Below are 56266 nucleotides of genomic sequence, written 5' to 3' on the forward strand. Positions count from 1 at the left end.
ATCGGAACCCATGCCAAAGGTGGAACGGTTCTTAAGATGTTGAAAATTGGATCGAGACCTTTTGAAAGACGTTTGTTCAATCCAACCAAGATGCCTAAGCTAATGCCTACCACTGCGGCAAACGTATAGCCAACTGCAACCCGTTGCAAGCTGGAGAACACTTGCCAGAATAGCCCTTTGTCTGTGCCACCCTTGTCATAGAACGGGTATAGAATCAAAATCCGAGTTTCTTCAATGACTTTGAAAGGCCCTGGCAAATCGGTCGGCACAATCATGGTCAGAATTTGCCAAAGGGCGAGCAATCCGAACAATGCTCCAATCGGCATCAGAATGTTGTCGAGTGTCTCTTTGGTCTTGTCGTCCCAAGTGAAGGCGGGGAATGTTGTAGATCGCTTCCGGGCGATAGTCATGACGGTTTGCTCCTTATTAACTGCGGTAAGTGTTTAACAAATCAGACAAGTCATTCAAAGTGCGAGATGCACCGATTTAGCAACTACGCTGCTAGCTTCTTAATCTTTAAGCTGTCGAGATAAGCTTTGGGATTCTCTGGGTCAAACTTGACGCCATCGAAGAACTCTTCCACGCCTCGGGATGTACTGGTGGGAATGTCAGCAGAAGCAACTCCTAATTCTTGAGCAGCTTGTTTCCAGAGGTCTTCGCGATTGACTTTATCAATCATTTCTTTCGCTTTGTCTAGCGTGTTTTGTGGCAGGAAGCCCCAACGGACACTTTCGGTTAAGAACCACAGATCATGGCTCTTGTAAGGGTAAGACACGCTGCCTTTGCTATCTTTCCAGTACATCACAGCTAGTGATTTGTCATCGACGGTGCGCTCACCCAAGTTGTATTTGCCCATGAGCGGCTCGATGAGGACGTTCTCTGGAACGTTGAAGTATTCACGGGTAGCGAGGATTTTCGCCATTTCAGTCCGGTTGTTGAAATCATCACACCATTGCTGAGCTTCCATCACGGCTTTGAGCAGTGCTTTGGTTGCTTTAGGATGCTTATCGACCCAGTCTTTGCGAACTGCAAGGTACTCTTCTGGGTGTGCTTTCCAGATTTCTCCGGTCAAGGCAGCAATAAATCCAGTCTTATCAGCAACAATACGAGCGGGCCAGGGGTCGCCTGTACTGAATGCATCCATTGCACCACGTTTCATATCGGCAACGGTTTGTGCAGTCGGTACGGTGAGCAACTCAACATCTTCTACTGGATCAACGCCACCTGCTGCAAGCCAGTAGCGAATCCAAAATTCTTGGTTTGCTTTGGGGAAGGTGTAAGCGGCTTTGAAACGTCCGCCTTGAGACTTCAGACCGCCAAAGAATGCAGTTTGATCGGCGAGTTTCAAGCCGATGTTTTTACCAAGGTGCTTGCTTGCGATCGCAATTCCATTTCCTTGAGTGTTTAATTGCGCCAATACATACATTGGAACTTGAGCGCCATCGGTAATAATGCCTTCAGAAATCAAGTAGGGCATCGGCATTTGCCATTGTCCCCCATCAATTCCGCCGCCACCTGCGCCAATTTTGACGTTATCGCGGGCTGCACCCCAGTTTGCTTGCTTATCGAGCGAAACTTCAGTTAAGCCATGCTTGGCAAAGAAACCTTTTGCCTGAGCGATGATCAGCGGGGCTGCTTCAACGATCGGTAAATAGCCCAATTTGACCGTTTTAACTTCAGGTTCTTCGCCTGCTTTGACGGCAGAACCTACATTAGCAACGGGAGAAGCTTGTAGTCCACCGGTCGTCTGCTCTGGGGGATTTCCTAGACATCCTTTTAATAAGAGCGTAGAAGCAGTAGTTGCTCCTGCTGTTAATAAAAAGTTGCGCCGTGACATCGACGAAAAACGCTTCATATCCAACTCCCAAACATAGATAAATCAACAAATTAAGCGCTCAATTGAGCAAGCGAATCTGATCCAGAGATTCTTGTAATCACTGGAGTTTAGCTATTCAGACTGCGAAAATCTAATGTGCAAATTCAACGACAAAAATTAAGTTGAATTGCTGCATCACACCAAGCAAAAGCAGCCCTTTGAGCTGCAAAAATTAGACCAGCTTTGGCAGTTATTAATCGGTTTAACTCACTTGTTTAAGTCAATCAAACTTGATTAATCTGTTGAATATTAAGATACTCTGAAATTCTGTAAAAAGTCTAGATGTTGAATTGCAAATAAGACCATAAATCTCAAATCTAATAGATGGATTTCAGTCTATAGATTCTCATTCCTGGATAGTAATTACTCCGATAAGTAAAGGATATATTAGTGATGAGTTACAGCTGAAAAAATACTGTTTATTCTGCTGAAATTCCTACTGTGAGAAGACTACGCATGTTTTAAATAATTTGTATATGGCCTAAATTAATAGACTTATTTCTATTTTTTAGAAAGTATCTCTCCTCATCTCATAGGCTCAACTCATTGGAGTTATCAAAATCAAACATACATTGATGAGATTCAATAATGGCATCGATTCTTTGAGATGAATAGATGAAATTAAGGTAATTAATTGGGTTGCTCTATCCATTGAGCGAATCCACAATGAATCATTACTGAAAGCCCTAAAACTGTAAACTTCTGTAAACCTTTATTTGCATCTCAGGTAACGAACTATTGCGGTTAATAACGAAACCGAAAAGTTTTACGCGCTGTCTTTTGACGTAGGGATTTTCCTGAAGACAGCATGACACTGGTGAGAACTGCTTACCGAATGTTGATGTTTAAGAGAAGAACAAAATGATTCGCAGAATGAGAACACTGTTGGCTACAATCGTCCTGTCTGTGGTGTTTCTAACCACATTGATCAGCCAACCTGCATTTGCGGCCGACGCAGCAGCAGGCGGAAAAGTCTTTAATGCAAACTGTGCAGCTTGTCATGCAGGCGGCGGTAACGCAATTAACGGCGCAAAAACTTTAAAGAAAGATGCGCTGACCGCAAATGGCAAAGATACAGTTGAAGCGATCGTTGCTCAAGTGACGAATGGCAAAGGTGCAATGCCCGCATTCAAAGGTCGTCTCAGCGATGACCAAATCCAATCCGTTGCACTCTACGTCTTAGATAAAGCAGAGAAAGGTTGGTAAGCGGATTTTGGAATTCAGGCTTGAATAGAGGGTAAGGTGGAGATCTGTTCCGAATATTCAATCCTGAATTCCGCACTTTATTAATATGTGGCGTAAATCGATTTTAGAGTGGCTAAAACAGCGTCCCTGGTTATTGGTTCCGTGTCTGGCGTTAATTCCGCTGGCTGGCGTTTATTTGAATCAGCAAAGTCATAGTGAACCTGCACCGCTGCCTTCTCCGATCGCATCTCCGTTGCCAAGCCCGATCGCGTTACCCTCACCTCCGCCGAAATTAGCGCAACCCGTTAAGTCTCCCGCTCCAAAAAAGACGTTAACGCCCGTTGATCCGAAGCAATTTACTCCAGAAGAAGCTGCCCTGAATGCGAAAACCAAAGCGGCATTGATGGCTTCGATTGGAACGGTTGATTCATTAATTGAAATGCAAGTTGCGATCGCAATGGGACAACCGAGTTTGGCGATCGCGGCTTCTCAAGGTGCAACGATTCTGGATGGAGAAGGAAAGCCCATCGGTCAACTTTCGTCTGGAAATTCTTATCCGATTCAGGGAATTGGCGATCGCATGAATTTCGGCAACGGACAATTACCAGGAATGGTGATGATTCAGCCCCCGCCGAACGGAATTCTCTATCTTGGAGACAAACCGTACCGAGGTCGATTTTTACTCGCGGCTCAAGGCGGAAGAATTTGGGTCGTGAACTATATTAATTTGCGACACTATTTGCATAGTGTCGTTGCCAGTGAAGTTTCACCTAGCTGGAGTGCAGAAGCGCTAAAAGCTCAAGCCGTTGCGGCGCGATCGTATGCCTTAACTTACTATTTCCGGCGTGCCCAACCGCTTTATCACATGGGGTCTGACGAATATTTTCAAGTCTATAGCGGTATCTCTAGAGAAGCAGATGCCACCAATCGGGCGGTTGATCAGACCGCAGGGGAGTTTGTCAGCTACCGCGGCGGAATTGTCGAGTCGCTGTATGCCGCATCGGATGATATTGTCGCAGAAGCCTTTCGAGGCAAGGGAATGAGCCAACTAGGAGCATTGAGCCTTGCCGAACAAGGATATAACTATCGTCAGATTTTGGCACGCTACTATCCGAAAACGGGAATTGCTCGGATTGAGCAGGATCACGAATGATGCAAAGATGCGATCGCGTTTAACAGCGTTTGCGATCGCAATGGGCATTCCATAATGTAAGTATTGACTGGAATCAGACTGCCTACAGCAGTGAGCGAATTCTCGATCGGGCTACATCCTCCGAGTGCGATGACAAATTTTGGATCGGGCATTTGTTCGTAAAGCCGGATCAAGGTCGGGGCAAAATTGGGCGTGACTAGGCTAGCTGTGATGAGTAAATCAGCGGGATGAGCAGGTGCTTTGTGGGTACTCAGCAATGATGCAACCTTGATGAAGCAGCAAGTCGGCTCACATTCAGGCGAAGACAGTTCAGAGCGATGGATCTGTTGATATAAATTGTTGACGGTTGTTAGGATTGCATTTTCAAACAGAGGCTGTTTGTTCGGGTGCAATTTGTCTGCAATTAAGATTGTGTTTGGCATGGGACTGAGTATCCTGAGTGTGATCGATTGAATGCAGAATCAGTTCATTTTTCGCGGTTGTTGTAGCGTTGTTGCGAAGAGACAGTTTCAGTTTGACATAATCTTCTGAGATGACATCCGGAGTTTTGCAGAGATTCATATTTGACTGCTAGCACACACAAAAAATGGGAGGCACGATCGTGCCTCCCACCTCTTCAGAGTTCAATCTGTTTAGAATTCAATCTGCAAACTATGCGTTGGTCGGTTCAGGTGTCCCTGCGATCGCGCCTGTGGCATCTGCCAAATTCAACTTCACAGTCTTGACTTGATCAACTTTCGGCAAGATCAAGCTCAAAATTCCATCTTTGAACTCAGCTTTGACTTGATCATTCTTCACTTCAACTGGAAGAGGAATGACTCGTTGAAACTTACCATAGCGGAATTCGCTTCTAAAGAATCCACCTTCTTCGGTCTTTGATTCTTGGCGATGCTCACCTGCTAACGAAACCGCATCTTTGGTCACCTGAACATCAAGATCCTTTGCGTCAATGCCAGGGAGTTGGGCGCGGAGAACAAACTCATGACCTGTATCTTTTAATTCGACTGCAGGAGTCCAGTCAGTCGGCTCATGGGTCATCGGAGCCATCGAATCAAGCAATTGGTCAAATTGGCGACGGAATGTATCGATTTCTCGCCAGGGTTGCCAGTAACGAACTAACATCTTGTCACCTCTTGAAAAACGATTAAGAACTTGAATCTTCATGTCCTTATCGTGCCGCATCTTGAGGCAATCGACAGTCGCGTAAACTGTACTCTCTGAGTAGAGCTAACCGACTATGCTCAGACAAGCTAAGCTAAGACAAATTCGACGAGTGAATTGACACCTAGCGCATATTCAATGTCATCAATCTGATCGTGGTCGCGCCATTCATCCAAGACACCGAGTAAACAGCGTACGGCTAAATCCCGCTGAATCAATTCTGTAACGGCTTGCCATGCATCTGGCGCGTTCAGGAAAAATCCAAGCTGGATCATGCCTCCTTCATGCCACCAGACCCCAATCCAACCGGAATCTTGCTCTGTGATTTCGATGTGCTGTCCGAGGTAGGTCATCACTGTTTTACCTTAGTTACAAATCTTGAATGCATCTCAGCATACGATTTGCGATCGCAGTTTGACCTCTACTAAAAAGAAGGGATCGTACAATTCGTCTCCCTATTCAGAGGAAGAGAAGTAGTACAACCCCTAATGTTGAACTTAAAAGAGTTTTACAATCTTAAGAAGCGCTGCGAGTGACTAATCCCCACAAGAAGATTGCAATCATTGCACCCAGAATTGCCACAATTAAGCTCGGTAGGCTAAATACCGAGATGGCGATCTTACCGCCGCCCGTGATCAGCGAGAATAAGCTACCTCCTAGCATTGCGCCTGCAATTCCCAAAATCATGGTGCTGAGAATGCCGCCGCCTTGGCGACCGGGATAAAGCAGCTTCGCGATCGCGCCAGCGACAATTCCAAGTAATGCCCAAGCAATAATGTTCACAGAAGTTTCTCCTAGAGCTTCAATGTCTTAGCTGATAAGAATGTGCGATCGCAGGTATAGAATAGCGACCGACTTTTTCTATCTGTGGAGATACTATATCTTCCTCTTTGCTTTTAACAAAGCAATAAAATTTTTATTTAATAATCTACGACCGTAAGTGTACTAAAGCTATTGTTCAATTTTTTACTTCGAGTTTACAAAACGATTTAATTCATCATTCAGAATTTTCTGATACTCGTACTTTGGCAGGGATAAGATTCTATCTCAGGTCATATGACGTTCACGTAAAGTGAGTTAAAATAGTATCACAGGGCACAAAAAAGATTCGGACATGCGTCGATTTGCATGGTGACAGGTTTGGAAGTGCCTCCTGCAATTACTTCATTGAGGAGGACTCTTATGAAATTCTTTCAACGTCAGAACTCGGAAAAAGACCAACCCCAAGTAGAACACAGTCCGCAACGCGAGCCAGAAGGTCATGTTCATCCGAACTATCGTCATTGGGTTTACTTGCGGAGATCGAGCAAATAGCTTGCGGGAGTACTAAAATTTGCGACTGAAGGGGCTGATTGGATGCAGCCCTTTTTTTTGCATTGACATTTTTGCATAGACAAAGGGAGAGTGAGGCTTCCTAGCAGATCAAGGTCTTGTATGCTTATGCACCGAGGCGATCGCGTAATTCTAAGTGAGTGATTGCAACTTCGGAGGCAGAAGCATCGCTTTCGGCAGACGTGACGAATTCTGCATCCAGATCAAACCAAAACATAGTCCCAACTTGCAGAGTACTGTGAACTTGGAGCTTGGAGCCAAGTAGCTGGAGTAATTGTTGGCTAATGGATAAGCCTAAGCCAGAACCTTGTCCAGATCTGCGCCCTGACTCGGTTTGCATAAATGGTTTAAACAACGACTGCATCTCGTGCGGCGCAATTCCAATCCCAGTATCTTCGACTTCAAAGCGCAATCGCGATGCTTCTATCCATAAGACGCGCAGAGAAATAGCACCTTGTTGAGTAAACTTCAGTGCATTGGTCAGAAGATTCATTAAGACTTGCCGTAACTTGCATTCGTCAGTTTGTACCCACTCTGGAACCTCTTGATCGCAGTGCAGCGTTAGGGTTAAATCGCGCGCGATCGCTTGAGGTTGATAGAGTTCTTCTAAACTGTGCAACATCTGGGGAATCGACACGGCTTGCAACTCGACAGTTTCTGCATTCGCTTCGAGTTTTGCCAACTCTAAAACACCGTTGATCAAATCTAAAAGGTGCTGCACACTTTGAGTAATCATCGTCAATCGCTCTTTCTGTTTCGGTGCAAGCGATTTATCGTAACCCATCAATTCGCTGCTGCTGAGAATAATGGACAGTGGCGTGCGCAACTCATGATTTACATTGGCAAGGAACGTTGTTTTAGCTCGATCAGCAGCTTCGGCTTCTTGTTTTGCCTGCATCAATTCAAGATTCTGTTGCTTTAAAGCTTGGGTGCGCTCTTCGACTTTCTGTTCTAAAGTTTTTGCATAATGTTGCAGCATGTCATGAGATTCAGAGAGCGATCGCCAAACTAAATGCATCCGCATGGTTAACGCGACCAATTTCATTCCCAAAATTGGAGCGACGATCGGCATCCACCAGCCTGCCAAAAATAAAAGATACGTTCCAGCAATGCCGCTTAACGTAACGCCAACGGCTAATATCAGTGCCAATCGCAACGATTTTACTCGCCACCCTAAGACCGCACCGCCCCCAAGCCAAATTAACAACCAAGCGCCCCCGACTCCAGCCGGAACCCCTCGTAAAAGTGGTCTGCCCTCGATCGCAGCGCTAATCAACTGGCTGGAGAAATCTGCATGCACTTCAACGCCTGCTGAAGTCATTTGAGCCGTTTGCGAATAGGGGGTAAAAAAGCGATCGTTAAGACTTTCTGCGATCGACCCAATCACCACGATGCGATCTTGCATCAATCCGGCGGGAACCCGATCTTGTAGCACATCGTTAAAACTAACCGAGGTAAAGCGCTGCCTCAGATTGCGAAAATTCGCCATCAGCTGAAATCCACCCGTGTCCGCGCGAACATACCCCCCAGTTGTCGGCGACAAAGCTTCCAAGCGGGCGCGCCCGAGTTGGATCTGAGATGTTCCGGAGATCGGTTTTGGCGTAATGCCTTCTGCTTTGAGATACTCTAGCGCCAAGCGAGTTCCCAAGGTTTCCAGCGTCCGCGAATCTTTTCCCCATAGCTTATTGACTCTCAGCGAAAGCAGGTTGCGCCGCACTTTGCCATCGTGATCGAGAACAATATCGCTCGCTGCAATTTGATTGCGCTGACGCAGGATAGGCGGGGGATCAACGGAAGGAAAGTTGTTGCCGCTGATCGTCTTCTCAATGCCAATCAGATTGGACATTTGACTGTAAACCTTTTGCAAGGCGGCATGTCCAGGTTCAACAGGCAGATTTCGATACAGATCCATTCCCACGACTCGTGGCTTTTGGCGCTGAATCTTGGTGAGCAACTCAGCCAGGAGTTCATCTGAAATTGGGTATTGTCTGAGTGAATTAAAGTCAGATTCGTCGATCGTGACGATGACCAACCGGGAGTCGACAGGTTCTAAGAGACGTGCCCGAAACCATTGATCGAGCACCATTAACTCCAATTGCTGGAATGCGCCAGCAAGCTGCATTCCGAGAACTGCTGTTGCTGTTGCGATCGTGCTGAGACTAACTCTTACCCACTGCCGCACTGATTTTCACCACTCCTAGCCCCTAAGCTGCTGTTATTGTCAAGTCTTTACAAACTTTAGGGCAGTGTGATGAAGTTGTCTACCGCAACTGAAAATAATTAAGATCGCGATCCGCCACCTGTGGTGGTTCCGGGTGAACCTGAATTTGGAGGCGGTGTGATTTGGGCGTAGGCAGAATAGCTTGAAGCGGAAATAATCTGAATCCCAACCGACAAACCGATAGCGAAAACTGTGTAAGCAAGGCGAGAAGTAGTCATATTTTTGCCCAATGGAATAATCTGATGACACTGTTCTGAGTCTTCGATCGACAGTTCTGTCGTAACGAGGTTGAGCCATGATGTGAACCAGTAGGTCAGTAAATGAGCGGGTGAGTTGCCTCAGTCGCATCAAATGACTTAAGAGAGAAGAGATGGTTCACGCAAATAAAGAATAGAGCGATCGGTGAAACTGTCGATGGATACGGGGTTCGGACGCAATTAAGTTACTATACAAACCCAGGAAGATATCTCAGTATTTTTACGGCGGTTTCCTGCTTCTTCAAACAAGTTTTCCTGAAGAGATGATAGAGGTTTGATGAAGACCGAAGTTGATGTTCCACTTTCAGGCTGAAATGACCGAGTTGCAATTGATACACGCTTTATAAGATTTATGAATCGCCTGAGTAGTTTTGAGGAGATTGCGGCTTTCGGGGCGCATCCGGCAGAATGGAACGATGAACCAAGTTGATTATCTACGAATTAGTTTAGTTGATCGCTGTAATTTCCGGTGCCAATATTGTATGCCGGAAGGAAGTGACTTAGCGTATGTATTGCAGCAAGATCTGTTGACTCAGGCGGAGTTGCTGACATTGCTGCGAGAGGTGTTTATTCCAGTTGGGTTTACACGATTTCGGCTGACGGGGGGAGAGCCTTTGATTCGTCCGGGAGTCGTCGAGATTGTCAGCGCGATCGCACAATTTCCTGAAACCAAAGACTTGTCGATGACGACCAATGCCTTCTTACTAGAGTCGATGGCGCAGGATCTCTATGATGCAGGATTGAGAAGAATCAACATTAGTTTAGATTCACTCGTTCCAGAAATCTTTGATCAAATTATTGGTCATCGAGGTAAGTCTCGTTGGCAGCAGGTTTGGGATGGAATTCAAGCCGCGCATCGGATTGGATTTAGTCCTTTGAAGCTGAATGTTGTGGTGATTCCAGGTGTGAATGATCATGAAGTGCTAGAGTTAGCAGCTCTGAGTCTTGATCGAGAATGGCATGTGCGATTTATTGAGTTCATGCCGATTGGGAATGATCAATTGTTTCAGCAACAGGGTTGGATCGATTCAGAAACCATTCGTCAACAGATTCGAGAACGCTGGGGATTAACAGAAGCGAGTGTGAAAGGAAATGGTCCAGCGGATGTGTTTCGGATTCCAGGGGCGAAGGGGACGTTGGGATTTATTAGTCAAATGTCGGAATGTTTTTGCGATCGCTGTAATCGAATGCGATTATCTGCCGATGGTTGGCTCCGCCCTTGTTTGCTCAATGAGATCGGACAGATTGATTTGCGATCGCAACTGCGATCGGGCGTTTCGACTCAAGCACTGCGCGAGCAGGTCAGTGAACTTTTAGGGCTGAAGCCTGAGATTAACTACAAACAGCGTGATTCGGGCACCACTGGGAAGTATCACCGCACGATGTCGCAGATTGGAGGTTGAGAAGCTGAGAGTGACATGACAAATTTGCAGGAAACCAGAGAGAATTCCCAAGTATTGAATGACAGCGGGAAAATCAAATTTGTCTACGATCACGATCGATGCCGAGATTTTTGAGCGATCGTCTCAGTTGCAAACTGTAGAAATCTTTGCCGAGACTCAAGCGAACGGTAAGATATGACTGACCTTCTTCCAGTCTTGCCCATTATGGATCTCAAACCCTTCATCCGCGAAATTCCAGATTTTCCCAAACCCGGTATTCTGTTCAGAGACATTACAACTTTATTACAAAATCCAGCCGGACTAAGAGCCACGATCGAGCTATTTGAGGAAAAATGTTCTCACCTCAATCCTGACTACATCGTGGGCATGGAATCGCGAGGGTTTATTTTCGGCGCACCCTTGGCTTACCGAATGAATATCGGATTTGTGCCTGTCCGTAAGCCTGGAAAACTGCCCGCTGCGGTGCATTCCGTTGAATACGAATTGGAATATGGGACAGACACCTTAGAGATGCATCAAGACGCGGTACAGCCTGGAAGCCGCATCTTAATTGTGGACGATCTGATTGCCACGGGCGGAACCGCAGGTGCAACGGCAAAACTGGTTCAACAAATTGGGTGTGAATTAGTCGGCTGTGCGTTTTTGATTGAATTAAAAGAATTGCAAGGACGCGATCGCTTGCCGCAAGTTCCGATCGTTACGCTCGTCGAATACTAGCGCTATAATCACGAAACCGATCGCTCTGGTTTTCCACATGACTACTTCAACCCCTAGAAGATTCCAATCTGGTTTCGATCGAATTCTTGAAGCGCTGACCAGTGAAACTTCGATTTATGTGATGAAGCGATTATTGCAAGCATTATTTACACTCTTGCTTGCCGCCGCATTAAGCTTTTTCATCATTCAGCTTGCGCCAGGTGACTACCTCGATACGCTGCGCGAAAACCCGAAAATTTCGCCAGAACGGATTGATCAACTTCGCAAGCAATATGGGTTGGATCGATCTTGGATCGAACAGTTCTTCTTGTGGGTCTGGAACATCATTACAAAAGGTGACTTCGGAACGAGTTTTGTTTACAATCGCTCGGTTGTATCATTGCTCTGGGAACGAGTTCCCCCCACGCTTTTACTAGCAATCACTTCGCTGGTTGTAACGTGGGGCGTGGCGATTCCGTTGGGAATCTTAGCAGCGATTAAACAGCAAAAATGGGTGGATCGAGTTTTACAAGTACTCAGCTATGCAGGACAAGGATTTCCAAGCTTTGTGACTGCTTTGCTGCTGCTCATTTTTGCACAGAATACTTCGCCCCTGTTTCCAGTGGGAGATCTGACCAGCATTGATTTTGCAGATTTGAATTGGTTCGGTAAGATTCTCGATGTTGCCTGGCATTTGATTTTGCCGACTTTGGCTTTAGCGATCGCAGGATTTGCCGGATTGCAGCGAATTATGCGAGGTCAGTTGCTCGATGTGTTGCGCCAAGATTATGTGCAAACGGCGCGCGCAAAGGGACTGTCCGAAAATCGCGTGATTTATGTTCATGCGTTGCGAAATGCAATCAACCCGCTGATTACGCTTTTGGGCTTTGAATTTGCCAGCCTGTTAGGTGGGGCCTTTATCACGGAGAATTTCTTTAATCTCCCAGGCTTGGGGAGATTGATTTTGCAAGCTGTTCAGGCTCAAGATCTGTACTTGATTATGTCGAGCTTGATGATGGGAGCAGTGATGCTCATTGTCGGGAATTTACTAGCTGATTTACTGCTGAAAGCAGTTGATCCACGAATTAGCATTGATGACTTGAATTAGCATGGATTCTAGGCAGATGAGCATCAATCATGATTCGTCTGAACTAAACCTGACTTTAAAGTTCAGGACATCAAGATGAGAGCTAAAAATGTTTTCACAGACTTACTATTTAATTCGATCGAGAATTGACGGCAGCTATCTTGCTGCTTATCCGAAGTTAAAAGAAGACGAAGCGCGATCGCCTGCAAATGGGTATGTCCTACTCTTTCAAGAACAATTCGATGCATTGGGATACCTGAACAAGTATGCAGGTGAAATGAGCGATCGCTTTGTCACCGAATCGATCATTGGCTCGCAAATGACGAGTTTGCTTGATCGCTGGGGCTATAAGGGATTTGGCATCGTCAAAGACCCTTTGATTCCTACCATCGAATTTCTGTCAAAATCTTAGCCTCATCCACCTTGAGATAGGAATCACTGGAAGAAAAACTCACCCTGATGCAGATGGTGATCGATGGGAAAGTTTGAGTAGATAGTTGCAGATTTAACGCGAACTGCCTTTGGCAAGTTTCTAAAAAAACTCTGTACCTATGGAGGGTATCTGTATGAAATCTTTGTTATCTGGACTCCGGTTTTTCTTCACGGTTTGCCTCTGTGCAACGATGATGTTTGTCTCAGTGGTATCGAGCGCTTCGGCTCAAGCTGTTGTCAAAGACAAACCGATGACGAACGAAGCATCCGAAGTCGCAAAAGAATATGAACGGACTGCGAAAGACACGATCGATAAAGGTGGTTTGCAATCACTCGAAGAAGTTCGCGATCGCTCGAAAGGTGGCGCGATCAACGAAGTGCAAGGCACCGCAGGCTTCTATAACATGAAGCGCCCATCGAATACCGACGCTAAATCGATCGAGCAACAGATCGAAGAAGGGTTAGATAACGCTGGAGAAGCACCTGCAAAGCTCAGCAGTGAAGCCAAGAAAGCTGCAAAAGATGCTGAGAAGACCGCTAAGAAAACCGCTAAGCAAGCAGAAAGAGCAGCGAAGAAAGCGATGAACTCAATGAATGACTAAATCCTACAGCTGGCTTAAACGTGGATAAATGCAGACTAAGGAGGTAATTAGGATATTGCCTCTTTTTTTTTGCAATGATTTTTGCAATGATCAAGCTCCATCTTGATAAATGGAGAGTTCATCGACTCGAATCTCAAACTGATCGAGCATCTCTGGAGTAGGGTAGATGCGGATTCGAGCATCTGTAGAAAATTCTGCTAGCTCATTGCCCAGATTGACAACCTGACTGAGTATTGCCCAATTCGTTACACGATTAGGACAAACAATCACTAACGTGACAACATTCGTGGTAGTTGTGATTGCCCAAGCACAGGCATTGAGTAAGGTTTGGAGTTCTGAAGTGCACTGTTGTCGAAAGCGTTGGGTAAGAGATAAGTCAAGCTGACGGCGCAGGTCGCGATCGTCGATTCCAAGCTGTTCTGGGGGAAGATCATCCCAGGGAAGAAAGGGTGTCATTAGCGGGTTATCTCCTCTGATGCAATGAGCGATCGCTCGTAGACGACCTGTTTCAGTCGCCCCGATATTCCAAGGCTCGCGATAACGCCGATCGCTCAGAAATCATCTAAACCTTTGAATTGAAAGTCAGCCCTCCTGCTCAGAAGCTTTGCGCCGTCTCAATCTCTGCGGCTGAAACAGCAGAAGCTTTTTCCAGTTTAGAACATTGGATTTGCAGACTCGCGACAGCTATTAACCCTGTACTCAATCTCTAAACATAGCTCAGCACAACCTTTCTAAAGTCTGCCTGGGAAAGGGGATGAGAATTAGTCACTTCAGCAGCAGGCGATGTTTTAAACTAGACAGACACTCGATCGATAGACTCCTCATGTCAGACTCCCCTACCCCCCAATCCCCTACTCCCCAATCCCCTACCCCACTCCGCTGCCTCCTCGGCGCGATCGTTGCCGCTGTCCTCGCTTATGCGCTCTACAACATGACAAGCTCGATCGCGATTTCTTTCGCTACCAAACCGATCGATACCGACACGACACTTATCGTTCAGCGCATTTCCTCCGCCGTCCGCACCCTCGTTTTGGGCATGAGCGCAATGGGAACCGGAATTTTCGGACTTGCAGCTCTGGGACTATTTGCCCTCGCCATCCAACTGCTGTTCCGCAAACCGGATTCTTCCGCAAACTAAAGCAAAAAAACCGTGACTTCCTGAGCCAACTCCTGCTAAAATCAAAAGCCCGAATCGGCAAGCAGGCATGTCCAAATTCTTTTTTTCTTGAGACTTTCTCGATCGACATCCCGCCAGTCGGCATCGCTTAGGGTTGCATCTGTTTCCCCAGCAAACCTCAACATATCATCCCTCGCAGAACTGCCCGAATTTCGGCACACAGTTTAACCCCAACGGAGACTGAAAATTCAAGTTTTCCACAGATCTTTACGCTACTTTTCCACAGGGTAGCGTAGTTTTCCACAGGAAAAAAGGTGATCCTGTGGAAAAACCGTGTTTACACTGAAAAAACCATCAGAAAATGTATAATAACAGGCTGTAGTGATCAGAATTCAGAAAGTGAAATCGCTGAAACCCCCATTCCATCGTCGTATTCTGCTGAAATGATCCTTTACGATACATTTTCTAGCATTGACAGAAATAAGCATTTGGAAGCACAATAAGACCGTTTCAGAAACCGCTTCAAAAACGGCTGAAACCAGTACATATGCAACGTCCTAGCCGATCTTAATGATGCAAACTCGCATCGTAAGCTCTGGCTGAACTTTTTTGTGTCGATTGAAGTTTTCCACAGCCTGTTGAAAAACCAGGCTCGTTTGTTTACATCTCCAAATCGAGAGCTTTTATGTACCCGATCATCAGCATCTTAACCGACCTTCCCGAAGCCCTTCATACCTCCTTGACCCAATATTTAGAGCAGCATCCAGATTGGGATCAAGATCAAGTTCTAACCGCCGCATTGAGCCTCTTTTTATTGCAGAATGGAGAATGCGATCGACAAATAACCTCGGTTTACCTCGATACGCTTTTCAAACACTCCACTTAATTATTTTCTATGGCATATCAGTGGTTTAAGGCGTTTCACATCGTAGGAATTGTCTGCTGGTTTGCGGGAATGTTTTATCTGCCTCGGCTCTTTGTCTACCATGCTGAAGCAAATGAACAACCCGAACCTGCCCGCAGCATTCTTAAGGCGCAGTATCAGATCATGGAGAAGCGCTTATACAGCATCATTATGACCCCAGCGATGTTACTCACAATCGCCATGGCGATTGGGCTAATTTCAACTGAACCCGATGTGTTGAAAGAGCCTTGGCTGCATGTCAAATTAGCCTGTGTTGCTTTGCTTGTGGGATATCACCATCTCTGTAAGCGCATCATGAAACAATTTGCATCAGACACTTGCAAAATGACAGGTCAGCAGTTTCGCTGGTTTAATGAGTTTCCAACGGTGTTTTTTGTGATTGTTGTGATGCTGGCGGTGTTTAAGAATAACATTCCAACCAGTGCAACGGCTTGGGGCATTTTTGCAATGACGATCGCGATGGCAGCATTCATTCAGTTGTATGCAAGAAAACGTCGCCTCGCTAAGGAACAGGAGGCGCAAGCGATCGCAGAATCTGTTTCGTGATCTCAAGTTGAATTCAAGTTGAATTCCATAAAAAATCGCGATCGTAACTTGTGCGATCGCGATTTTTTAATTCATGCTTTCACTAATTCCGTGCTAACCACTTTTGACCATTCAAGCGCTGCACTGCACCAAAAACCAAAAGGTCGAGCGAAACTTTCCGTTCATCAATCAGAAAAGACTCCATCGTACTCAGGAGATCACCCTCGGCGCACGCAAAGCCTTTCAGACCATTAATGCTTTCATCAAAGAAGTAAATGTTGAACTCGCGCAACTGCTTGTAACTCGGCTGCCACTTGCCAATCACTTGCCAACATTCTGGAGCCTGATCATATCCTTTGATCGGAATTTTGCGCTTCTCGAAATGTAGCTCTAGCGATCGAGTGCCTAATTTCTCTAGCCCTTGCTTGAGCGCCGGCAAATAATCTTGCTGAATGAACTCTCCAAATGGTTTGTCTTCAACACTAGGAGCCTTTTCTTTCTTCGCCTTTGCAGGTTTTAGCGCCTCATCAGATTTCGCAGCTTTCGGTTTTGCTGAGTTAACATTATTCTCAACGGCAGTGGGATCAGGCGCATTCGCAGAAGGAATTTCAGTCGTCGCAGATGTAGATTCGCTATGCAAGTTTTCTTTGACAACCTCCGGGACATTGCCACCGACGGTTGGTGGGAGTTCCTTGTCTTCACCTTGAGGGTTCGTTTCTTCCGTTGCCATAACACCAATTCCGTTTGGGAGTACTCGTCTTTAATAATATCGAACAGCGGCAAGTGAGCGAAAGGATTTAGGTGTCTCGATGAATCGATTTTCTTTGAAGGTTTGGATTGATGGAAGCGGGTATCCGATCCTCTGTTTGCATGGGCATCCCGGCTCAGGTCGCAGTATGAGCGTGTTTACTGAGCATTTCGCGCAACGGTTTTATACAATTTCGCCTGACCTACGTGGCTACGGACAATCCAAGACACGCGAAAACTTCGTCATGCTGGATCATCTGGATGATTTGCAGGGCGTGTTGGATCAGTATGGAATCGATCGCTGTTTAATTCTGGGTTGGTCACTGGGCGGGATCATCGCACTTGAACTTGCTGCACGATTTCCAGATCGAGTCAGCGGACTCATCTTGATTGCAACTTCCGCGCGCCCCTGGGGAGATCATCCCAAAATTAGCTTTCAGGACAATCTATTCACTGCAATTGCTGGAATTCTCAATGCAGTCCGCCCCGGTTGGCAGTGGAACATTGATACGTTTGCAAAGCGATCGCTGTTTCGTTACTTAGTCCGACACCATACACCCGCAACCTATCGCTACATTGCGAGTGATGCAATGTATGCCTTTCTCAAGACTTCGCTGGCTGCAAATCGAGCTTTGAATGCAGCGTTGAGTCCAGGTTACTATCGAGTTCAAAATTTTGAAGACATTAGCTGTCCAGTGCTCATGCTAGCAGGAGAACACGATCGACATATCACCGCGATTTCTAGTGTTGAAACTGCGAAAAATCTACCAAACTGCGAATATAAAGTTTATCCAAACACCGCGCACTTATTGCCTTGGGAGATCCCCGAAACAATCCTCGACGATATCGATCAATGGCTCGATCAACACCCTGAAAGTTGGAGGTGATCGTAGAACTTCATTCATCCACACCCCTAGTAGTTTTCTAGGCGAGGGCGATTCGGCGGTCTTCTCAAACTCTCAGATGCAGGGATCATGCCTGATAAAACGGTGTAGAGACGGCTCACCGAACCGCCTCTACAGGAATGGTTTAATACTGGCTACTAAACACGCCGGAGACTTTAAACCCCACATCCACCTTCTCGTCGTAAATCGTCAGATTCGACGGCTTACAACGCTTTACATCAATGCGGATATTCGTTGCGCCCTCTTTCTCCAAATCTTCTACATAGCCGCCTTGATGGGTTGCTGCTGTCTTCTGGTTTGGAAAAGGACCAAAATAATACACACAGCGGGGATTATCGGTTGTCACCTCAACCCACCAGGCAAAACCGACCGCACTAAGAAAACTTGTCCAAAGTTCATTCATAAGCCTGTTTATTTACCCAAAGAACTACCTGCAAACAGGAGCAATCATCCGTTCAAACTGCAAACTTTGAGAAGCATCATGCCTAGATTGTGCATCCGATCGACGGTTCAGTGCTGTGCTTGATGTTTCAAAACTGGAGTTCAAACTTCTTTATACTCCGTTACACTTAACTTTTCAATCCAAAAGTTGGCTTAAGTCCATCAATGTGGATGGTGCTTTCCCAGCGTTGGCGGAACACTTCATAAAGTGCCATTCCTGCTGCTACAGAAGCATTTAAGCTGGGCGTTGTGCCTTGTAGTGGAACTGAGACCAGTACATCACACCCGCGCTGCACCACTAATCCTAAACCTTCCCCTTCTGCACCGATTACCACCACAGCAGCTTTCGCAAATTTTACCGTATGAATCGGCTGACTGGATTCAGAAGCTGTGCCATAAATCCAAAATCCTGCGGATTTTAAATCTTCCAAAGCACGCGCAAGATTGACGACACGGGCAACTGGGAGTTTTTCGATCGCACCTGCTGCAACCTTCATCACAGTTGAGGTTACGCCAACAGCACGCCGTTGCGGGATCACGATCCCCTGTGCTCCTAAAGCTTCGGCTGTCCGAATGATTGCACCTAAGTTATGGGGATCAGTAATCCCATCAGCAACGACAATCACAGGCTGATCGGTTGCTGCTTTAGCTCGCACAATTAAATTGTCTAGCTCGGTGTACTCATAAGCTGCAACTTGGGCTGCGATCCCCTGATGATTGGCACCATGCGTAATTTGATCCAATCGTTTCGGGGTTACTTCATCAATGACAGTTCCGTTGGCTTTTGCTTGGTTTAGTAAAGACAAATAGCGGGGATCGTAATGCAGCTTTTCAGTTACCCAAATTCGGTTTAAAGTGCGCTCTCCCTGTAGAGCAGTTAAGACAGGATGGCGACCATAGAGCAGATCGGGTTCTTCATTGCTTTCAAAAGGTTCATCATGTGAAACGAAATGCGAAGGAATATCATCGCGCGCTTGTTCAGCTAAGAAGCGATCGCGCTTCTCAAATCGTGAGTCTGATCCAGGTGCAGACCGATCAAATTTCCGCCCCCCGAACTCACCTCTTGGGCGATCAAAGCTCCGTTCTTGTCGCTCACCCGTGGGACGGTCAAAGTTGCGCTCTTTCCGTTGTTCGCCCTTAAATCCGTCTCTTGGACGGTCAAAGTTGCGCTCACGGCTTTCGTAGCCGCCACGTCGTTCTCTTCTTTCGCCGTTGAACTCACGATTCGGACGATCGAAGTTGCGCTCTCTTCTCTCACCATTAAATTCACGGTTGGGACGATCGAAGCTGCGTTTTTCGCCGTTGAACTCGCCTTTGGGACGATCGAAGTTGCGCTCTCTTCTCTCGCCATTGAATTCACGGTTGGGGCGATCGAAGCTGCGTTTTTCGCCATTGAACTCGCCTTTGGGACGGTCAAAGTTGCGCTCTCTTCTCTCGCCATTAAATTCTGAACGATCCCGCCCACGTGCGCCGGAGCCATCGCGTTTTTCAAAGCGTCGTTCACCTGAATCATTGCGATTCGGACGATCGAAGCTGCGCTCTTTGCGCTCATATCGGCGCTCACCGGAACCCTCATTGCGATCCCGTGCAGAGTTATCGCGTTTTTCAAAGCGTTGCTCACCCGAATCGTAAGAGCGGCGCTCAGGGCGAGAATCGCGATCGAAACTGCCCTCACTGTCGCGACGTTTAGGAGCACCAACCCGCTTGCCCTTAAACTTCGGTTTGCCTCCACCAGCATCGCGATTTGCTCGACCCTTGGAATTGGAGTTGCGTCTATCGGAAGTAGCCATAATGATTTAATCCTGTTGAAGAGAAGGCGAAGAGATACGAATTTGAGACGAGCAGTAACCTTCGCCTCAAGCTTAGTATTGATTCTGTTTACTGAAGGTCGAGAAATCCTAGTAACTCAGACAAACGATCGGGGTTAGTGAGATAGAGATAGCCAATCAGTGCTTCCAAACTGGTGGCAAGCTGATAAATTTCCGGCTCAAGTCGTTTCGGGCGGTTTAAAGCGGCATTGCGACCTCGTTTGACAAACTCATGTTCAGCTTCGCTTAAGTGGGGCATGAGCGATCGTAAATGCGCGGCTTGGGACTCCGCCTTTACATGCGACACAACTTGCCGATGATAATCTTCAGAACGCTTCGGTGGCAAGAGAAACTGCCTCCGAATATACAGTTCGTAAACTGCATCTCCCAAATAGGCAAATGCAGCCGGAGAAAGACGCTGGATCTCAGACGAGGAAGGAGCAGACAACCCTGGAGACAATTCCAAAAAACCTAACTCATTTGAGATCACATCTGTTCTAGCTCCACGTGAGAAATCAAGCTTACTGATCCTAGCAGACCATGAAAAAACCGACTATTCGAGCGCAGACGAATAGCGGTCTAACTTCGAGAGGCTCAGCAAATAGAATTCGCTAGACTCCTGAAAATGTATCGACTTAAGAGGCAGATTGAATATTTTCAATCGCCGTTTCCACAGACGGTTGTAAAGCAAGAAATTGCTCTAGGCGAACTAGCTTCACGGTCTGTGTAACCCGTGCATTCGTGACAATCTGCAAGGTTCCAGAGGCTTGTTGCGCTTTTTTAGCGACCTGCACCAAAGCGCCCAAACCCGAACTATCCACAAAGTCGATTTTGGATAAATCTAAAACAACGTGCTTAGGACCATCCTCAATACACTTCGTCAGCACCTTCCGGAAGGTCGGTTCAGAAAAGGCATCAAGTTGCCCTACGAGGCGAAAGAGTTGATATGTATTGTCCCTAACTTCGCGTGTGCCTCGAAGACTGACTGTTAGGGTTAGTTGCTCAGGAATAGCCCCCTCCTACCATAATTGAAAAATCAAATATATAATTCGACGCTCCAGTATACCCTCTTACTGCAGACTTGACTACTGTTTGTTTTCGCGCATCGATTGCACGAAGTTCTCGAACAGATAATCGGCATCATGTGGACCTGGACTTGCCTCTGGATGGTACTGCACCGAAAACATTGGTAACGTCTTGTGGCGCAGTCCTGCAACTGTTTTGTCGTTCAAATTCAAATGTGTAATTTCGACAGTCGCGTCAGAGAGAGAATTCGCATCAATGGCGAATCCATGATTTTGACTGGTAATTTCAATTTGCTGACTCAAGCCACAGGGTTGATTTAATCCCCGATGTCCGAATTTGAGCTTGAAGGTTTCCGCTCCCAGAGACAATCCTAAAATTTGGTGTCCCATGCAAATCCCAAATAGAGGTTTTTGAGCTTCCAGTAATGCTTTGGTTGTCGCAATTCCTTCAGTGACGGCGGCGGGATCGCCAGGTCCATTGGAAAGGAAAATGCCGTCAGGATTGTATTTGAGGATTTCTTCGGGTGGGGTGTCAACGGGCACAACGATGACTCGGCAGCCGTAGCTTGCTAAGCGCCGCAGAATATTGCGCTTGACTCCGAAATCGATCGCGACGACGGTCAGGGGTTCTTCTTGGGTTTGAGCCGTGCTGCTAAATTCCCAAATCGTCTCTGTTTTTTCTGACCACTCGTAAACTTTGTCGGTGGAAACTTCTTTGACGAGATTTAATCCAGCCATACTGGGAGCGTTCTGAACTTGTTCTAACAGTTCGCCGGGATCGAGAATTTCAGTTGAGATTGCGCCATTCATCGCCCCTGCTGATCGCAGTTTGCGGGTTAGGGCACGCGTGTCAATCCCATAAATTCCCAGGAGTCGATGCTGTTTGAGATAATCGCTGAGCGTCGCGGTCGATCGCCAATTGCTCGGACGCTCACAAATATTTCTCGCAATCACACCCCGCACATGTGGGACATCTGACTCTTCGTCTTCTGGGTTGACTCCAGTATTTCCCAGTTCTGGATAAGTAAACGTGACGATTTGACCGCGATAGCTGGGATCGGTCATGACTTCCTGATAACCCGTCATTCCAGTATTAAAAACGACTTCTCCGATCGTGGTTCCGGTTGCGCCGAACGAGAATCCGCGATACGTCGTTCCATCGGCAAGCACAAGTAAAGCAGGCTGAACAGCAGAAGACATAAACAGGAGCAACTTCTAAAAAATCCTATCCATTATTTCATGTCTGTTTCAGGTTGCAAGGATTACCTAAGCTTTTACATAGATTTTGAGGGAACGCTAAGACAGACAGACTTCGGACGTCGGAACTATGCTCAGATTTGGAACTTGCGTGATTTTGCCGCTGTTAATGGCGACCTCGGCTGCAATCGGGGTGGGCTGTAGTCGGATGCAATTGACACAGACGCGATCGCTTCAAGTTGCGACACCTCCTGCTCCCCCCAAGCCAACTCCGACTCCGGAGACGATCGAAGATTTTTATCAATCGGCTCTCGACAGTGCTGCTAGTGCGCGATCAATTAGCCAATCGGCGCTGTCTCCAGAAGATTGGCAGTTAGTCGCAAGTCGGTGGAAAAGTGCGATCGCCGCACTCAAACAAGTTCCTAAATCTGATCCCAATCGCAAATTCGTCAACCAGAAACTTGGGGAATTTAATCAAGCTTTGGCAAATGCTGAGGATCGGGCTGCTCGAACTGGCAAAGAAAAAGTAGCAGTGCTTGACCCAGGGATTAAAGTTGATCCAGCCTTGTCGTCTAAAGAGATCGCGACGATTGCAGCCCAACGATCGCGCACGTTACAAGTCCCAATTAAATACCGAAAGAATAATATTCCGGTCGTGGATGTGTTGTTTAACAATCGTCAGCGATTTGAAATGATGGTGGATACTGGGGCTTCGGCAACAATGATCACCCAAGAAATGGCACGACAGTTGGGTGCTCGATCAATTGGTGAAACTCAAGCGATGACGGCAGCAGGTGTGACCACCGTGCAAATTGCAATGGTGCAATCGATGTCGGTGTCAGGTAAGACGATTCGAGATGTCCCAGTCTCGATCGGTCCTATGGATATCGGGCTTTTAGGTCACGATTTCTTTGGAGATTGCGATATTACGATCAAGCGTAATGTCGTCGAGTTTGGTAAGTGTGGTTAGGTCTTTCTAAGTGTTTTGATACTCAGTGCCGCGTGTGCCGAATTCTTTCTCGATCTCGGTATATGTGCTTTAGTCGTCAACCGCATTTAGTTTTGGGAGTGGGGAGTGGGGAGTAGCAGCTATAGAGTTTAGATCTAGAGTTCAGTTCTTGACCCTATCTCCCTATCCCCGAACCGCAGCTTGAGCGCAAAGAGCCTGAAAGTATGTAAGCCTCCAGGTTTTGCAAGATTATTCAGAGCAGTCCTTGAAATTCAGATCGCTCTTGAATGGTTTTCAGCACGGCTTTAATCTCTTGCGTCCGGTCTTTTTTCACAATGAGTGTGACTTTCCCATCCCGGACGACGACAGTATCGTCTAGTCCGATTGTCACAATTAATTCATCCTCATCTGAGGTGTAAACAATTGCGCCGCTCGTATCGAGACAAACATGCTGTCCGAATTCGACATTCGGATGATCCGCTGATTTCATCAATCGCTCGATCGCGCCCCAGTCTCCCAAATCGTCCCAACTAAATTGCACCGGAAGCACACAGGCACGATCGGTCTTTTCCATCACTGCGTAGTCAATGCTGAGCTTGGGGAGAGTCGAATATGCGTCAATTCCTTTCTCTTCTAGGAGTTGAATGATTTCAGGAGCGTGTTGGTGCAATTCAGCGAGCATCACGCTGGCTAGAAACACGAACATCCCGCCATTCCAGCTAAAACGTCCACTGCTGACAAATGTTTCTGCAGTATCTTTATCCGGCTTTTCTGTAAAGCGATCGACCTTAAATGCCGGATAGGCTTGACCAAATAACCCAATCTTTTCACCCTGCTCGATATAGCCGTAGCCTGTCGCGGCATGAGTTGGCGCAATGCCTAATGTGACGATCGCTGAATGCTCAACTGCCGCCTCTACTGCCGCCATCAACGTGGCTTCAAAAATATCCTGCTCGGCAATCCAGTGATCCGCAGGGAAAAATCCGGTCACGACATCTTTGCCGTAGCGTTTTGCCACTTCGACCGTACTCCAAGCCACAGCCGGAGCGGTATCACGCCCTTCTGGCTCCACCAAAATATTTGCTTCTGGTAGCTCCGGTAACTGTTCGCGCACACCATCTGCCAAATGCGAAGCGGTCACGACCCAGAGATTGTCCCAACCGCCTGCTGTTTTTAATAAGCGATCGGCCGTTGTTTGTAACAAACTCCGTCCACTGCCATCGAGACAAAGAAACTGTTTTGGACGCTGTTTGCGGCTGAGGGGCCAAAACCGCTCACCTTTTCCACCCGCTAAAATAATCGGAACCAGAGATTGAGTCATAAGCGCACTCAGTAATTCGGGGCTAAACGATTTGGATTGTAATCAATGTCAGCACATTCTGAAGGTGCTGACTGCGATCTTTGCTGACTCTTCTAATTTTCCCAAGCTTGGTCTTATTTTCTGGTGAGTTCTACGGTTCTCTCCGGACTACAACTCCAGTATTGTGATTCCGATCGTAGGGAGACTAGCCGAAAGTCGAAGTTCGAGTGTAAAATTCCCAGGAAATGCTTAAGTTCGGACAAATCGCGTTTTTGTAGCCCAGACTACAAGCGGTTTTCACTCAGATTAACGAGAAAATCTATTTCCAAAAGCTGAAGGAAATTGAAAATTTTCTGGTTAAGATAACGAACAATATAGTTCTGGCGATCGTTTTGACCGAGATGTTTTTGAGGTGTGAGCGGAGTGAAAGAGTCTAGAAGCCAACCGACGCTAGATCCCACTAGTGTGCCTGGGCAGTCTATCCCGGCAAAATCTCGACTGCCTGTTCCAGTGGAACCGCCTCGCCCAAAGCCTTCTCTGACTAAGACGTTGACTTGGATTGCTGCCTTTTTAGGGGCAACGACGATTTCTGCAATGCTTGGAACCACGCTTGCCCTGCTTGCTCCGATTCCAGGTGCGGCTCCAGAGCAAGGTCGGAAGCTGCTTGGCGACTTGTGGAGCAGCGGATTTCAGTACAAGATTTCTCGTCCGGTGAACGTTCTGGTGATGGGAATTGATCGGGTTGTGGACGCTAAGCCTGGTTCGGACGAAGTCTTTTCAGGCCGCAGCGATACGATGCTGTTGCTCCGACTTGATCCAACAGATAATTCGGTGAATGTGCTGTCGATTCCTCGCGACACTCAAGTCGAAGTTCCAGGAATTGGTGTGACAAAGATCAACCAAGCCAATGCCAGTGGTGGCCCTCTTCTTGCTCGCGAGACGATTAGTAAAACGCTCAATGGCGTAGAAGTCGATCGCTATGTTCGCGTCAGCACCGATGCGTTTCGTGAATTAGTTGATTTAGTTGGCGGTATCGATGTGTATGTTCCGCAGCGGATGGAATATACAGATAACACTCAAAAACTCAAGATCGATCTTCAGCCAGGTTGGCAAACTTTGGATGGTGCGAAAGCAGAACAGTTCGCTCGATTCCGCCACGATTCGTTCGGTGACATCGGGCGGGTACAGCGTCAGCAAGCTCTGATCAAGGCACTGCGGGCTAAATTGACGAATCCGTTGATTCTGCCGCGTATTCCAAACCTGGTTAGCATGATGCAGAAGTACATTGATACGAATCTCAGCATGGAAGAAATGCTGGCGTTGGTCAACTTTGGGCAAAAGCTGGATAAAGATGACTTTAAAATGGTGCTGTTGCCTGGACGGTTTAGTGCTCCGAATGAGTTCCGTGCCAGCTATTGGATTATGGATGAGCAGGGACGCGATCGCGTCATGCAAGAGTATTTCAAAGCTTCTACTGCAACTGCTGACGAACTCCCGCTGGCAAATCTGAAAATTGCCATTCAGAATGCTTCTAATGATCCCCAAGCTGGTGCGCAATTTGCGCAGTACTTGAGCACGCTGGGGTATACCAACGTTTACCAAGCTGAGAACTGGCAAGATCTCCAGCAAAAAACTCAAATTATCGTGCAAAAAGGCGACTTGCAAGGTGCGAAAGTGCTGCAGGGGGAATTGGGATTTGGCAAGGTTGAAGCCACTTCGACCGGAGAGCTGGATTCAGATTTGACGATTCGGATTGGCAGCGACTGGAGCGCTATGCGGTCTAAACTGCCTCAGTAGTCGTTAAGCTTGAGATAGCCCAATACTTCGGTTTGTCCTCATGTTTTTAGCGATTCCGCGATCGATCAGGCGTTTCATTTATGCGCTGCTAATTTTGGCATTAGCCTGGTTCTGGATTCTTATGGGCGCAAGCCCTGCTTATGCTGAAACCAAATTTCTCAATTACTCGAATGCCAATTTGACAGGTCAAGATCTCTCGAATCAAGATTTTGAAGGTGGAGTGTTTGTTTCGGCAGAGATGCGAGAGACAAATTTCAAAGGCGCAAATCTGAAAAATTCGATGCTCACCAAAGGAAATTTGTTGGGTGCCGATTTGAGTGGAGCAAATTTGCAAGGATCGTTGATCGATCGAGTGACGCTCTACAAAGCAAATCTCAGCAATGCGATTTTAGTTGGAGCGACCTTGACAAACACGATTTTAGATGAAGCAGAAATTACCGGGGTCGATTTTACGGATGCGATCCTCGATCGCTATACAACGGCACAACTGTGTAAACGGGCGGCTGGAACGAATCCGATGACGGGTGTGGATACTCGTGAAAGTTTAGGCTGTCGTTAGGTGTAATTTTTTGGGTCGATCGGTGAACTCTAGACAGTGAATCTTCGGATAGAGATTGGAGTTCATTTCGTCAATGCAGAAAACCATGTTTGACTTGAAACATTTCGTACGATTTTGCTTCTTGCTGGTGATCGGATTGCTGATTTGTCTGATTCCAATTACGATCGCGACTCCGTTACGTGCTCATGCTGCGTTTGAGGCAGGGATGACGATGACGAAGCTTGACGCGATGCAGCGATACAAGATGGGACATTATGCCGCTGCGATCGAGATGTGGACTCGTGTATTAGAGAACACGACAGATCCTACAGAGCGATCAGAACTGAAGACAAATATTCAGAAGGCACAACAGGATTTAGCGCAGCAGCAATTGGAACGCAAAAAACAACTAGAGCAGCAAAAACCAGCGAGTTAATTCAGCATTACTCAATCTAGAACTCCGAGCTTTTAAAACTCGGAGTTTTTTGTACAGTAGGTTTGCAACCCGCAGCATCAAGATTTTTCTGACAGTTGTAAATCGACTTGATCCTTCGCAAAATACGATCGTAGAACCTGCCGGACTGATCGCCCTCCCCTTTCCTGCACCCAAATTAACGGCGCGAGCGCCACAAATCGGACGATCGTAGAAATCAAAAATAATCCGGGCAACCCGCCATAATTGGCAAGCTCTGCGAGAAATCCGCCTGCTGTCGTTCCCAACGCACCGCTGACACCCGCGATCGCAGCCGCCAGTGCAAAATATGTCGATTGATTTTGCAGGGGTGCGATTTCAAGCTGAATATTGTTATTGCAAAGGTCGATCGCAGCCCAAGTTCCGCCCGCTAAGATGTGCAGCAACGGCAACCATAGCCAGAGGGATAACAGATCCGTTCCTGTCCCCAGCCAGAAAATCGGAGTCGCTGCAACGAGCACGCCAACGCTGAGGAGCAAAAATCGATTGCCTACGCGATCGGCAATTCTTCCCCAAAAAACGAGCATCAGCAAATTTGCCGCAGAAGTCAGACTGCTATAAATCGTCACCCAACTCACATCCAAGCCCAAATTATCGAGCAAATAGAGATTAAAAAAGGGCGCACTCAAATTGACTGCAAACATCCAAACGCTGAAGTAAATCAGAAATCGGACAAAATTGGCATCTTTGAGAACGGTGATTAAAGGAATTGCATCGGTCGCGATCTCATCGGAAGCCGTCACGGCTTTCTGCTGCTCTTGCGGATTCACATCGTTCATAAACCACTGAAATCCAAGACTGAGAATTCCCGCCACAATGCCGAACACTAAGATGACTCCGTACCCCAAAATCGATCCGGTTGCAAATTTCGAGACTAAAAATCCACCCAGTGGCACGCTAATTAAACAAGTGAGATTTGCCGCACTGTTACGAATGCTGAAATATCGACCGCGTAAGCGTCTGGGAACCAGTGCCGCCAGCCAAGACAGCCAGGAAGCCCCGCCCAAAGCGCCTAAAAAATGCGTGCAAAAGACGATCGCTAACGTGAAAAGAACGAGCGTATGATCCGCAATTTTTCCAGCAGTAAATAAGCCAATACAAATTGGCAATAAAAGCCAGATTAATCGAGAAGGCGTATAAATTGCCAGACAGTAATTATGGCGGCTAGTCGTACGATCGCCGAGCCAAGCTCCGAGCGGTTGCAGCAAATTCGCCATCATGGGAATCGAAGCAGATAACCCAATTTCAACCGGACTGGCATGAAGTTCAACTAAGAAATTACTGAGGAGGACTCCTCCAGCAATATTGGAGAAGACTGCGGCAAAGATCCCATCTAAAGTAGAGGCGCGCAGGCTCGATCGAATTTCACTCTTAGAAAATCTCGATTCGGGCATTGCAGCCAACGGAAAAACGGCTTCACTGCCTGTAATTGGCTCTGGGGACTCTGTAATATGTGCGGGAGTGGGGGTAATCGGTAATGGCTCCACAGAATAACCTCGACGATCCGTGCCTGCGCTTCCAAAAAGTTTAAATTTAAATGTCACTTGGGATCGATCTCTCTTAGAAATCTCATGCCACAATTCCAATCAAATTAGAACCCAGTATTCGTTACATTGCTTCTTAAATTACTCTGCCTCAAGGTCGTATTTTATGGATTCTGTTGATTTAGCTTTTAGCTCAGCTCTTGATCAAGCAAAACTCGTTCGGAATAAAGAAATTTCTCCGCTTGAACTCACCCAGCTTTACCTGGATCGAATCGAGAAATTTAATCCGCGATTAGGCAGTTTTTATACTGTGATGCGAGAGCAAGCGATCGCAGAAGCCCAGACGAAAACGAATCAGCTATCAGACGTGGAAATACCGCCGTTTCATGGAGTGCCGATCGCGATTAAAGATCTCAATGCAGTTGACGGCGTTCCCTGTTCTTATGGCTTGAAAGTTGCAAAGCAGCGACTTGCGACGCAGGACGACCTCGTGGTCAAAAAACTGAAACAAGCTGGATTTATTATTTTGGGGAAAACCGCAACGGCTCAGCTTGGTTCTTTTCCTTATACCGAACCGCCTGGATTTCCACCTGCCCGCAATCCTTGGAATTTAGACTATACACCTGGGGGATCGAGTGGGGGATCATCTTCGGCAGTTGCAGCAGGACTATGTGGAATTGCTCAAGGCAGTGATGGCGGGGGATCAGTTCGAGGTCCAGCGGCGTGTTGTGGGTTAGTCGGACTCAAACCCTCACGCGGTCGAATTTCGATGGCTCCCATCGGTGAAGCTTTCTCAGGATTTGCCGTGAATGGAGTCTTATCGCGAACTGTGGCGGATGCCGCCGCCTTTTTAGATATGACAGAAGGCTATGTCACGGGTGATCCTTATTGGCTTCCTTCCCCTGAGACTTCTTTTCTCGAGTCAACTCGACAGGAGTTAGAACCGTTAAAAATTGGATTAGTGACCGCGATCGAGCCTGCTGGAAAAGCCGATCGCGACTGCTTAGCAGCGGTGATGAAAACGGCACGGCTGCTTGAAGAAATGGGACATTCGATCGAAGAAATTACTCCAGATTTAAGCGACATGATCGAACCGTTTATGATTGCTTGGCGCAATCAAACCGATGTAGGAGTACCGCCCTTTTTGCTTGAAAAAGTGAATCAATGGTTATGGTGGCGGGCAAAATTTACGCCTGCGAGCCGATTGGTACGGTCGCAGCAGCAACTGCAAATTTTCGCTCGTAAAATCGTCAAGATGTTTGATCAATTTGATGTCTTGTTAACCCCAACCTACATGCATCCAACGATTCGAGTTGGGGAATGGAAAAATCTCAGCCCGATGAGAACGATCGACGAAATTATCAAATGGATTGCCCCTTGTCCTGCATTTAATGTCAGTGGGCAGCCTGGAATCAGTTTACCAGCGGGATTTGATCAAAATGGGTTACCGATCGGCATTCAGCTTGTCGGTCGTCCAGCAGACGAAGCAACGATTCTGGCATTGGCGGCGCAATTGGAAACGATACAACCTTGGGCACATCTTCGCCCCGAAGCATTCTCATCATCTTCATAAAAATCAATCGTCAATCTTCCAACTCCCTTACCCCTGAATCCCTTAGAATAAATATCTGATTTAACGCAAATTTCGATCGGACTTTCGCTTCGCTTGCACTTTGTCCGTCCATAGAAAGCGGATCGAGTTGGCAACGTGGCGACTGATCGAGCTTGCATTCACCCTGAATCAGCATCATGCCCGTGATTCTCAGACTCAACGCTCAGCACATCATGAGCATTCGTGCTCATGCCGAACGCACCTATCCCGAAGAGTGCTGCGGGTTGCTGTTAGGCAAGAGTGACCCCACTGGGAAAACCGTCATGGAAGTGAAAGCCACGAAGAATGGATGGAATGACGACCAGAATGATCTGACGAAAATGCGTCGATACGAAATTGCTCCCGCAGAAATGTTGGCGGTCATGCAAGAAGCTCGATCGCACAATCTTGAGATTATCGGGATCTATCATTCTCATCCGAATCATCCGGCAATCCCTTCAGAATGCGATCGTGCCGCTGCCTGGTCACAGTACAGTTATGCGATCGTTTCAGTTTTGAATGGAACTTCGGCTGATCTTCAAAGCTGGAGCCTCGACGATCGGCAAGTTTTCCAACCTGAAAGCCTGCTGATAACTCCCTAGAAAACGATTGTCAACTTGTTCAGCAACGCATCATGTTAAATCCAAATCTGGACGAGATCCAGTTAACTCAAGATGATATTGCCCGATACTCCAGGCATTTAATTTTGCCGGAAGTTGGGGTCGATGGACAGAAACGCCTAAAAGCAGCCAGCGTTCTTTGTATTGGAACGGGTGGCTTGGGGTCGCCTTTATTGCTGTATCTTGCTGCTGCCGGGATTGGACGGATCGGGATTGTCGATTTTGATGTCGTCGATCACTCGAATTTGCAACGGCAAGTCATTCACGGCACATCGTGGGTCGGCAAACCGAAGATCGAATCAGCTAAGAATCGGATTCACGAAATTAATCCATTCTGCCAAGTTGATTTGTATGAAACGCGCCTCAGTTCGGAAAATGCGCTCGATATCGTCGCGCCTTACGACATCGTGGTGGATGGAACGGATAATTTCCCGACTCGGTATTTGGTCAATGATGCCTGCGTGCTGTTGAACAAACCGAATGTATATGGTTCGATTTTCCGCTTTGAAGGACAGGCAACGGTCTTTAACTACGAGGGCGGACCGAACTATCGAGATTTGTATCCAGAACCCCCGCCACCTGGATTGGTTCCGTCTTGTGCCGAAGGTGGAGTCTTGGGAATTTTGCCGGGTATTATCGGTGTGATTCAAGCGACTGAGACGGTCAAGATCATTTTGGGTACAGGCGAAACATTAAGCGGGCGACTAATGCTTTACAATGCGCTCGATATGAAGTTCCGCGAGTTGAAACTTCGCCCAAATCCAGTGCGTCCTGTGATTGAGAAATTAATCGATTACGAGATGTTCTGTGGCATTCCTCAAGCTAAAGCTGCCGAAGAACAGGAAAAAGCCAATATGCAAGAAGTGACTGTTCAGGAATTGAAGCAACTGATCGACAGTGGTGCGATCGGAAGCGAATACGTTCTTCTCGATGTCCGCAATCCAAACGAGTACGATATCGCTAAGATCCCTGGCTCTGTCTTGATTCCGCTGCCTGACATCGAAAATGGTGATGGCGTTGCGAAAGTCAAAGAATTGCTGAATGGGCACAAGCTTATTGCTCATTGCAAGATGGGAGGTCGATCGGCAAAAGCGCTCGGCATTCTCAAGTCTTCAGGAATTGATGGCATCAATGTGAAAGGTGGGATTACTGCCTGGAGCAAAGAAATCGATTCCTCTGTGCCGGAATACTAAATTAACCTGATTGGATCTTGAAGGACTCGGAGTTTTGAACGCTCCGAGTCCTTTCTAATTTCAAGATGCTCAAGCTAAGCAGATGGGCATTATTTTGCTTTGCTGAATAATCCGCCGATTTTTTCGCCCACCGAGGCGATCGCACCTTGCAGCACTCCGGGAACTCCAGGTGTCGGGCGGACGGCTAATTGAATTTCTTCGTCTTTAAATTCTTTCAAGCGATAGCCATATTCCAGCGATTCGCGCTCTTTGCGTAAGCCAGGGAAGAGACGGAATGCGCCTTTTAAGAGTTCTTCTTCGTTGGCGTAAATGGCTGCACTGATTTGAGAGGAGCGTTTTACCGCGATCGCGCCAATGGGAAACCATTGCAGTTTCTTTTTGCCCTGGACTCGGAGGTAGATCTCATATTCGGGTAGCCCTTTCGATTTGAAGTCGTCAAACTGCTTCGAGGCTTGGGCACGTTTTGCCGTCCCAGTCGTTTGCTTCTTCTCTTTATGAACCTTTTTTCCGAATCCAGGAGAGCTTGTCATAATCTCAAGTTAGAAGTGTCCTTATTAACAAAAGTTTACGACATTTTAAGGAAGTTTGGGATCAGACTGCACCGAGCAAACTTGCCATGAGCGCTTTTTGAGCGTGCATACGATTTTCGGCTTGATCCCAAACTTTCGATTGAGAGCCTTCGATCACATCCTCGGTGATTTCTTCGCCCCGATGTGCCGGAAGACAGTGCAGCACGATCGCGTCTTTGTCCGCATAGCTCATCAACTCGGAATTCACTTGGTAAGGCTGAAAAATCGGAATTCGGCTTTCGGCGAGATCCTCTTGTCCCATACTTGCCCAGACATCGGTATAGAGCACATGGGAATCTTTTGCGGCCGCGATCGGATCATCGGTTAACAGCACTTCGGATTTACCGTTGGCAATTTTTTCCGTCAGTTGCACAATTTCGGGCAGAGGTCGGTAGTCTATAGGAGTTGCAATTCGGACATTCATACCCACTAAGGCACAGCCCAACATGAGCGAATGCGCGACATTATTGCCATCTCCGACATACGTCAGCGTCAAACCGGAAAGGGTCGAAAAGGTTTCTTGAATCGTTTGTAAGTCGGCTAAAACCTGGCAAGGATGCTCTAAATCCGTCAGGGCATTGATGACTGGAATCTGCATTTCTTGAGCGAATGTGTCGAGATCTGACTGCTCAAAGGTACGAATTGCCAAGATGTCGAGGTAGCGATCGAGGACTCTTGCGGTATCTTCGATCGGTTCTCCACGGCTCACCTGAGTGGCATTCAAGGGCAAATCAAGAACTTGTCCTCCAAGGTGATACATGGCAGTTGAGAAGCTCACACGGGTTCGAGTCGAGGCTTTATAGAACAGCAATCCCAACACGGGCGGATGACCGTTGACCGTGATCCGTGGGTTTAATTTTCCAGATTTAAGCTGTGCTGCAATCTCTAGCAACTCCATCACTTCGTCTGGGCTGAGATCTGACAATTTCAATAAATCCCGTCCTTTAAGTGAACCCATATGATGCTCCTCACAAATCAAGAAATAAAAATCGCTCCTCACTTAGACAGTAAAGGAGCGTTGTTCTTTTAAGAGTAGCAAATCTACCAGGATTAGCCCCAAGTCATCGAATCTAAGACTCGTTGGATGGTGTTGCCAAATTTTTCTTGTTGCACTGCCGCTAATCCCCCAAAGAAAATCGAGGAGACTGTGAGAACGAGATAGTGAGCCAAGTGATATCCGCTTTGGTTAAAGTAAACTGCGATCGACAACGGAACCCAGGCGATGAACAGTCCAACTGCCAACCCAATTAGAAACATCAAAAATCGATTCTGAGCCATGTTTAAATTCCTCCGAATGCTAGTGAGAAACTACTAGCCCACGTCTTGCAGTTCCGCAGGCTTAACTAACAATTGCTGCATTTGCTTGCCCCGCTGAACCTGAACTTTCAAGGTTTGACCGGGTTTCACATTTTCCACCAGGGCTTGAAGCTGTTCTGCTTTAGAAATTGCTTGTCCATCAATTTCAGTGACGACATCACCTCGGCGGAAGCCAGCCGCAGCAGCCGGAGAATTTGGCACAACGCGCACGACAATCACGCCATTGACTTCAGGGACTTCAAACGGCGAATTTGGATCGGTATTGTTTTGACGCGCAATTTCAGGAGTTAAGGTCGTCATTTGCACGCCAATGTAAGGATGTGGAATCTTTTCACCCTTGGCAAGCGCATCTTTCACTGATTTCGCTTTATTGATGGGAATCGCAAACCCAATTCCCATCGCATCCGGGCGGATGGCAGTGTTAATTCCGATCACTTCGCCACGATCGTTGAGCAAGGGGCCACCCGAATTTCCGGGATTGATTGCGGCATCGGTTTGTAAGAAATCTAAGCGTTTATCGGATAAACCAATCTGAGCGCTCGATCGATGTAACGTACTGACAATTCCCAAGGTCACAGTGTTATCTAAGCCGAGAGGATTGCCAACAGCGATCGCCCAATCTCCAACTTGCACTTGGTCAGAATCGGCTAAAGGTGCAGTGGGCAGATCTTTGCCCTCAACTTTGACCACAGCTAAATCTGTCACTTCATCAAAGCCTCGGACTTTTCCTTCAAACACTCGCCCATCTTTCAAGGTCACAGTCACTTTGTCCGCGCCGTTGACGACGTGTGAGTTGGTCAGAATAATGCCGCTTTTCTCAATCACAAATCCCGATCCTTGACCGCGTAATGTCTCCGATCGTGGAGCAAAATCTTCCCCAAAGAATCGGCGAAACATGGGATCATCGAGCATCGGATCAGCGCGTCTTGTGACGGTCTTCTCGGTGTCGATTCTGACGACCGCTTTCCCCACTTTTTGCACGGCTTCCGCGACAAAGCTGCCGCGTGTAATGGCGCGTGGAGCGGGTTGTGCCGCTTCAATTGTCTCGGCTTTCACCGATTGGGGAAGCGATAGGGTAAAGCCGAACATCAGCGCGAGTGTGACGATCGCAATTTGAATTCGCCGAAGCTGATTTGAGAGTTGAGCGCGTTGCATAATTCTTAAACCTAATGAAAATGCCGCTGTCTAGCCATTATTCCTATCCTACGACTGAAAACAAAATCGAGTCTGGTAGAGATTTCACCCCATTCTCCACACCTCGCACTAAGATCAGACAGGATCTCTAATGAGTTTGAAGACGATGACGACCTCAGATTTGCCTCACGGTACGGAGTCGCACTCTCATCATCACGATCATGAGCCGCATGATCATGTCCATAGCGAAGAATCGATTCGGAAGGTGGTCAATCGTCTTTCTCGAATTGAAGGACATGTGCGGGGTATTAAAGCGATGGTAGAAAGCGATCGACCTTGCCCAGATGTTTTAGTCCAAGTTGCCGCAGTCCGCGGGGCACTCGATCGAGTAGCTCGTTTGATTTTAGACGAGCACTTATCTCAATGTGTGGCGCGTGCGGCTCAAGAAGGCAATATTGAAGCGGAAATTGAAGAACTGAAAACCGCCCTCGATCGTTTTCTAACTTGACGGTGTCCATATCGGAACAACTAGAAATTTCAATCACTCAGCGATCGCTCTTGGGTAGTCCGCTGTACAAGGGTTTTTAGATGTCGCAATTTCTCAGCGACCTTGATAATCTCTATCTCTTTAGAAGATTTCTTGATTACCCTTTCTGATACATATTAATCTCTCCAATATCGACAGTATTTGAAAGTGTGAGAATCCATTCAATTGTAGAAATGACATCTGCCAGTGAAATTGGAACTTGTGTTGTAAATCTACCCTCTTCAATATCTGCTATGACTTCTTCAGTTGCGATATTGCCTGGGTTAATGACCGTAATCCCAATCTTGTAATCACAGAGAGCAAGTTTCAATGCCTGGGCTGCTCCCCTTAACCCAAATTTAGATGCTGTATTTGCGACCTCGATCGTTGGAGAGTGATCCAATCCTGAGAGTGCGCCAATAAATATGGCTCTTGGGTTGTCAGACTGGGCAAGATTTTTAGCAAGCTGCTTGGTCAGTTCAATCGGCGCAATTGTATTGACAGCTATCACAAAGCGAGTTTCTTGATCAGAGCTTGTCATAAAGTCATATTGATCGGTAAATGCGCCGTTTTCCCAAACTCCTCCCATAAACAAGAGGGCATCGATTGTTGAGTCACCAATGCGACTGACAATGGATTGGATTCCTTCTGGAGTGGAAATATCTGCTTGAATCCACTTTCCTGCTATCGGCTGACTTCTGGAAATCGAGAACACAGAATCACCTTTTTGGGCAAAGTGCTGTGCGACAGCCGCTCCAATCCCCCGACTCGCTCCGACTACAACAATTTCTCTTTTCTCAGATTCCATATCCAACTCTTGAAACATGCGCTTTCTGAAATCTAACAAATGATTGCGGAGTATCGTGGAACCTTGGAATCTTTCACTCCGTTTCGCAAAAGAACGGAGCGAAAGATCAAACATAGAGGCTTAAGCAACTGAAGCAAAGAGCGCTTCAAACGATTGCTCAGGGGCTTCTGGTTTTGCCACGATTTCTACAATTTTGTTGCGAGCACTGGGCTGAAAGGCAGACTCGATGCAAACTTGTGCAACTTTGGTGCGGGGAATGCTGCCTTCGCTGAGGGTATCTGCCGAGGACATGATAATGCGATCTTGATTGTCTTCGTTCTTTAAGCCCCCCGGACGCACGATCGTGTAAGTGAGTCCGCTCTTTTGTAGATATTCTTCTGCCTGTTTCTTCCAGACCAGAATTAACCAGAACAAGTTTAATGGGTGAAAAAACTGTGAGGTACACAGTGAGGAAACGAATACAAAATGCTCAATTCCTTTCGCTTTCGCAGCATCGACGAGATTCTTTGTGCCTTCTAAATCGACTTTATAGGGTTGGGTGGGATCGAAGCTCGGTTTCGCTCCCGTTGCGCAGAACAACACGGTGGAGTCTGCGATCGCGCCGACTAAGTCTGCTTTATTCAAGACATCCCCTTTCACGAGTTCAACCCCGGTGGGTAAAATCGATCGTGCTTTTTCGGGATCGCGCACGAGCGCGCGCACAGGAATTCCGCGATCGACGAGTTGTTGAACAATCCTACGTCCCGTTTCACCCGTCGCCCCTGCTACAAATGCTTTCATAGAATTTACCAAATCACTGTCTATCAATATTTTGCTGACCCTTTCTAATCTACATCGTGCAGAAGTGTGATCAATGCCAGCTCGATCCGCGATTTTTTTGGCTTACCCTTCCCAAACCCTCGTACACGGAGTAGGATATGTAAGGCACATCCTTAACTTTTGTAAAGATAGAAATAGATGGCTGTACTCATCTGAAATCCGCATGGATTTTACTGATTTTCAGGAGAAGCCCCGACTGAAAGTGGAGCCTATCAGTATCCTTTGGGGAACCTTGACGTAGAACCACGGCAAACGGAAGAGAGAGTGAATGCAATCGCAACCGACCGATCCCTCAGACTTCGCGAATCCCAATTTCGCCCGCCCCACCGATGCTGCGGGTGGAAATGTGACTCCTGCTCACACGGATGCTCTGATTAATGAGCCAACGGTGTTTTCGAGCCAGTTTGTGGACTGCATGGAGATGAATGCTGATGCGCGAACGGTAGCAGCCTATCTGGATGTGCATCAAGAATGGTTTCGACGCTGCGCGCATCCGATGCAGGTTGAATCGATCGGGCAAAATAGCTATGCGCTGATTATTGGTCATTTTGGGGCGTTTGGGTACGATGTGGAGCCGCGAGTTGGCTTGGATCTGTTGCCACAGCAAGAAGGGATTTATCGGATTGAAACAGTTCCAGTTCCAGACGATACTTATCTGGGCTATGAAGTAGATTTTCAAGCGGCATTGAATCTGGTGGAGCATTCAAGCCCTAGTGATCCCAACTTGAAAATGACTCAGGTGCAGTGGCAGCTTGATTTAAGTGTTGCGATTCAGTTTCCGCGCTTTATTCATGCGTTGCCGGATGCGTTGATTAAAAGTACGGGAGAGCGGATTCTCAAACAGGTTGTTCGTCAGGTTTCGCGTCGTCTAACGCATAAAGTTCAAGAAGATTTTCATTCGTCTCGAAATTTGACGGTTCCAAAGCGTGTACGTAAGCGGTTTTTGTAAGCGATCGCAGTTCAACTGATTTTGACAGACTCAAGTGCAAAATCCCTCGCGTTTGATGTGCGAGGGATTTTTTTAATTGGTTGGCTAAAGTACAAGGCAGCGTCCAATCATTCGCTAGAAATTACTAGGAAGTTGGGATTGCTTCTCTCGCGACCATCTGGGGCTGCACAGGATCTGAATTGCCATTTAGAGTTACAACCGGGGTCATGACCTGAACTGCATTTCGAGCCTCAATGAGCTTGATCGCTCTCGTGACACTTTCCGGCAAGATCACCACTAAACTGCCAGGAGTTGCACTTTCTAGCGCCGCCTCGATCGCTTGAGTTTCATCGAGAATGACTTCATATCGAGCATCCGGTTTCGTCGCTTTTACGCCTTGCACAATGAATTCAGCGGTATTGCCACGCTCGCGTCCGCGATTGTCGTCATCTTCTTTAATGATCATGCGATCGAATAAGTCTGCGGAGAGTGTGCCTAACTCGACAAAATCTTCATCGCGTCGATCTCCCGGTGCGCCGATTACTCCAATGCGATCGCCATCCGTCCAATTCTGAACAAAGCCACCTAATGCCTTGTAGCTATGCGGATTGTGGGCATAGTCGATCAACACATGGAAATGACCCAAGTTGAAGAGATTCATCCGCCCTGGTGTTTGCTTGGTTGAAGCTTGGAATGTCATCAAGGCTGCTCGAATTTCTTCAATCCGAACGCCTTGAGCAAATGCTGCCAAACTTGCAGCCAAAGCATTCGCAATCATGAATGGCGCGCGTCCACCGAGAGTCAAAGGAACATTGATCGCTTGTTCAATTCTCAGCGTCCAATCGCCTTTCAAGATCGAGAGATAGCCATTTTCATATACGGCTGCGAGTCCACCTCGTTGGGTATGCGATCGAATTAATTCATTCTCTGCATTCATCGAGAAGTAAGCAATCTGAGCCGAAACGCGACTTGCCATTGCTGAAACTAACGGATCATCCGCATTCAAGACGACATAGCCTTTGGGCAGTGCAGCTTCCGCGACGACGCTTTTGACTCGTGCCATTTCGTCGATCGTATTAATATCCCCAAGTCCCAGGTGATCGGCGGCGACATTCAAAACCACACCGACATCACAAGCATTGAAGGCTAAACCCGATCGCAAAATTCCACCTCTGGCACTTTCAAGTACGGCGACTTCCACGGTGGGATCTTGCAGGATTAACTGTGCGCTTTGAGGCCCGGTATTATCGCCAGGTTCAACGAGGTAGTCCCCAATATAAGTGCCATCGGTTGTGGTGTAACCTACGACTTGCTTCGTCTGTTTAAACAGATGAGCAATTAAGCGCGTTGTGGTTGTTTTTCCGTTTGTTCCAGTAATCGCAATGATTGGGATGCGACCATTGGAATGATTCGGAAACAGCATATCGATCACGGGTTCAGCAACATTGCGCGGAATCCCTTCACTCGGACAAACGTGCATCCGAAACCCAGGAGCCGCATTGACTTCAACAATCACACCATCGACTTCGCGCAACGGCTTTGAGATATCCTCAGTGACGATATCAATTCCCGCAATATCTAAGCCGATAATTTTTACGACGCGCTCAGCTAACCAGAGATTTTCAGGATGAATATCATCGGTACGATCGATAGCAATGCCGCCAGTACTGAGGTTCGCAGTTGCTCTCAGATAGCACATCTCGCCTGCTGGTAGTACCGTTTCCAAGTTGTAGCCTTTTTGTTCTAACAATTCCCAAGACGTGCGATCGACTTCGATCTTTGTCAGGACATTATCGTGACCTGTACCACGTCGCGGATCTCGATTCGTTTCATCAATTAATTGTTGAATCGTCGAGCGACCATCTCCTACTACATGTGCAGGAACTCTTTCAGCTACAGCAACAACTTTCCCATTGACGACTAAAACTCGGTGATCGCGACCCTGATAGAACCGTTCAATGATGACCGACTTAGAAACATCTTTGGCTGCATCGTAAGCAGCTTCGGCTTGTTCCCAGGTTGTAATGTTAATCGTAATGCCTCGACCATGATTGCCATTCAGCGGCTTAATCACGATCGGATATCCACCGACATCCGCGATCGCATCTTCTAATTCGTCTAAATAGCTAATAACAGTGCCACGCGGAACTGGAACTCCAGACGCTCGCAGCATTTGTTTCGTTCCTTCTTTATCCGAGGCAAGCTCAACTCCAAGAATGCCAGTCCGATTGCTCAACGTCGCTTGAATGCGCTTCTGATGTACGCCAAAGCCCAGTTGAATCATGGCGCGCGCACCGAGTTCTGCCCAAGGAATATTGCGGGTTTCGGCTTCTTTGACGATTGTTTCGGTACTCGGTCCTAAACTGCACTCTGCGGCAATTTCGCGCAGGTCGTTGAGATCTTTTTCAAGTTCTTCTTTTGGATATCGTCCGGTTTCAACCAGGGTTTGGCAAATTCGGACGGCAGCCCTCGCTGCATAGCGTCCGGCGCGTTCGTGAATATATTCGATCGCAACTTGGTACACGCCCGGTTCGGCGGTTTCGCGAGTTCTTCCAAACCCAACCAGCATTCCGGTTAATTCTTGAAGCTCTAGCGCCACATGCTCAATGATATGTCCCATCATTGTGCCTTCCCGAACGCGAGCTAAAAAGCCACCTCGGCAGCCCGGAGAACAGAAATGTTCGACAAGTGAAGGAAGCAACTCGACCAGACCTTCGTAGAACCCAGGAATTAAGTTAGAAGGTGTTTCTGCCAGATCTTCGAGATCTAGACGCATTAAAACAACTTTATGGCGGCGAATACTCCAATAGTTGGGTCCACGTAACGTCTGAACTTTGAGTATCTTCATAGGGGTCTATTCAGGGATACAGGCTGGCGTTTAGTTAGTTGGCAATCGAGATCTGAACCAGATTACCTGCAAAAGCAGTTATCTAGTTTCAGATGCAATCTGAGCAGGGAAGTGTTCATGATAAACAGTTTGTGTAAAGAACTGTTGCCGCCAAAAGTCGGGAATTCAAGCAATTCTGTAACATCGTGCAACCTGATCTCATCGAAACGCTACCAGATCTCCTCGAATCTACAAGTTAAGAAAATCTGATTTCTTCAATCTCAGGGGCGATCCCAGAATGGCTTTCTCCGCGATTCCCGCAAGAGCATGGTGCGCCGCCGCAAGTCAAATCGACAACCCGCACTGAGAACATGCAAGCGCAAATTTCCCATACAAATCGGGTCGGTTTTGTTGATTTCGGCTTGATTGGTGTAGTTCATTTCGCTGGGGTCAAGGATGGTGACAGCTCCTTTGCCTAGGACTTGTAAAATGCCGTCTCCTTCAAATAATGCACAGGTGTCTTCATCAATTCCAATTCCTAATCGGTCGGGATGGGCAACGATCGCGCTCATTAATCTCGCCATGCGATTGCGATTATGAAAATGTTGATCGACTAAGACTTCTGGAATGATGCCAAGTCCGAGGGTCATATCGACTAAAGAATGATTGGGAGATTCGCCACTGCCGCCGCCAGCAATCATGTGATGTCCCATGACGGCGGCACCAGCGCTGGTTCCTGCGAGGGTAATTTCGCCGGATTGGGCGCGCGATCGCACAATATCCATCACAGGCGTATCTGATAACAATCCACACAGGCGTAATTGATCGCCTCCGGTCAGGAAAACAGCGCTACATTCGCTGACATACTCTTGCATCTCGGGTGCGTCACATTGCGCCCGATCAAGAATGTTCAGTACCTTGATTTCCTGAGCGCCCATATCGGAGAAGATAGTGTAATAGCGATCGCCAATCACTAGGGGTTCACGGGAAGCGGAGGGAATAATCGCGATGCGGGCATCACTTCCTCCTGCCCGAAAGAAAAAGTTTTGCAGGATTTCGCGTCCATGAATTTTATCTTCTGCGCCGCCAATTACCATAATGGCGGTATTGAGAGACTGAGGCATCTGCGGTTCAAACGATTGCAAGACTGACTCTAGCATGAAGGGATGAGGGATGATATGTGAAGGGTGAACAGGGAAATCGAAATTCGCATCGCGCTGGCGCGGGAGTTGTATCGTCTAACGCTATAAATTTAATTTTTGATTTCTTATGACTCTCCATCATGCCAAACTATTAATTTTTTGTTAACAGTTCTTCGTTCTTATTTATCAACATGCGCTTCGATATTGTCACGTTGTTTCCAGATTTTTTTGCGTCGCCGCTGCAATCTGGATTACTGGGGAAAGCTTTGGCGAAACAAATCGCGGAGGTACATCTGACTAATCCGCGAGATTTTGCGATCGATAAACATCGCCGAGTCGATGATGAGCCTTACGGGGGCGGGGTCGGCATGTTGATGAAGCCAGAGCCAATTTTCGCAGCGGTCGAATCTTTACCCGTACTGCCCCGCCGCGAGGTAGTATTTGTGACACCGCAAGGTGAGCCGATGCGACAAGATTTGCTCAAGGAATTTTCGGCGAATTTTGATCAGATTGTCATCATTTGCGGACATTATGAAGGGATAGACGAGCGGGTGCTGAATTTGGTGACGCGCGAGGTCTCGTTAGGAGATTTTGTGTTGACGTGTGGAGAGATTCCGGCTTTAGCGCTTTTAAACGGCACAATTCGGCTGTTACCGGGTGCGATTGGCAAGGAAGAGTCGCTGAAATTGGAAAGTTTTGAAACAGGATTGCTCGATTATCCGCAATACACCCGTCCGCCCGTGTTTCGAGAATGGGAAGTTCCGACTGTTTTGCGATCGGGCAACCATGCTGAAATCGATCGCTGGCGGACGCAGCAACAGATCGAACGCACTCGAACTCGTCGCCCGGATTTATATCAAGAGTGGCTGGAGCAGACGGGGCAATTTAAACCTGATGAAGTAAATCACGAACCATGTTGACGAAAAAATTCCGCTTACTCTGTGCCACGATCGCGAGTTCTGCTGTTTTGAACTCGATACACGTGCCGATGCCGTTTCGATCTTCAGAATTGCTGCTTGATTCTGCGGCATATGCGAAACGCAGTGGTGGTCGCAGCAGTGGCGGATCGTTTAATCGCAGTAGTGGGTCTTCTCGCTCTTCTGGCAGTTCGACTCCGGGTGGCTCAAGCTCTGGAAGTTCAAGTTCTGGACGCTCAAATTCTGGGGGATATCAGGGGGGTGGCTATTATGGGGGCGGCTATTATGGGGGCGGCTATAGCAGCGGGTATTCCAGTGGCGCGAGCATCGTGTTATGGATTGTGGCGTTAATTCTCGTCGGTGGTGCTGGATTTTTCGTGTGGTACTTGCTGAAGAGTGCGAAAAAGAGCAAGGGCAATGAGCTTGACAATGATATTGTGACGGTTTCCATGATTCAGGTGGGATTGCTGGCGGAAGGTCGAGCGATTCAGAAGGAATTGACGGAGATTGTGGAGCAGGGTGAAACGGATTCGATCGAAGGGCTGCACGCGCAACTGCAAGAGGCAGTTTTGGCGTTGCTAAGAATGCCGGAAAATTGGAGTCATGTGCAGGCGAGTTCTGAGACGGTGAAGACCCGAGACGAGGCGGAGAAAGCGTTTAATCGGTTGTCGATCACCGAACGGACAAAGTACACCACAGAGACGATCTCGAATGCAGGAGGTCAGTTGGTGCTGAAAGAGTTTGAGGTTGATCCGGATAAAGAGCCTGCCTCTTATATTGTGGTGACATTGCTCGTCGGGACGGCGGATGATAAGCCGCTGTTTATGGAGATTCGATCGATGGAAGCGTTGACTGAGGTGCTGAATCAGTTAGCGAGTTTGAATGCAGAGTATTTAATGAAGTTTGAACTGCAATGGACTCCACAGGCAGACGGAGATAGCCTCACTTACGATGAGATGCTCCTGGAATATCCGAAAATGTTGCAGATTTAGAGTTGCGGAGAAAACGATTGAGGGGCGAGTTTCACCGCAATAAATTTTGGATAGGGAGATAGGGAGCAATCTCAATCTGGGTGCTCCCCACTCCCCACTCCCCACTCCCCACCTCCGAAAGTCTCTATTTTTTCGTCAATGCCGCGATCGCATCTATCAATTCCTCAGATTCCAACGGTTTCGCGAGATGCTTTTGAAATCCAGCGGCGATCGCTTGTTTTTGATTCAACTCTCCTGCATAAGCAGTGAGCGCGATCGCACGAATTTCTCCGCCTTGGTCTGGCGGTAACGCTCGGACTTGCTGCATCAGCATGTAACCATCCATTTCCGGCATTCCGATATCACTGACGAGAATATCGAAACGCGATTGTGCCAATGCCTGTAATGCTTCGCACGCTGAAGGGACAGACACTACGATCGCTCCAGCTTCTTCGAGCAAAAATTCCACAAGCCCAAGCGCATCGGAATCATCATCGACGACTAAAATTTTGAGATCCTTCAAGCTAGCGGATGAATCAGCCGATTGTGCTTCAGATTGAAGCTCGGCTGCTGTTGACAAGCGAGGTAATCGCACCATAAATGTTGTTCCTTGCCCTTCACCTGGGCTTTCTACTGCAACAGTTCCACCATGCAGTTCAGTTAGATATCGAACGATCGCGAGTCCCAATCCTAACCCGCCAAACTGACGAGTGGTTGCGCCATCTTCTTGACGGAAATAGTCAAATACATGCGGTAAAAACTCAGGAGCAATACCCTTTCCTGTGTCGTGTACAGTCATTTGAATTTGATGATCAATTGCGGTCAAATGAATCTGCACCTGCCCTCCAGTAGGCGTAAATTTCACGGCATTTGAGAGCAAATTCCAGACAATCTGCTGTAAACGAGTCGCATCTCCTGCAACATCGTTGACCTCAGACTCAAAAACGGTTTCAATCTCAATCGATTTCGCTTCAGCCGCTAACCGAACCGTCTCGATCGCGGCTCGAATCACCGTTGCTAAATTCACCGTGCTTACATTGAGGTTGATCTTGCCCTGCAAAATTCGAGAGACATCGAGTAGATCCGCAATCAGATCCGATTGAAGTTTGGCATTGCGCTCGATCGTAGCTAACGCATAAGCCGTTTTCTCTGCATCTAACCTGCCTGTTTGCAAGAGCCTCGACCAGCCTAAGATCGGATTCAAGGGAGATCGTAATTCATGCGAGAGCACCGCGAGAAATTCATCTTTAATCCGATTCGCTTGTTCGGCTTTCTCACGGGCAACTTGCTCAAGCTGAAGAATATGAGCTTGCTCGGCTTCAAGCTGTTTGCGTTGGCTAATATCGCGATAAAAAATTCCTAACCCTTCTTCAAATGGATAAGCGTTCACTTCTAACCAAACATCGTGGCTCGGCGGTTCATAGTAGTGATGTTCAAAGTGCGCTGCTGTCTGTTGCGCGATCGCTCGACGGTATTGCGTTTCAATTTCGGTTCCGATCGCCGCAGGCCATTCTTCCCAAAGTGTTTTACCGATGACTTCAGAGCGAGGTTTATTGTTAATGCGTTCGGCAGTAGCATTTTGATAAATAATTTTCCAGTGATGGTCTAAAGCCACAAATGCATCACTCATACTTTCTAGAAGCTGATCGATCCGTCTTAGAGCAGTTTCGGCTTGTTGTTTTGCCGTTTCACTCGCGGCTCGTAAGGTTTGCTCTCGTTGGAGTGCTTCTTGTCGAAGTTTCGAGAGTTTGAGGGTGGCTTCGACTCTCGCTAATAGCTCACGTGCAGAAAAAGGCTTCGTCAGATAATCATCGGCTCCGGCGGCTAAGCCTTCGACTCTGGCTTCTTCTCCTGCACGGGCAGAGAGGAGAATGATGGGAATCTCTCGGGTTTGCGGGCTGTCTCGCAGGGCACTTAAGACCCCAAATCCATCGAGTTGGGGCATCATCACATCTGTGAGAATGAGATCTGGAGTGCGATCGCAAACCGCATCCAACACGGCTAAACCATCCGAAACGGCTTTGACTTCATACTGTTGGGCGAGAAGACGTTTGACATAATCCCGCATATCCGCATTATCATCGGCAAGTAGAACGTAAGCCTGAGGACTCGAAGACTGCATCACCGGATTCAAGTCCAGTGGGGTAGCAACGGAACTTGAGTCTGGTAGCCATCGTAGCGCTTCTTCGACATAAGAGCTTGCACCCGTTGCGCTGGTCGTACGAGTTTCGCTAATTTGTTCAACCGGAAGATGAGCGGTTCCGGTTGGAATGGCGATCGTAAAACAAGTTCCTTCTCCTTCCTGGCTGATGACCTCGATCGTGCCTTGGTGCAGTTTGACTAATTCTTGAACTAAAGAAAGTCCAATTCCTGATCCTTCAAAGCTTCGTCCTTGTGACGCTTTCACCCGATGGAACCGCTCAAACAGATGCGGAATTTCTGCTGCGGGAATGCCAACTCCGGTGTCTCGAACGATCAGTTGAACCTGGTCTATCCGCCAGCACAACTGCACAGTAATCTTGCCTTCAAAGGTAAATTTGAAGGCATTCGAGAGAAGATTCAGAACAATCTTTTCCCACATCTCATGATCGACATACACCGCTTCTGGAAGTGCAGGACAATCGACCACGAACTGGAGATTGGCACGCTCGATCGCAGATCGAAAGACACTCGCTAAATCTGTTGTGTAGCTTGCCAGATCAGTTGGTTCATAAACGGCTTGCACTCGTCCGGCTTCATTCGGGAAAAGTCTAGCAGAGTGTTCACTAGCTTTAGCAAGCGCATTCCGTTGCGTTGAACGATCTCGATGCGCTCTCGCTGGGTCGGAGGAAGGGGATGAATCGGATCGCTGAGTGCCTCTTCAGTGGGGCTTAACATTAGCGTCAGAGGCGTGCGAAATTCGTGGCTGATATTGTTAAAGAAGACGGTTTTTGCTCGATCGAGTTCTGCAAGGGTTTCGGCGCGTTTACGTTCTTCTTCATACGCCTGAGCATTGGCAATGCTTGCTGCGATCTGACCTGTAACTAGATCAAGAAAGCCTTGATAGTTATCATCTAGCAATCGGAACGGATTGAGACCTGCGACTAAAATGCCAGCTTGTCCTGTGTCTCCTGAGGCGACGATCGGCATAACAATGGCTTGATGAGGGGGATGCTGCCATGCGCCTTTGGGAAGCTCAGCGGTGAGGTTTGTAATGATTGCGGATGTTTGCGATCGCACAACCTCACTCAACTGCCAAATCGAATCTTGGTCGAATCCGACCGCTTCAAGCGCCAGCGGATGATCACGCTCGATTCCCGCTGTGCCGGATAAGATCACTTGCTGCTGTTCAACATCAATCAGATAAATCAAAGCAAACGGCAGATCATAAGGATTTGCAGCTAAACACTGGGCACTGAAAGTACAAGCCTCATCGAACGTCCGAGCATCCGCAGTTTTAGCCGCAAGGACACGTAACAATGCTAACTGTCGCTCTCCAATCACTTGCTGCGTATTGTCAGTATTGGCGCAAATAATCCCGCCTGTTCCGCCTTGATCATCCGGGATAGGACTATATGAAAACGTGTAGTAAGTTTCTTCGGGATACCCGTTGCGCTCCATGATCAGCAGCAGCGATTCATCATAGGTCGCTTCGTTTCTCAGCATGACTGAAGCCGTTCGCGGCTCGACCTCATCCCAAATTTCACGCCACACAACCGAGGTCGGCTGTCCTAACATTTCTGGATGTTTGCCGCCGAGAATCGCTCGATACGCGTCGTTATAGAGGTAGGTTAAGTTGGTTCCCCAGGCAATCCACATTGGTTGACGCGAGGTCAGCATAATTCGCACCGCTGTTTTTAAGCTTTGCTGCCATTGTTCTGGCTCACCGAGCGGAGCCTTTGACCAATCGAGTTCTCGAATGCGTCTGCCCATTTCGCCACCGCCTTGGAGAAAGCTTGCTGTGCTCGGTTCAGGTTTCATGCTTGGCTCCTTGATAATGTGGCGATCGCACGAATCAATTCTTCTGGCTCGATGGGTTTGGCAAGATGCTGCTGAAATCCGGCTTCAAGCGCTTGCTGCTGGTTAAACTCTCCTGCATAGGCAGAAACTGCGATCGCGGGAATTTCTCCTCCCCATTTCGATGTTCTAGCACGAATCTGTCGAATTAACAGGTAGCCATCCATCTCAGGCATCCCTAAGTCACTGACGATGACATTGGGCAAGGTCTGATCGAGTACCTGTAAGGCGGCGAGTCCAGATGGCACGGCAATGACTGTTGCACCATTTTGTTCAAGTAAGAAAGCTTGATATTCGCGAGTATCGAGATCATCGTCGATGAGTAAAACTGTTACATGGTTTAACTCTCCTTCTTGCGCTGCATCCGGGCAATGCGGCTCAAGCGCGCTCTTGCTCAATTGCGCTTGCAAATTCATCGGCAGTTTTACAATAAATGTCGCGCCGTGATTGACTCCCTGACTTTCTGCCTGGACGGTTCCGCCATGCATTTCGATGATGCGCTGTACGATCGCGAGTCCCAGTCCTAATCCGCCAAATTTGCGAGTCGTTGAGCCATCTTCTTGCTGAAAGGAGTCAAAGATCCGAGGCAAAAAATTAGGCTGAATGCCTTTACCTGTGTCGATGACCTGAATTTCAGCCCGGTGATCGCTAGACCTTAATGTGACTGTCACAGTTCCGCCGTCTGGCGTGAACTTGACGGCATTGGTGAGCAAATTGCAGATAGCTTGCTGTAATCGAACTGGATCAGCCGATACGGGAGCCGTCGGATTAAAAGTGAGCGTTAACTGAATGTTTTTTGCGGCAGCGGCGAGACGTACTGTCTCAACGGCGGCAGAAATGATCTGAGTCAAATCAACAATCGTAGGATTTAACAGCAGCTTGCCTTGAATAATTCGGGAGATATCGAGTAAATCTTCGATCAGTCGAGATTGCAGCTTGGCATTGCGCTCGATCGTGGCTAAAGCTCCTCGCTGTTGATTGGCATCGAGTTTGCCCGATTGTAGCAATTTGATCCAGCCTAAAATCGGATTCAGTGGCGTTCTCAGTTCGTGAGAGAGAACCGCGAGAAATTCATCTTTGATCTGATTTGCTTGATCGGCTGCTTCTCGTGCAGCTTCGCGCTCTGTTTCGATTCGCCTGCGCTCGGTCACATCCTGAAATAGCACTGCAACTTTGTTGCTTTCAGCAGGTTCAAGCCGGAATGCATAGATATCAAACCAACGATTCATCGCAGCCGAGTGATCCTGAAATCGCGTCGGTTCGCCTGTCCGCAGCACTTGCGCATAGATATCAAACCAGAATGTTTCAATCTCAGGAATTAGCTCACGAATTGTTTTGCCAACGGCTTGTGTCAGTCCCGTTTGCTGTTCAAAAGCTGGATTGACTTCAACAAGGCGATAATCAATTGCTATGTCCTTCTCAAACACGAGTTCAATTACACAGAAGCCTTCATCGATCGATTCAAACAAGGTTTGATATCGTTTCTCAGAGTGTTGGAGTGCTGCTTGAGCTTGGATCTGCTCGGTTACGTTTCTAAAGTAAACGGTAATGCCTGGCCTGGCTGGATAGGCACGAACTTCGTACCATCGATTGTGGTCGGGATAAAATGCGGTTGTTGCGCCGACAACTTGATCGTGCATTGCACCGCGATAAATTCGCTCAAACTCAGTTCCGATCAAGCCTGGATATTCTGTCCACAGGTTCTTGCTGACCGAAGCGTTGCTCGATCGCTCAAGCATTGCTTCAGCCGATTTGTTCATGTAAGTAAACTGCCATTGGGCATTCAGTGCAAAGAACCCATCGGTAATACTTTCTAGAATGTTACGACTCTGTTCTTCACTGTCTTGCAGTGCGATCGCGGCTTGTTTACGATCGCTAATATCGGTGAATAAAATGGCAAACTGTGGATAGGTATCGATTGGGAAAGCACTGACTTCAAACCATCGATTCATAGCCTGAGAGCCACTCTCAAAGCGTTCAGGTTTCCTCGTCTGTACAACTCTACTATAGGTTTCGAACCAAAACTCTTCTAAATTAGGGACTAATTCTCGTGCTGTTTTTCCGATTGCACCTTTCAGCCCTGTCATCGATTCAAAAATAGAATTGGCTTCTAGGAATCGATAGTCTTGCGGATTTCCTTGTTCGTCAAACATCATTTCACAAAGGCAGAATCCTTGATTCATCGACTCAAACAAGGTGCGATATTTTGTCTCAGATTGTCGGAGGGCTGCTTCTGCGCGTGCCCGTTCAACGGCTGCCCAAGTTCGCTCTGCGGTTTCTTCGATCTGTCTTGCTTCCAGCTTTGTCCATTGTCGCGGAGTCGATTGATGCACAATGAGCAAGGCGACTAATTGACCGTTCTTGATCAAAGGCGTATCACAATAGGCGGCAATGTCGATCGCTTTGAACTTTGCTTTCTCACGCTCTGTCAGGCGCTTACTGTGCTGAATATCTGAGACAATCACTTGTTGCCCCATTCTGTAGTCTTTGATCAAGTCTCGACCATATTCTTCTGTACTAAATACTCCGCTCAGTTCTGCTACGCCGTTTGTGTAGCTCCGGTAGATGCTCACTTGTTGATGATTCAGTAAAATTTCAGCATAAGCAACACGGCTTGCCCCTAACGACTCGCCTAGCACATGCGCTGCTGTTGACTGAATTGCTTCCGCATCTGTCAGTGGACGTAATGCATCATTCAGTACGATACAAAAGGCATCAATCTGATTTCCTATCAGGATGTCTTCAGTGCCTGTTGCTTTCTCATCCTGAGCCACGCTCTATTCTCCCAATTTTCCCTCTGATGAACGGCTTAGTAAGCGTAGGGTTGACTAGCAGAAAAGATAAAACAATCGCGTATCGCTAGACACTATCTTTAGATAGAATTTTGCTTAACCTGAACAAGTGCCAATCAGCAATTAAATCTGCGTCTGATACGGTAAAGTCCAGTCTTAATAACTATCTCAATCTATGACCCATCAGCTTAATCCGGATTTGCAGCAGTTCAAAACGATGCTCAAAGACCAAGGTGTGAAATATGCGATCGCGAGCTTTGTTGATATTCATGGCATGTGCAAAGCGAAAATGGTTCCTCTGTCGCATTTTGACCAAATGATGCAAGGGTCAGAGCTATTTACGGGGGCTGCTTTGGATGGCGTTCCTCAAGAGGTCAGTGATGAAGAAGTCGCAACAATGCCTGATCTTGCCAGTGCAACGATTTTGCCGTGGAATTCAGAGATGGTTTGGCTTGCGAGTGATTTGTATTTGCGGGGTCAACCGTTTGAGGCGTGCTGTCGCAGCATTCTTAAATCTGTGTTGCAGCAAGCAGCAGAAATGGGGTTTCAGTTTAATCTGGGGATTGAAACTGAGTTTTTTATTCTCAAAGATCAGGATGGGCAAGCGGTTCCAATCAGCGATCGCGATACGCTAGCAAAGCCTTGCTATGACTTGCAAGGACTGCTCGATAACTATGCTTGGGTAGATGAGATTGTGCAAGCGATGAATCATCTCGGTTGGGATGTGTATTCGTTTGATCACGAAGATGGCAATGGTCAGTTTGAAACGGATTTCACTTATACGGATGCGCTGACGATGTCCGATCGCTTGATCTTTTTCCGCTTGATGGTGAAGGAAATTGCGCGGAAGCATGGTTACTTTGCAACGTTTATGCCCAAGCCGTTTGCGAATCGTACAGGAAGCGGCGCGCATTACAATATGTCGCTTGCAGATTTGAAAACTGGGGAGAATTTGTTTGTCGATCGAGCAGATCCGCGTCGTTGCGGTTTGTCGAAATTGGGCTATCAGTTTATTGCAGGTGTGCTTCGTCATGCGCCTGCGATTTGTGCGGTGATTGCTCCGACTGTGAATAGCTACAAGCGGTTGATCGCACGAGGAAGTATGTCTGGGTTTACTTGGGCACCTGTGTATATTTGCTATGGCAACAACAATCGCACGAATATGTTGCGCATTCCACTAGCAGGTGGACGAGTTGAATGTCGGGCGGCTGATATTTCCTGCAATCCCTACTTGGGTGCAGCGATGATTTTAGCAGCAGGGTTAGAAGGGATTCGAGAAGGACTCGACCCCGGTGAACCGCATACTGAGAATATGTATACCTACACGACAGCAGAACTAGCAGAAATGGGGATTAAGATGCTTCCTCGAACTTTAGGAGAAGCGATCGAAGCGTTTGCTGCTGACCCGTTGAGCGAATCGGTAATGGGTTCGTTAATGTATCAAACCTATGTTGATTTCAAAACTCAAGAATGGTTTGAGTATCACAATCATGTTTCAGATTGGGAAGTTCAGCGCTATATGAAGTTCTTCTAGCTCCCCATTTTTTACAATCAATCTGACTAACTCTAGGCGAAACCTGAGGGGGGAATTTCGCCTAGTCTAAGAGGATGTTTGATAGAGAGTATGAAAAGACTCTGCGCTCTCGTTGCTATCCTACCCCGGAGTGAATTCGGGGCTAGTACTAAACTGGACTAACCAGAGGCTTGAGCGATGCAGTCCTTTCAAAGGGCTTCGCACAGTTAGCCCTGGAATTCCATTTCGGGGCGGGTGAGTGCGTCTCAACGATTACTTTTCAAATACTCTACTAGTGCCGCGTCTGATCCGCCCAAGGTGTGAGCACTGCCGACATCCATTTCAGACCGTAATCGATCGCAAGTCCAATCAAACCAATCAGCAAAATGCAGAACAACACTTTCTCAGTTTGCAAATAGCGTTGGGCTTGAATAATTCTGAAGCCTATGCCAGTTTGAGCCGCGACTAGTTCAGCAATCACGAGATAGTTCCAAGCTCCCGAAATATTCACTCGCAGCGTATCTAACACACTCGGAAATGTCGCCGGAACAATCACCCGAAACAACACATCTCGCCGTGTCGCACCTAACGTATAAGCAACATTGATCATCTCACTGGGAATGAACTTTACTGCATCCGCAATCATAATCGCGTTATAAAGCACGACGCCCAACGTAATGATTAGAATCTTAGACTCCTCACCCAAGCCTAACCAAATCACAATCAGCGGCACAAAAGCAGTCACAGGCATGTAGCGCACGGTTCCGACAAAAGGAGCGAACAGGCTCTCCATGCTGTAGAACGTTCCCATAGCAATGCCCATTGGTACACCAATTAATGCTGCCACAACAAATCCTGCTAGCACTCGCCCACAACTGGTCAGTACATCTGAGATCAGATCATTGTTGATGAACATTTCAATCCCAGACTGCACAACGGCAGTTGGTGTGGGCAAAAACATCGGTGGAACGACTTGAGCATAGCTAATCAGCGACCAGAGCAAGAGTGGAACTGCCAGCGAGATCATCACAATCAGTGCCGACAATCGACGCGGAAATCCTTGACGGATACTCCAAAACACGGAGGGTTTTAGATACTTATATTGTCGATCGACAGATTGAGGCGAACTAAGACTTGCATCAGTCACGGGATTCATCCTTTGAGTGCAGATTAAAACGTCATCGATCAATGACATGGGTTCAGTCTAGAGAGAGAGTTGACTGCGTTTTTGTATTGACAACTACATCTCTTGCATTTGCGACAAAATTCCAAATTTTCTAAGTTCTCGTATCTTATGTATCTGAATTAACATTTTTAAGTTCTGAGATCGACTTAACTAATACTTTGTCTCCTTCTGCACGCAACACTATGCTCAACACCCGATCTCAAGCACTACAGCAGCGATCTGAACTTGAGATCGCATCTGAACTCTCAACTGCCAAGCTTGAAGTCCGTAGCCTGTCTAAGTCATTTAACTTGCAAACTGGCTCAATGACTGTGCTAGAAGACATCAATCTTCAGCTTTTTCCAAGAGAATTTGTTTGCTTAGTCGGTGCATCAGGATGCGGCAAATCGACCTTACTCAACATTGTGGCAGGACTCACGCCTCCCTCCTCTGGAAGTGTCTTAGTCGATGGGCATAAAGTCACTGGGCCGGGTTCCGATCGCGGCATGGTCTTTCAGAATTACACCCTTTATCCCTGGCTGACTGTCTCTCAAAATATTGCCTTTGGTCTGAATCTGCGCAAGATGCCCAAAGCAGAACAGCGCGATCGCATCAATTACTATCTCGATGTTGTTGGCTTAACGCAGTTCGCGAAATCTTACCCAAAACAGCTTTCTGGTGGGATGAAGCAGCGAGTCGCGATCGCTCGTGCTTTAGCCAATGAACCTGCTGTTTTGCTCATGGACGAACCCTTTGGCGCACTCGATGCTCAGACCAAAGAACAGATGCAGCAATTTTTGCTCGAACTCTGGGAGCAAACTCACGTCACGGTTTTAATGATTACCCATGATGTCGAAGAAGCAATTTTTCTGTCGCAGCGCGTGTATGTGATGAGTGCTCGTCCTGGACGGATGAAACTAGAAATTCCAGTTGGACTACCTGAACATCGCGACTTAGACATGAAGCTTTCGTCTGAATTTGTCGCGATCAAACGGCAGATTCTCCACTCACTGCGCGAGTAGTAAAATCTTCAGAGCGACAGAATTGTGATTTTGAATACTTTATTTCTACTGCTACGTGCTAGAAGTAAGTTAGCTTTAGCAATTTGGAGCGCGCGATCGATTCAATCATATCGCCGAAAAATTTATCGCTTCTAGGGTTCCGATTCAGCACGAATGTCTGGTCCAAGAGAAGCAAACTGTTTCGGATTTCCGAGCAGTCACACGGAAGGATAAAAGCCTGGGAGAGACGATGAACAGCAATGGTGCTGTTGCGCCTCTTTCAGGCTTTTTAAGTGGTGCATTTCCTGTTTTGCATTGATTTCACACTCTAGAAGGAAGTTTTAGATGTTCAGATCTCGTTTTGTCAAACTTTTCGCATTTGCATTCATTGCTCTATTTTGGACGATCGCTTGCTCTCCCCAGGCTTCAAACAATACAGCGAACAATACACCTCAACTCTCTGTTTCGACGAATCCATGGTCTGGGTATTCAGGTCATCATGTTACGGTGAAGAAAGGGTTTTACCAGGAAGCAGGACTCCAGGTTGAGGATACTTTGTTTCAGTCAAACACCGAGCAAATTACTGCTTTTCTATCTGGGAAGACGGATGTGGCTTGGTTGACCGCAGGCGATGTCATGCAAATGGCAGGGAAAGATCCGAATGTGAAAATTATCTTTCTCGTTGACTATTCAAACGGATCTGATGGCATTTTGGGACGCGGGATTAAGTCTCCAGCAGAGTTGAAAGGGAAAACAGTAGCGCGTGAAGATGTGTTGTTTGAAAAAGTGTTGCTGCGGGCGTATCTCGAAAAAGGCGGTTTGACGGAAAAAGATATCACCATTAGAGATCTACCTGCGCCTGATGCGGCAACTGCGTTTAGTGCGAAGCGAGTCGATGCTGCTGTGACCTATGAACCCTTTTTGACGAAGGCAGCCAAAGAAGGGGGCGGAGAGATTATTTTTAGTACGAAAGGAACGAATCTGATTGCAGATGTGATTGTGACCCGTGCGAATCTGATTGCTAGTCGCAGAGACGATTTAATCAAGTTTCTCAAAGCTGCCGATCGAGGAATTAAGTTACTGAAATCGGGTGATCCGGATGCGATCGCTGCTGCTGCGAGCCGACTAGGAATTAAGCCTGAAGAGTTGAAAGAACAGCTTGCAGGAATTACCTTGTTCGATATTGAAGGCAATAAAACGATTGGATTTAATCCTGAGAATCCGAATAACGCCATTAAGAGCTTTGAACTGATGGCGAAAGGGGCTTATGATTTCAAAGCCGTGCCACAGCCGCTTGATGTGAAGTCGCTGTACGATGATTCGATTGTGAAGTCGCTGTAGTTTGGAGCGAGCCTGTTTGAGTTCTAAGTGCTCAAAAGAGTAGGGGATAGGAAGTAGGGGCTGGGGAATATTTCCTTGTTAGCTCTCTACTCCCCGCTCCCCACTCCTAGAAGAGAGAAGTACTTTTTAATACTGCTCTATTCCGTACATTTGAGAGGATTTACTTCATTGCTTGACTTGTGCTACAAGTTTTAGCAGCATCAAACAGGTTTCAAGCTTACAGTACAAATTTGCTTCTAGGGTTCCGGTTCAATGTTGAGTTGAATGGCTGGTCCAAGAGAAGCCGCTTTTCTAGAGTTGAGAACATCTTCTAGATAAGTTACACGGAGGGATAAAAGCCCGGGAGAGCCAACCAGCAGACTAATCTTGCTGACGGCTTCCTGGGCTTTTGTAGTTGCAATGAGGAACTGAGAATGACGATCGATTCTGCACACATCACCTATGAAGAAACGATTCCAGGC

Annotated in this window: 57 protein-coding genes and 2 riboswitches (2 of these 59 running past the window's edge); of the genes, 27 read left to right on the forward strand and 30 right to left on the reverse strand. The window is 47.3% G+C overall.

All coding sequences use genetic code 11. The features are described 5' to 3' along the window. Together ntrB and LEPBO_RS0121790 are read right to left on the reverse strand one after the other, a co-directional pair. On the reverse strand, positions 1–410 hold the 5' end (the start) of the coding sequence (gene ntrB / locus LEPBO_RS0121785) for a nitrate ABC transporter permease (RefSeq protein WP_017289697.1). Its footprint begins 427 nt before the window's first position; the window shows 410 of its 837 coding nt (coding positions 1–410); its start codon is at positions 408–410; its stop codon lies beyond the left edge, outside the window. 83 nt (positions 411–493) lie between these two features. Beyond that, a complete protein-coding gene (locus LEPBO_RS0121790; protein ID WP_017289698.1) occupies positions 494–1855 on the reverse strand; it encodes a CmpA/NrtA family ABC transporter substrate-binding protein in 1362 nt (453 codons plus the stop codon). 906 nt (positions 1856–2761) lie between these two features. Between LEPBO_RS0121790 and petJ the strand changes: the two genes are divergently transcribed. Beyond that, entirely contained in the window at positions 2762–3082 is a 321-nt protein-coding gene (gene petJ, locus LEPBO_RS0121795; RefSeq protein WP_316428182.1) for a cytochrome c6 PetJ, read from the forward strand. Between the two features lie 85 nt (positions 3083–3167). Further along, on the forward strand, positions 3168–4214 hold the full coding sequence (locus LEPBO_RS0121800; protein ID WP_017289700.1) for a SpoIID/LytB domain-containing protein: 1047 nt from the start codon (positions 3168–3170) through the stop codon (positions 4212–4214). Here the strand turns inward: LEPBO_RS0121800 and LEPBO_RS37875 are convergent. The 4 genes from LEPBO_RS37875 to LEPBO_RS0121820 form a co-directional block, all read right to left on the reverse strand. Continuing rightward, positions 4205–4636 (reverse strand): NADH-quinone oxidoreductase subunit B family protein, encoded by a 432-nt coding sequence (locus tag LEPBO_RS37875; protein WP_017289701.1) that lies wholly within the window; start codon positions 4634–4636, stop codon positions 4205–4207. The two genes, LEPBO_RS0121800 and LEPBO_RS37875, sit on opposite strands and share 10 nt — an antisense overlap. Positions 4637–4865: 229 nt before the next feature. After that, on the reverse strand, positions 4866–5336 hold the full coding sequence (locus LEPBO_RS0121810; RefSeq protein WP_026148819.1) for an Hsp20/alpha crystallin family protein: 471 nt from the start codon (positions 5334–5336) through the stop codon (positions 4866–4868). Positions 5337–5464: 128 nt separating this feature from the next. Beyond that, positions 5465–5728, reverse strand: coding sequence for a hypothetical protein (locus LEPBO_RS0121815; protein WP_017289703.1), 264 nt, complete (start codon positions 5726–5728; stop codon positions 5465–5467). 163 nt (positions 5729–5891) lie between these two features. Further along, on the reverse strand, positions 5892–6158 hold the full coding sequence (locus LEPBO_RS0121820) for a GlsB/YeaQ/YmgE family stress response membrane protein (RefSeq protein WP_017289704.1): 267 nt from the start codon (positions 6156–6158) through the stop codon (positions 5892–5894). A 399-nt stretch (positions 6159–6557) separates the two neighbouring features. On the opposite strand from LEPBO_RS0121820, the gene LEPBO_RS44480 reads away from it, so the two are divergent. Next, positions 6558–6689 carry a hypothetical protein gene (locus LEPBO_RS44480; RefSeq protein WP_017289705.1) on the forward strand — a complete coding sequence of 44 codons (132 nt, stop codon included), beginning with the start codon at positions 6558–6560 and terminating at the stop codon, positions 6687–6689. Positions 6690–6813: 124 nt separating this feature from the next. Here LEPBO_RS44480 and LEPBO_RS37880 read toward each other — a convergent pair whose 3' ends face one another. Beyond that, positions 6814–8889 (reverse strand): CHASE2 domain-containing protein, encoded by a 2076-nt coding sequence (locus LEPBO_RS37880; protein ID WP_017289706.1) that lies wholly within the window; start codon positions 8887–8889, stop codon positions 6814–6816. Positions 8890–8987: 98 nt separating this feature from the next. Further along, positions 8988–9146 (reverse strand): hypothetical protein, encoded by a 159-nt coding sequence (locus LEPBO_RS42995; protein ID WP_154660837.1) that lies wholly within the window; start codon positions 9144–9146, stop codon positions 8988–8990. 455 nt (positions 9147–9601) lie between these two features. On the opposite strand from LEPBO_RS42995, the gene moaA reads away from it, so the two are divergent. The 5 genes from moaA (at position 9602) to LEPBO_RS0121860 (ending at position 13405) form a co-directional block, all read left to right on the forward strand. Beyond that, entirely contained in the window at positions 9602–10588 is a 987-nt protein-coding gene (gene moaA / locus LEPBO_RS0121835) for a GTP 3',8-cyclase MoaA (protein ID WP_017289707.1), read from the forward strand. Positions 10589–10762: 174 nt separating this feature from the next. Then, positions 10763–11305, forward strand: coding sequence for an adenine phosphoribosyltransferase (locus tag LEPBO_RS0121845; RefSeq protein WP_017289709.1), 543 nt, complete (start codon positions 10763–10765; stop codon positions 11303–11305). Between the two features lie 37 nt (positions 11306–11342). Continuing rightward, positions 11343–12392, forward strand: a complete 1050-nt coding sequence (locus tag LEPBO_RS0121850; protein WP_017289710.1) for an ABC transporter permease — start codon at positions 11343–11345, stop codon at positions 12390–12392. Positions 12393–12480: 88 nt separating this feature from the next. Then, positions 12481–12783 (forward strand): hypothetical protein, encoded by a 303-nt coding sequence (locus LEPBO_RS0121855; RefSeq protein ID WP_017289711.1) that lies wholly within the window; start codon positions 12481–12483, stop codon positions 12781–12783. Between the two features lie 154 nt (positions 12784–12937). Then, a complete protein-coding gene (locus LEPBO_RS0121860; protein WP_017289712.1) occupies positions 12938–13405 on the forward strand; it encodes a hypothetical protein in 468 nt (155 codons plus the stop codon). Between the two features lie 90 nt (positions 13406–13495). Here the strand turns inward: LEPBO_RS0121860 and LEPBO_RS0121865 are convergent, their stop codons facing one another. Then, positions 13496–13861, reverse strand: a complete 366-nt coding sequence (locus tag LEPBO_RS0121865; protein WP_017289713.1) for a hypothetical protein — start codon at positions 13859–13861, stop codon at positions 13496–13498. 367 nt (positions 13862–14228) lie between these two features. Between LEPBO_RS0121865 and LEPBO_RS0121870 the strand changes: the two genes are divergently transcribed. Further along, positions 14229–14543, forward strand: a complete 315-nt coding sequence (locus LEPBO_RS0121870) for a DUF3082 domain-containing protein (RefSeq protein ID WP_026148821.1) — start codon at positions 14229–14231, stop codon at positions 14541–14543. 41 nt (positions 14544–14584) lie between these two features. On the opposite strand, the gene LEPBO_RS44485 is transcribed toward LEPBO_RS0121870, so the two are convergent. Beyond that, positions 14585–14707, reverse strand: a complete 123-nt coding sequence (locus LEPBO_RS44485; protein WP_263970832.1) for a hypothetical protein — start codon at positions 14705–14707, stop codon at positions 14585–14587. A 500-nt stretch (positions 14708–15207) separates the two neighbouring features. Between LEPBO_RS44485 and LEPBO_RS0121875 the strand changes: the two genes are divergently transcribed. Further along, on the forward strand, positions 15208–15408 hold the full coding sequence (locus tag LEPBO_RS0121875; RefSeq protein ID WP_017289715.1) for a DUF2811 domain-containing protein: 201 nt from the start codon (positions 15208–15210) through the stop codon (positions 15406–15408). Positions 15409–15417: 9 nt separating this feature from the next. After that, positions 15418–15993 (forward strand): protoporphyrinogen oxidase HemJ, encoded by a 576-nt coding sequence (hemJ, locus tag LEPBO_RS0121880; protein WP_017289716.1) that lies wholly within the window; start codon positions 15418–15420, stop codon positions 15991–15993. Positions 15994–16075: 82 nt separating this feature from the next. On the opposite strand, the gene LEPBO_RS0121885 is transcribed toward hemJ, so the two are convergent. Further along, positions 16076–16702: a DUF2996 domain-containing protein gene (locus LEPBO_RS0121885; RefSeq protein WP_017289717.1), complete on the reverse strand. Its 627-nt coding sequence runs from the start codon at positions 16700–16702 to the stop codon at positions 16076–16078. A gap of 79 nt (positions 16703–16781) precedes the next feature. On the opposite strand from LEPBO_RS0121885, the gene LEPBO_RS0121890 reads away from it, so the two are divergent. Continuing rightward, positions 16782–17606 carry an alpha/beta fold hydrolase gene (locus tag LEPBO_RS0121890; RefSeq protein WP_017289718.1) on the forward strand — a complete coding sequence of 275 codons (825 nt, stop codon included), beginning with the start codon at positions 16782–16784 and terminating at the stop codon, positions 17604–17606. Between the two features lie 142 nt (positions 17607–17748). Here LEPBO_RS0121890 and LEPBO_RS0121895 read toward each other — a convergent pair whose 3' ends face one another. From LEPBO_RS0121895 to carA, 5 genes are all read right to left on the reverse strand, one after another. After that, positions 17749–18027, reverse strand: coding sequence for a DUF1816 domain-containing protein (locus LEPBO_RS0121895; RefSeq protein ID WP_017289719.1), 279 nt, complete (start codon positions 18025–18027; stop codon positions 17749–17751). Between the two features lie 166 nt (positions 18028–18193). Further along, positions 18194–19855: a 23S rRNA (guanosine(2251)-2'-O)-methyltransferase RlmB gene (gene rlmB, locus LEPBO_RS45085; RefSeq protein ID WP_017289720.1), complete on the reverse strand. Its 1662-nt coding sequence runs from the start codon at positions 19853–19855 to the stop codon at positions 18194–18196. An 88-nt stretch (positions 19856–19943) separates the two neighbouring features. Next, complete coding sequence (locus LEPBO_RS0121905; protein WP_197693247.1) at positions 19944–20339, reverse strand: Mini-ribonuclease 3; 396 nt, start codon at positions 20337–20339, stop codon at positions 19944–19946. Between the two features lie 169 nt (positions 20340–20508). After that, a complete protein-coding gene (locus LEPBO_RS0121910) occupies positions 20509–20883 on the reverse strand; it encodes an STAS domain-containing protein (RefSeq protein ID WP_026148823.1) in 375 nt (124 codons plus the stop codon). Between the two features lie 75 nt (positions 20884–20958). Further along, a complete protein-coding gene (gene carA, locus LEPBO_RS0121915; protein ID WP_017289723.1) occupies positions 20959–22098 on the reverse strand; it encodes a glutamine-hydrolyzing carbamoyl-phosphate synthase small subunit in 1140 nt (379 codons plus the stop codon). 127 nt (positions 22099–22225) lie between these two features. On the opposite strand from carA, the gene LEPBO_RS37890 reads away from it, so the two are divergent. Beyond that, positions 22226–23065, forward strand: a complete 840-nt coding sequence (locus LEPBO_RS37890; protein WP_017289724.1) for a retropepsin-like aspartic protease family protein — start codon at positions 22226–22228, stop codon at positions 23063–23065. Positions 23066–23297: 232 nt separating this feature from the next. Here the strand turns inward: LEPBO_RS37890 and LEPBO_RS0121925 are convergent, their stop codons facing one another. Beyond that, entirely contained in the window at positions 23298–24365 is a 1068-nt protein-coding gene (locus LEPBO_RS0121925) for a mannose-1-phosphate guanylyltransferase (RefSeq protein ID WP_017289725.1), read from the reverse strand. Between the two features lie 402 nt (positions 24366–24767). Here LEPBO_RS0121925 and LEPBO_RS0121930 point away from each other — a divergent pair, with 402 nt between their 5' ends. The 3 genes from LEPBO_RS0121930 (at position 24768) to LEPBO_RS0121940 (ending at position 27115) form a co-directional block, all read left to right on the forward strand. Continuing rightward, positions 24768–26141 (forward strand): LCP family protein, encoded by a 1374-nt coding sequence (locus LEPBO_RS0121930; protein ID WP_225885684.1) that lies wholly within the window; start codon positions 24768–24770, stop codon positions 26139–26141. Between the two features lie 40 nt (positions 26142–26181). Next, positions 26182–26700: a pentapeptide repeat-containing protein gene (locus tag LEPBO_RS0121935; RefSeq protein WP_017289727.1), complete on the forward strand. Its 519-nt coding sequence runs from the start codon at positions 26182–26184 to the stop codon at positions 26698–26700. Positions 26701–26785: 85 nt separating this feature from the next. Beyond that, positions 26786–27115, forward strand: a complete 330-nt coding sequence (locus tag LEPBO_RS0121940) for a hypothetical protein (protein WP_144056248.1) — start codon at positions 26786–26788, stop codon at positions 27113–27115. A 77-nt stretch (positions 27116–27192) separates the two neighbouring features. Here the strand turns inward: LEPBO_RS0121940 and LEPBO_RS0121945 are convergent, their stop codons facing one another. Continuing rightward, entirely contained in the window at positions 27193–28695 is a 1503-nt protein-coding gene (locus LEPBO_RS0121945; RefSeq protein ID WP_017289729.1) for an MFS transporter, read from the reverse strand. A 106-nt stretch (positions 28696–28801) separates the two neighbouring features. Here LEPBO_RS0121945 and LEPBO_RS0121950 point away from each other — a divergent pair, with 106 nt between their 5' ends. The 3 genes from LEPBO_RS0121950 (at position 28802) to moeB (ending at position 32039) form a co-directional block, all read left to right on the forward strand. Further along, positions 28802–30208, forward strand: coding sequence for an amidase (locus LEPBO_RS0121950; RefSeq protein ID WP_017289730.1), 1407 nt, complete (start codon positions 28802–28804; stop codon positions 30206–30208). Between the two features lie 176 nt (positions 30209–30384). Beyond that, positions 30385–30828 carry a M67 family metallopeptidase gene (locus tag LEPBO_RS0121960; RefSeq protein WP_017289732.1) on the forward strand — a complete coding sequence of 148 codons (444 nt, stop codon included), beginning with the start codon at positions 30385–30387 and terminating at the stop codon, positions 30826–30828. Positions 30829–30860: 32 nt separating this feature from the next. Then, positions 30861–32039: a molybdopterin-synthase adenylyltransferase MoeB gene (gene moeB / locus LEPBO_RS0121965; RefSeq protein WP_017289733.1), complete on the forward strand. Its 1179-nt coding sequence runs from the start codon at positions 30861–30863 to the stop codon at positions 32037–32039. An 89-nt stretch (positions 32040–32128) separates the two neighbouring features. Here the strand turns inward: moeB and LEPBO_RS0121970 are convergent, their stop codons facing one another. From LEPBO_RS0121970 to LEPBO_RS0121985, 4 genes are all read right to left on the reverse strand, one after another. Continuing rightward, complete coding sequence (locus LEPBO_RS0121970) at positions 32129–32569, reverse strand: HHL1-like protein (protein WP_017289734.1); 441 nt, start codon at positions 32567–32569, stop codon at positions 32129–32131. A 61-nt stretch (positions 32570–32630) separates the two neighbouring features. Beyond that, complete coding sequence (gene argF, locus LEPBO_RS0121975; protein WP_017289735.1) at positions 32631–33566, reverse strand: ornithine carbamoyltransferase; 936 nt, start codon at positions 33564–33566, stop codon at positions 32631–32633. Positions 33567–33658: 92 nt separating this feature from the next. After that, positions 33659–33886 (reverse strand): hypothetical protein, encoded by a 228-nt coding sequence (locus tag LEPBO_RS0121980; RefSeq protein WP_017289736.1) that lies wholly within the window; start codon positions 33884–33886, stop codon positions 33659–33661. A gap of 33 nt (positions 33887–33919) precedes the next feature. Next, a complete protein-coding gene (locus LEPBO_RS0121985) occupies positions 33920–35080 on the reverse strand; it encodes an HhoA/HhoB/HtrA family serine endopeptidase (protein WP_017289737.1) in 1161 nt (386 codons plus the stop codon). A gap of 145 nt (positions 35081–35225) precedes the next feature. Between LEPBO_RS0121985 and LEPBO_RS0121990 the strand changes: the two genes are divergently transcribed. Then, entirely contained in the window at positions 35226–35567 is a 342-nt protein-coding gene (locus LEPBO_RS0121990; RefSeq protein WP_225885683.1) for a metal-sensing transcriptional repressor, read from the forward strand. Between the two features lie 136 nt (positions 35568–35703). On the opposite strand, the gene LEPBO_RS0121995 is transcribed toward LEPBO_RS0121990, so the two are convergent. Continuing rightward, positions 35704–36411: an SDR family NAD(P)-dependent oxidoreductase gene (locus LEPBO_RS0121995; protein ID WP_242045164.1), complete on the reverse strand. Its 708-nt coding sequence runs from the start codon at positions 36409–36411 to the stop codon at positions 35704–35706. Between the two features lie 102 nt (positions 36412–36513). Continuing rightward, on the reverse strand, positions 36514–37173 hold the full coding sequence (locus LEPBO_RS0122000) for an NAD(P)H-binding protein (RefSeq protein WP_017289740.1): 660 nt from the start codon (positions 37171–37173) through the stop codon (positions 36514–36516). 307 nt (positions 37174–37480) lie between these two features. Between LEPBO_RS0122000 and LEPBO_RS0122005 the strand changes: the two genes are divergently transcribed. Further along, entirely contained in the window at positions 37481–38161 is a 681-nt protein-coding gene (locus LEPBO_RS0122005) for a DUF1997 domain-containing protein (protein WP_017289741.1), read from the forward strand. Positions 38162–38285: 124 nt separating this feature from the next. Here the strand turns inward: LEPBO_RS0122005 and cphA are convergent, their stop codons facing one another. Further along, positions 38286–40988: a cyanophycin synthetase gene (gene cphA / locus LEPBO_RS37895; RefSeq protein ID WP_081614762.1), complete on the reverse strand. Its 2703-nt coding sequence runs from the start codon at positions 40986–40988 to the stop codon at positions 38286–38288. Positions 40989–41248: 260 nt separating this feature from the next. Then, positions 41249–42127 carry a cyanophycinase gene (locus tag LEPBO_RS37900; protein ID WP_036044796.1) on the reverse strand — a complete coding sequence of 293 codons (879 nt, stop codon included), beginning with the start codon at positions 42125–42127 and terminating at the stop codon, positions 41249–41251. 173 nt (positions 42128–42300) lie between these two features. Here LEPBO_RS37900 and trmD point away from each other — a divergent pair, with 173 nt between their 5' ends. Both trmD and LEPBO_RS0122025 read left to right on the forward strand, forming a co-directional pair. Next, positions 42301–43029 (forward strand): tRNA (guanosine(37)-N1)-methyltransferase TrmD, encoded by a 729-nt coding sequence (gene trmD / locus LEPBO_RS0122020; RefSeq protein ID WP_017289744.1) that lies wholly within the window; start codon positions 42301–42303, stop codon positions 43027–43029. Beyond that, positions 43023–44018 (forward strand): DUF1517 domain-containing protein, encoded by a 996-nt coding sequence (locus LEPBO_RS0122025; protein WP_017289745.1) that lies wholly within the window; start codon positions 43023–43025, stop codon positions 44016–44018. The genes trmD and LEPBO_RS0122025 overlap by 7 nt, the downstream gene beginning before the upstream one ends. A gap of 124 nt (positions 44019–44142) precedes the next feature. On the opposite strand, the gene LEPBO_RS37905 is transcribed toward LEPBO_RS0122025, so the two are convergent. The 3 genes from LEPBO_RS37905 to LEPBO_RS43645 are packed head-to-tail and all read right to left on the reverse strand — an operon-like array spanning position 44143 to position 50767. After that, positions 44143–46722, reverse strand: a complete 2580-nt coding sequence (locus LEPBO_RS37905; RefSeq protein WP_017289746.1) for an ATP-binding protein — start codon at positions 46720–46722, stop codon at positions 44143–44145. Next, positions 46671–47957 (reverse strand): histidine kinase dimerization/phospho-acceptor domain-containing protein, encoded by a 1287-nt coding sequence (locus LEPBO_RS45090; RefSeq protein ID WP_202806923.1) that lies wholly within the window; start codon positions 47955–47957, stop codon positions 46671–46673. The genes LEPBO_RS37905 and LEPBO_RS45090 overlap by 52 nt, the downstream gene beginning before the upstream one ends. Next, entirely contained in the window at positions 47954–50767 is a 2814-nt protein-coding gene (locus LEPBO_RS43645; RefSeq protein ID WP_017289747.1) for an ATP-binding protein, read from the reverse strand. Before LEPBO_RS43645 ends, LEPBO_RS45090 begins: the two co-directional genes overlap by 4 nt. 193 nt (positions 50768–50960) lie before the next feature. Between LEPBO_RS43645 and glnT the strand changes: the two genes are divergently transcribed. Beyond that, positions 50961–52319, forward strand: coding sequence for a type III glutamate--ammonia ligase (gene glnT / locus LEPBO_RS0122040; RefSeq protein WP_017289748.1), 1359 nt, complete (start codon positions 50961–50963; stop codon positions 52317–52319). A 271-nt stretch (positions 52320–52590) separates the two neighbouring features. Here the strand turns inward: glnT and LEPBO_RS0122045 are convergent, their stop codons facing one another. After that, on the reverse strand, positions 52591–53454 hold the full coding sequence (locus LEPBO_RS0122045; protein ID WP_036044799.1) for an ABC transporter permease: 864 nt from the start codon (positions 53452–53454) through the stop codon (positions 52591–52593). Positions 53455–53666: 212 nt separating this feature from the next. Between LEPBO_RS0122045 and LEPBO_RS0122050 the strand changes: the two genes are divergently transcribed. From LEPBO_RS0122050 to LEPBO_RS0122060, 3 genes are all read left to right on the forward strand, one after another. After that, positions 53667–54485 (forward strand): ABC transporter ATP-binding protein, encoded by an 819-nt coding sequence (locus LEPBO_RS0122050; RefSeq protein WP_017289750.1) that lies wholly within the window; start codon positions 53667–53669, stop codon positions 54483–54485. Between the two features lie 120 nt (positions 54486–54605). After that, positions 54606–54711, forward strand: a riboswitch (guanidine-I (ykkC/yxkD leader). A gap of 98 nt (positions 54712–54809) precedes the next feature. Continuing rightward, positions 54810–55805 carry an ABC transporter substrate-binding protein gene (locus tag LEPBO_RS0122055; RefSeq protein ID WP_017289751.1) on the forward strand — a complete coding sequence of 332 codons (996 nt, stop codon included), beginning with the start codon at positions 54810–54812 and terminating at the stop codon, positions 55803–55805. Between the two features lie 225 nt (positions 55806–56030). Next, a riboswitch (guanidine-I (ykkC/yxkD leader) is annotated at positions 56031–56153 on the forward strand. A gap of 65 nt (positions 56154–56218) precedes the next feature. Next, positions 56219–56266 carry the beginning of an urea amidolyase associated protein UAAP1 gene (locus tag LEPBO_RS0122060; RefSeq protein WP_017289752.1) on the forward strand. 648 nt of this gene lie beyond the right edge of the window, so 48 of the gene's 696 nt are visible here — the first part of the coding sequence; it begins with the start codon at positions 56219–56221; the stop codon falls past the right edge of the window.

Origin of the sequence: Leptolyngbya boryana PCC 6306, from assembly GCF_000353285.1 — a bacterium.
Lineage (GTDB): Bacteria > Cyanobacteriota > Cyanobacteriia > Leptolyngbyales > Leptolyngbyaceae > Leptolyngbya > Leptolyngbya boryana.

What these genes read in the sequence shown, in the direction of transcription:
- LEPBO_RS0121790 (WP_017289698.1), bottom strand. Translation starts at nt 1,855, where the DNA reads ATGAAGCGTTTTTCGTCGATGTCACGGCGCAACTTTTTATTAACAGCA.
- LEPBO_RS0121800 (WP_017289700.1), top strand. Translation starts at nt 3,168, where the DNA reads ATGTGGCGTAAATCGATTTTAGAGTGGCTAAAACAGCGTCCCTGGTTA.
- LEPBO_RS37875 (WP_017289701.1), bottom strand. Translation starts at nt 4,636, where the DNA reads ATGCCAAACACAATCTTAATTGCAGACAAATTGCACCCGAACAAACAG.
- LEPBO_RS0121810 (WP_026148819.1), bottom strand. Translation starts at nt 5,336, where the DNA reads ATGTTAGTTCGTTACTGGCAACCCTGGCGAGAAATCGATACATTCCGT.
- LEPBO_RS0121815 (WP_017289703.1), bottom strand. Translation starts at nt 5,728, where the DNA reads ATGACCTACCTCGGACAGCACATCGAAATCACAGAGCAAGATTCCGGT.
- LEPBO_RS44480 (WP_017289705.1), top strand. Translation starts at nt 6,558, where the DNA reads ATGAAATTCTTTCAACGTCAGAACTCGGAAAAAGACCAACCCCAAGTA.
- LEPBO_RS42995 (WP_154660837.1), bottom strand. Translation starts at nt 9,146, where the DNA reads ATGACTACTTCTCGCCTTGCTTACACAGTTTTCGCTATCGGTTTGTCG.
- moaA (WP_017289707.1), top strand. Translation starts at nt 9,602, where the DNA reads ATGAACCAAGTTGATTATCTACGAATTAGTTTAGTTGATCGCTGTAAT.
- LEPBO_RS0121845 (WP_017289709.1), top strand. Translation starts at nt 10,763, where the DNA reads ATGACTGACCTTCTTCCAGTCTTGCCCATTATGGATCTCAAACCCTTC.
- LEPBO_RS0121850 (WP_017289710.1), top strand. Translation starts at nt 11,343, where the DNA reads ATGACTACTTCAACCCCTAGAAGATTCCAATCTGGTTTCGATCGAATT.
- LEPBO_RS0121855 (WP_017289711.1), top strand. Translation starts at nt 12,481, where the DNA reads ATGTTTTCACAGACTTACTATTTAATTCGATCGAGAATTGACGGCAGC.
- LEPBO_RS0121860 (WP_017289712.1), top strand. Translation starts at nt 12,938, where the DNA reads ATGAAATCTTTGTTATCTGGACTCCGGTTTTTCTTCACGGTTTGCCTC.
- LEPBO_RS0121865 (WP_017289713.1), bottom strand. Translation starts at nt 13,861, where the DNA reads ATGACACCCTTTCTTCCCTGGGATGATCTTCCCCCAGAACAGCTTGGA.
- LEPBO_RS0121870 (WP_026148821.1), top strand. Translation starts at nt 14,229, where the DNA reads ATGTCAGACTCCCCTACCCCCCAATCCCCTACTCCCCAATCCCCTACC.
- LEPBO_RS44485 (WP_263970832.1), bottom strand. Translation starts at nt 14,707, where the DNA reads ATGTTGAGGTTTGCTGGGGAAACAGATGCAACCCTAAGCGATGCCGAC.
- LEPBO_RS0121875 (WP_017289715.1), top strand. Translation starts at nt 15,208, where the DNA reads ATGTACCCGATCATCAGCATCTTAACCGACCTTCCCGAAGCCCTTCAT.
- hemJ (WP_017289716.1), top strand. Translation starts at nt 15,418, where the DNA reads ATGGCATATCAGTGGTTTAAGGCGTTTCACATCGTAGGAATTGTCTGC.
- LEPBO_RS0121885 (WP_017289717.1), bottom strand. Translation starts at nt 16,702, where the DNA reads ATGGCAACGGAAGAAACGAACCCTCAAGGTGAAGACAAGGAACTCCCA.
- LEPBO_RS0121890 (WP_017289718.1), top strand. Translation starts at nt 16,782, where the DNA reads ATGAATCGATTTTCTTTGAAGGTTTGGATTGATGGAAGCGGGTATCCG.
- LEPBO_RS0121895 (WP_017289719.1), bottom strand. Translation starts at nt 18,027, where the DNA reads ATGAATGAACTTTGGACAAGTTTTCTTAGTGCGGTCGGTTTTGCCTGG.
- rlmB (WP_017289720.1), bottom strand. Translation starts at nt 19,855, where the DNA reads ATGGCTACTTCCGATAGACGCAACTCCAATTCCAAGGGTCGAGCAAAT.
- carA (WP_017289723.1), bottom strand. Translation starts at nt 22,098, where the DNA reads ATGTCTTCTGCTGTTCAGCCTGCTTTACTTGTGCTTGCCGATGGAACG.
- LEPBO_RS37890 (WP_017289724.1), top strand. Translation starts at nt 22,226, where the DNA reads ATGCTCAGATTTGGAACTTGCGTGATTTTGCCGCTGTTAATGGCGACC.
- LEPBO_RS0121925 (WP_017289725.1), bottom strand. Translation starts at nt 24,365, where the DNA reads ATGACTCAATCTCTGGTTCCGATTATTTTAGCGGGTGGAAAAGGTGAG.
- LEPBO_RS0121935 (WP_017289727.1), top strand. Translation starts at nt 26,182, where the DNA reads ATGTTTTTAGCGATTCCGCGATCGATCAGGCGTTTCATTTATGCGCTG.
- LEPBO_RS0121940 (WP_144056248.1), top strand. Translation starts at nt 26,786, where the DNA reads ATGTTTGACTTGAAACATTTCGTACGATTTTGCTTCTTGCTGGTGATC.
- LEPBO_RS0121950 (WP_017289730.1), top strand. Translation starts at nt 28,802, where the DNA reads ATGGATTCTGTTGATTTAGCTTTTAGCTCAGCTCTTGATCAAGCAAAA.
- LEPBO_RS0121960 (WP_017289732.1), top strand. Translation starts at nt 30,385, where the DNA reads ATGCCCGTGATTCTCAGACTCAACGCTCAGCACATCATGAGCATTCGT.
- moeB (WP_017289733.1), top strand. Translation starts at nt 30,861, where the DNA reads ATGTTAAATCCAAATCTGGACGAGATCCAGTTAACTCAAGATGATATT.
- LEPBO_RS0121970 (WP_017289734.1), bottom strand. Translation starts at nt 32,569, where the DNA reads ATGACAAGCTCTCCTGGATTCGGAAAAAAGGTTCATAAAGAGAAGAAG.
- argF (WP_017289735.1), bottom strand. Translation starts at nt 33,566, where the DNA reads ATGGGTTCACTTAAAGGACGGGATTTATTGAAATTGTCAGATCTCAGC.
- LEPBO_RS0121980 (WP_017289736.1), bottom strand. Translation starts at nt 33,886, where the DNA reads ATGGCTCAGAATCGATTTTTGATGTTTCTAATTGGGTTGGCAGTTGGA.
- LEPBO_RS0121985 (WP_017289737.1), bottom strand. Translation starts at nt 35,080, where the DNA reads ATGCAACGCGCTCAACTCTCAAATCAGCTTCGGCGAATTCAAATTGCG.
- LEPBO_RS0121990 (WP_225885683.1), top strand. Translation starts at nt 35,226, where the DNA reads ATGACGACCTCAGATTTGCCTCACGGTACGGAGTCGCACTCTCATCAT.
- LEPBO_RS0121995 (WP_242045164.1), bottom strand. Translation starts at nt 36,411, where the DNA reads ATGTTTCAAGAGTTGGATATGGAATCTGAGAAAAGAGAAATTGTTGTA.
- LEPBO_RS0122000 (WP_017289740.1), bottom strand. Translation starts at nt 37,173, where the DNA reads ATGAAAGCATTTGTAGCAGGGGCGACGGGTGAAACGGGACGTAGGATT.
- LEPBO_RS0122005 (WP_017289741.1), top strand. Translation starts at nt 37,481, where the DNA reads ATGCAATCGCAACCGACCGATCCCTCAGACTTCGCGAATCCCAATTTC.
- cphA (WP_081614762.1), bottom strand. Translation starts at nt 40,988, where the DNA reads ATGAAGATACTCAAAGTTCAGACGTTACGTGGACCCAACTATTGGAGT.
- LEPBO_RS37900 (WP_036044796.1), bottom strand. Translation starts at nt 42,127, where the DNA reads ATGCTAGAGTCAGTCTTGCAATCGTTTGAACCGCAGATGCCTCAGTCT.
- trmD (WP_017289744.1), top strand. Translation starts at nt 42,301, where the DNA reads ATGCGCTTCGATATTGTCACGTTGTTTCCAGATTTTTTTGCGTCGCCG.
- LEPBO_RS0122025 (WP_017289745.1), top strand. Translation starts at nt 43,023, where the DNA reads ATGTTGACGAAAAAATTCCGCTTACTCTGTGCCACGATCGCGAGTTCT.
- LEPBO_RS45090 (WP_202806923.1), bottom strand. Translation starts at nt 47,957, where the DNA reads ATGAAACCTGAACCGAGCACAGCAAGCTTTCTCCAAGGCGGTGGCGAA.
- glnT (WP_017289748.1), top strand. Translation starts at nt 50,961, where the DNA reads ATGACCCATCAGCTTAATCCGGATTTGCAGCAGTTCAAAACGATGCTC.
- LEPBO_RS0122045 (WP_036044799.1), bottom strand. Translation starts at nt 53,454, where the DNA reads ATGAATCCCGTGACTGATGCAAGTCTTAGTTCGCCTCAATCTGTCGAT.
- LEPBO_RS0122050 (WP_017289750.1), top strand. Translation starts at nt 53,667, where the DNA reads ATGCTCAACACCCGATCTCAAGCACTACAGCAGCGATCTGAACTTGAG.
- LEPBO_RS0122055 (WP_017289751.1), top strand. Translation starts at nt 54,810, where the DNA reads ATGTTCAGATCTCGTTTTGTCAAACTTTTCGCATTTGCATTCATTGCT.